The sequence below is a fragment of the Pantoea sp. XAF26B01_ASV70 genome (assembly GCF_054512635.1).
The window spans coordinates 1-56,196 of sequence record NZ_JBTNCJ010000003.1 but is presented as its reverse complement, the minus strand read 5'-3'; the positions used below and the strand labels follow the sequence as shown (position 1 = coordinate 56,196).

Annotated in this window: 54 protein-coding genes and 10 pseudogenes (1 of these 64 only partly in view); 27 read left to right on the top strand and 37 right to left on the bottom strand. The window is 51.5% G+C overall.

Translation table 11 applies throughout. The features are described 5' to 3' along the window. The 5 genes and pseudogenes from ACX8ZY_RS22580 to ACX8ZY_RS22560 form a co-directional block, all read right to left on the bottom strand. Nucleotides 1–877: pseudogene (locus ACX8ZY_RS22580) on the bottom strand (EAL domain-containing protein) (it extends 1,235 nt beyond the left edge of the window). 452 nt (nt 878–1,329) lie between these two features. Next, nucleotides 1,330–1,569: a transcriptional regulator gene (locus ACX8ZY_RS22575; RefSeq protein ID WP_071822160.1), complete on the bottom strand. Its 240-nt coding sequence runs from the start codon at nt 1,567–1,569 to the stop codon at nt 1,330–1,332. Between the two features lie 550 nt (nt 1,570–2,119). Further along, nucleotides 2,120–2,470, bottom strand: coding sequence for a hypothetical protein (locus ACX8ZY_RS22570; RefSeq protein WP_419720288.1), 351 nt, complete (start codon nt 2,468–2,470; stop codon nt 2,120–2,122). Continuing rightward, entirely contained in the window at nt 2,352–2,840 is a 489-nt protein-coding gene (locus ACX8ZY_RS22565; RefSeq protein WP_419720287.1) for a methyl-accepting chemotaxis protein, read from the bottom strand. The genes ACX8ZY_RS22570 and ACX8ZY_RS22565 overlap by 119 nt, the downstream gene beginning before the upstream one ends. A 323-nt stretch (nt 2,841–3,163) precedes the next feature. Further along, nucleotides 3,164–3,532 carry a hypothetical protein gene (locus tag ACX8ZY_RS22560; protein WP_419720286.1) on the bottom strand — a complete coding sequence of 123 codons (369 nt, stop codon included), beginning with the start codon at nt 3,530–3,532 and terminating at the stop codon, nt 3,164–3,166. 332 nt (nt 3,533–3,864) lie between these two features. Here ACX8ZY_RS22560 and ACX8ZY_RS22555 point away from each other — a divergent pair. Further along, nucleotides 3,865–5,649 (top strand): annotated as a pseudogene (locus ACX8ZY_RS22555) (EAL domain-containing protein). A gap of 235 nt (nt 5,650–5,884) precedes the next feature. Here ACX8ZY_RS22555 and ACX8ZY_RS22550 read toward each other — a convergent pair. Further along, complete coding sequence (locus ACX8ZY_RS22550) at nt 5,885–6,193, bottom strand: GGDEF domain-containing protein (protein WP_337016170.1); 309 nt, start codon at nt 6,191–6,193, stop codon at nt 5,885–5,887. 69 nt (nt 6,194–6,262) lie between these two features. Further along, the gene (locus tag ACX8ZY_RS22545) at nt 6,263–6,718 is read right to left on the bottom strand and encodes a hypothetical protein (protein WP_459261436.1); all 456 of its coding nucleotides are present in this window, start codon (nt 6,716–6,718) and stop codon (nt 6,263–6,265) included. Between the two features lie 46 nt (nt 6,719–6,764). On the opposite strand from ACX8ZY_RS22545, the pseudogene ACX8ZY_RS22540 reads away from it, so the two are divergent. Beyond that, nucleotides 6,765–6,989: pseudogene (locus tag ACX8ZY_RS22540) on the top strand (site-specific integrase); the annotation flags it as partial. A 164-nt stretch (nt 6,990–7,153) separates the two neighbouring features. Here ACX8ZY_RS22540 and ACX8ZY_RS22535 read toward each other — a convergent pair. Both ACX8ZY_RS22535 and ACX8ZY_RS22530 read right to left on the bottom strand, forming a co-directional pair. Continuing rightward, nucleotides 7,154–7,789, bottom strand: a complete 636-nt coding sequence (locus tag ACX8ZY_RS22535) for a DUF421 domain-containing protein (protein WP_013360106.1) — start codon at nt 7,787–7,789, stop codon at nt 7,154–7,156. Between the two features lie 8 nt (nt 7,790–7,797). Continuing rightward, a complete protein-coding gene (locus ACX8ZY_RS22530) occupies nt 7,798–8,244 on the bottom strand; it encodes a DUF3290 domain-containing protein (protein WP_337016166.1) in 447 nt (148 codons plus the stop codon). Between the two features lie 341 nt (nt 8,245–8,585). Here ACX8ZY_RS22530 and ACX8ZY_RS22525 point away from each other — a divergent pair. Both ACX8ZY_RS22525 and ACX8ZY_RS22520 read left to right on the top strand, forming a co-directional pair. Next, nucleotides 8,586–9,097: pseudogene (locus ACX8ZY_RS22525) on the top strand (site-specific integrase). A gap of 342 nt (nt 9,098–9,439) precedes the next feature. Further along, nucleotides 9,440–10,057 carry a TetR/AcrR family transcriptional regulator gene (locus ACX8ZY_RS22520; protein WP_337016164.1) on the top strand — a complete coding sequence of 206 codons (618 nt, stop codon included), beginning with the start codon at nt 9,440–9,442 and terminating at the stop codon, nt 10,055–10,057. Nucleotides 10,058–10,378: 321 nt separating this feature from the next. Here the strand turns inward: ACX8ZY_RS22520 and ACX8ZY_RS22515 are convergent, their stop codons facing one another. The 3 genes from ACX8ZY_RS22515 to ACX8ZY_RS22505 form a co-directional block, all read right to left on the bottom strand. Beyond that, a complete protein-coding gene (locus ACX8ZY_RS22515; protein ID WP_346530144.1) occupies nt 10,379–10,639 on the bottom strand; it encodes a hypothetical protein in 261 nt (86 codons plus the stop codon). A 127-nt stretch (nt 10,640–10,766) separates the two neighbouring features. Beyond that, nucleotides 10,767–11,057, bottom strand: coding sequence for a hypothetical protein (locus ACX8ZY_RS22510; protein WP_337016160.1), 291 nt, complete (start codon nt 11,055–11,057; stop codon nt 10,767–10,769). A gap of 82 nt (nt 11,058–11,139) precedes the next feature. Next, complete coding sequence (locus tag ACX8ZY_RS22505) at nt 11,140–11,625, bottom strand: hypothetical protein (RefSeq protein ID WP_346530147.1); 486 nt, start codon at nt 11,623–11,625, stop codon at nt 11,140–11,142. Nucleotides 11,626–11,745: 120 nt separating this feature from the next. On the opposite strand from ACX8ZY_RS22505, the gene ACX8ZY_RS22500 reads away from it, so the two are divergent. The 8 genes from ACX8ZY_RS22500 to ACX8ZY_RS22465 all read left to right on the top strand — a co-directional run bounded on the left by ACX8ZY_RS22500 (nt 11,746) and on the right by ACX8ZY_RS22465 (nt 18,012). Continuing rightward, nucleotides 11,746–12,426: a DUF3313 domain-containing protein gene (locus tag ACX8ZY_RS22500; protein WP_337016156.1), complete on the top strand. Its 681-nt coding sequence runs from the start codon at nt 11,746–11,748 to the stop codon at nt 12,424–12,426. Nucleotides 12,427–13,113: 687 nt separating this feature from the next. Then, nucleotides 13,114–13,662, top strand: coding sequence for a PTS glucitol/sorbitol transporter subunit IIC (srlA, locus tag ACX8ZY_RS22495; RefSeq protein WP_346530149.1), 549 nt, complete (start codon nt 13,114–13,116; stop codon nt 13,660–13,662). Between the two features lie 14 nt (nt 13,663–13,676). After that, nucleotides 13,677–14,666 (top strand): PTS glucitol/sorbitol transporter subunit IIB, encoded by a 990-nt coding sequence (gene srlE, locus ACX8ZY_RS22490; RefSeq protein ID WP_346530151.1) that lies wholly within the window; start codon nt 13,677–13,679, stop codon nt 14,664–14,666. 14 nt (nt 14,667–14,680) lie between these two features. After that, a complete protein-coding gene (locus ACX8ZY_RS22485; RefSeq protein ID WP_337016150.1) occupies nt 14,681–15,049 on the top strand; it encodes a PTS glucitol/sorbitol transporter subunit IIA in 369 nt (122 codons plus the stop codon). Between the two features lie 13 nt (nt 15,050–15,062). Beyond that, nucleotides 15,063–15,842 (top strand): sorbitol-6-phosphate dehydrogenase, encoded by a 780-nt coding sequence (gene srlD, locus ACX8ZY_RS22480; RefSeq protein ID WP_337016149.1) that lies wholly within the window; start codon nt 15,063–15,065, stop codon nt 15,840–15,842. 44 nt (nt 15,843–15,886) lie between these two features. Further along, nucleotides 15,887–16,249: a transcriptional regulator GutM gene (locus ACX8ZY_RS22475; protein WP_337016147.1), complete on the top strand. Its 363-nt coding sequence runs from the start codon at nt 15,887–15,889 to the stop codon at nt 16,247–16,249. Nucleotides 16,250–16,335: 86 nt separating this feature from the next. Then, the gene (gene srlR / locus ACX8ZY_RS22470; protein WP_337016145.1) at nt 16,336–17,103 is read left to right on the top strand and encodes a glucitol operon DNA-binding transcriptional repressor SrlR; all 768 of its coding nucleotides are present in this window, start codon (nt 16,336–16,338) and stop codon (nt 17,101–17,103) included. A 3-nt stretch (nt 17,104–17,106) separates the two neighbouring features. Then, a complete protein-coding gene (locus ACX8ZY_RS22465) occupies nt 17,107–18,012 on the top strand; it encodes a KpsF/GutQ family sugar-phosphate isomerase (protein WP_459261429.1) in 906 nt (301 codons plus the stop codon). A gap of 282 nt (nt 18,013–18,294) precedes the next feature. On the opposite strand, the pseudogene ACX8ZY_RS22460 reads toward ACX8ZY_RS22465, so the two are convergent. Together ACX8ZY_RS22460 and ACX8ZY_RS22455 are read right to left on the bottom strand one after the other, a co-directional pair. Then, a pseudogene (locus ACX8ZY_RS22460) lies at nt 18,295–18,754 on the bottom strand (efflux RND transporter permease subunit); the annotation flags it as partial. Nucleotides 18,755–19,031: 277 nt separating this feature from the next. Next, nucleotides 19,032–19,559 (bottom strand): IS110 family transposase, encoded by a 528-nt coding sequence (locus ACX8ZY_RS22455; RefSeq protein WP_346530154.1) that lies wholly within the window; start codon nt 19,557–19,559, stop codon nt 19,032–19,034. A gap of 660 nt (nt 19,560–20,219) precedes the next feature. Between ACX8ZY_RS22455 and ACX8ZY_RS22450 the strand changes: the two genes are divergently transcribed. Next, nucleotides 20,220–20,423, top strand: coding sequence for an Hha/YmoA family nucleoid-associated regulatory protein (locus ACX8ZY_RS22450; RefSeq protein WP_337016634.1), 204 nt, complete (start codon nt 20,220–20,222; stop codon nt 20,421–20,423). A 1,033-nt stretch (nt 20,424–21,456) separates the two neighbouring features. Here the strand turns inward: ACX8ZY_RS22450 and ACX8ZY_RS22445 are convergent. Further along, nucleotides 21,457–22,558 (bottom strand): IS3 family transposase gene (locus ACX8ZY_RS22445; RefSeq protein ID WP_419720298.1). Its coding sequence is split into 2 segments (ribosomal slippage): nt 21,457–22,300 and nt 22,299–22,558, totalling 1,104 coding nucleotides; the frame shifts between segments, so codons are not numbered across the junction. Between the two features lie 50 nt (nt 22,559–22,608). On the opposite strand from ACX8ZY_RS22445, the gene ACX8ZY_RS22440 reads away from it, so the two are divergent. Next, nucleotides 22,609–22,965, top strand: coding sequence for a phage virion morphogenesis protein (locus ACX8ZY_RS22440; RefSeq protein ID WP_346530210.1), 357 nt, complete (start codon nt 22,609–22,611; stop codon nt 22,963–22,965). 4 nt (nt 22,966–22,969) lie between these two features. Here the strand turns inward: ACX8ZY_RS22440 and ACX8ZY_RS22435 are convergent, their stop codons facing one another. Then, complete coding sequence (locus ACX8ZY_RS22435; RefSeq protein ID WP_337016607.1) at nt 22,970–23,437, bottom strand: GGDEF domain-containing protein; 468 nt, start codon at nt 23,435–23,437, stop codon at nt 22,970–22,972. Between the two features lie 126 nt (nt 23,438–23,563). Further along, the gene (locus ACX8ZY_RS22430) at nt 23,564–23,869 is read right to left on the bottom strand and encodes a hypothetical protein (protein ID WP_346530157.1); all 306 of its coding nucleotides are present in this window, start codon (nt 23,867–23,869) and stop codon (nt 23,564–23,566) included. A gap of 248 nt (nt 23,870–24,117) precedes the next feature. On the opposite strand from ACX8ZY_RS22430, the pseudogene ACX8ZY_RS22425 reads away from it, so the two are divergent. From ACX8ZY_RS22425 to ACX8ZY_RS22415, 3 pseudogenes are all read left to right on the top strand, one after another. Continuing rightward, nucleotides 24,118–24,399 (top strand): annotated as a pseudogene (locus ACX8ZY_RS22425) (phage baseplate assembly protein V); the annotation flags it as partial. A gap of 4 nt (nt 24,400–24,403) precedes the next feature. Then, nucleotides 24,404–26,072 (top strand): annotated as a pseudogene (gene traD, locus ACX8ZY_RS22420) (type IV conjugative transfer system coupling protein TraD); the annotation flags it as partial. Beyond that, nucleotides 26,065–26,838: pseudogene (locus ACX8ZY_RS22415) on the top strand (TIGR03747 family integrating conjugative element membrane protein). The pseudogenes traD and ACX8ZY_RS22415, both read left to right, overlap by 8 nt. Nucleotides 26,839–27,232: 394 nt before the next feature. Here the strand turns inward: ACX8ZY_RS22415 and ACX8ZY_RS22410 are convergent. Together ACX8ZY_RS22410 and ACX8ZY_RS22405 are read right to left on the bottom strand one after the other, a co-directional pair. After that, entirely contained in the window at nt 27,233–27,877 is a 645-nt protein-coding gene (locus ACX8ZY_RS22410) for a LysE family translocator (protein WP_154210914.1), read from the bottom strand. Nucleotides 27,878–28,650: 773 nt separating this feature from the next. Continuing rightward, the gene (locus tag ACX8ZY_RS22405; protein WP_428984805.1) at nt 28,651–28,773 is read right to left on the bottom strand and encodes an IS3 family transposase; all 123 of its coding nucleotides are present in this window, start codon (nt 28,771–28,773) and stop codon (nt 28,651–28,653) included. A gap of 1,001 nt (nt 28,774–29,774) precedes the next feature. On the opposite strand from ACX8ZY_RS22405, the pseudogene ACX8ZY_RS22400 reads away from it, so the two are divergent. The 4 genes and pseudogenes from ACX8ZY_RS22400 (at nt 29,775) to ACX8ZY_RS22385 (ending at nt 34,039) form a co-directional block, all read left to right on the top strand. Next, nucleotides 29,775–31,408 (top strand): annotated as a pseudogene (locus ACX8ZY_RS22400) (putative bifunctional diguanylate cyclase/phosphodiesterase). 234 nt (nt 31,409–31,642) lie between these two features. Then, the gene (locus ACX8ZY_RS22395; protein WP_346530389.1) at nt 31,643–33,187 is read left to right on the top strand and encodes a methyl-accepting chemotaxis protein; all 1,545 of its coding nucleotides are present in this window, start codon (nt 31,643–31,645) and stop codon (nt 33,185–33,187) included. Beyond that, the gene (locus ACX8ZY_RS22390; protein WP_337016548.1) at nt 33,184–33,483 is read left to right on the top strand and encodes a hypothetical protein; all 300 of its coding nucleotides are present in this window, start codon (nt 33,184–33,186) and stop codon (nt 33,481–33,483) included. Before ACX8ZY_RS22395 ends, ACX8ZY_RS22390 begins: the two co-directional genes overlap by 4 nt. A gap of 388 nt (nt 33,484–33,871) precedes the next feature. Continuing rightward, nucleotides 33,872–34,039 (top strand): transcriptional regulator, SarA/Rot family, encoded by a 168-nt coding sequence (locus ACX8ZY_RS22385; RefSeq protein WP_337016588.1) that lies wholly within the window; start codon nt 33,872–33,874, stop codon nt 34,037–34,039. 1,372 nt (nt 34,040–35,411) lie between these two features. Here ACX8ZY_RS22385 and iraP read toward each other — a convergent pair. From iraP to ACX8ZY_RS22345, 8 genes and pseudogenes are all read right to left on the bottom strand, one after another. Beyond that, nucleotides 35,412–35,759, bottom strand: a complete 348-nt coding sequence (gene iraP, locus ACX8ZY_RS22380) for an anti-adapter protein IraP (RefSeq protein ID WP_013360048.1) — start codon at nt 35,757–35,759, stop codon at nt 35,412–35,414. Nucleotides 35,760–37,235: 1,476 nt separating this feature from the next. Beyond that, nucleotides 37,236–37,481, bottom strand: coding sequence for a hypothetical protein (locus ACX8ZY_RS22375; RefSeq protein ID WP_419720293.1), 246 nt, complete (start codon nt 37,479–37,481; stop codon nt 37,236–37,238). A 465-nt stretch (nt 37,482–37,946) separates the two neighbouring features. Next, a complete protein-coding gene (locus ACX8ZY_RS22370; protein ID WP_337016550.1) occupies nt 37,947–38,693 on the bottom strand; it encodes an IucA/IucC family C-terminal-domain containing protein in 747 nt (248 codons plus the stop codon). Further along, a complete protein-coding gene (locus ACX8ZY_RS22365) occupies nt 38,680–39,474 on the bottom strand; it encodes an ABC transporter ATP-binding protein (RefSeq protein ID WP_337016552.1) in 795 nt (264 codons plus the stop codon). Before ACX8ZY_RS22365 ends, ACX8ZY_RS22370 begins: the two co-directional genes overlap by 14 nt. Before the next feature lie 15 nt (nt 39,475–39,489). Next, nucleotides 39,490–40,521 carry a FecCD family ABC transporter permease gene (locus ACX8ZY_RS22360; RefSeq protein WP_346530385.1) on the bottom strand — a complete coding sequence of 344 codons (1,032 nt, stop codon included), beginning with the start codon at nt 40,519–40,521 and terminating at the stop codon, nt 39,490–39,492. Then, a complete protein-coding gene (locus tag ACX8ZY_RS22355) occupies nt 40,511–41,497 on the bottom strand; it encodes a FecCD family ABC transporter permease (protein WP_346530382.1) in 987 nt (328 codons plus the stop codon). Before ACX8ZY_RS22355 ends, ACX8ZY_RS22360 begins: the two co-directional genes overlap by 11 nt. Further along, on the bottom strand, nt 41,494–42,402 hold the full coding sequence (locus ACX8ZY_RS22350) for an iron-siderophore ABC transporter substrate-binding protein (RefSeq protein ID WP_346530379.1): 909 nt from the start codon (nt 42,400–42,402) through the stop codon (nt 41,494–41,496). Before ACX8ZY_RS22350 ends, ACX8ZY_RS22355 begins: the two co-directional genes overlap by 4 nt. Before the next feature lie 36 nt (nt 42,403–42,438). Then, a pseudogene (locus ACX8ZY_RS22345) lies at nt 42,439–42,954 on the bottom strand (TonB-dependent receptor domain-containing protein); the annotation flags it as partial. 203 nt (nt 42,955–43,157) lie between these two features. Between ACX8ZY_RS22345 and ACX8ZY_RS22340 the strand changes: the two are divergent. Next, nucleotides 43,158–43,244 (top strand): DUF4113 domain-containing protein, encoded by an 87-nt coding sequence (locus ACX8ZY_RS22340; RefSeq protein ID WP_419720297.1) that lies wholly within the window; start codon nt 43,158–43,160, stop codon nt 43,242–43,244. Between the two features lie 378 nt (nt 43,245–43,622). Here ACX8ZY_RS22340 and ACX8ZY_RS22335 read toward each other — a convergent pair whose 3' ends face one another. After that, nucleotides 43,623–43,796 (bottom strand): SOS response-associated peptidase family protein, encoded by a 174-nt coding sequence (locus ACX8ZY_RS22335; RefSeq protein ID WP_337016594.1) that lies wholly within the window; start codon nt 43,794–43,796, stop codon nt 43,623–43,625. Nucleotides 43,797–44,272: 476 nt separating this feature from the next. Here ACX8ZY_RS22335 and ACX8ZY_RS22330 point away from each other — a divergent pair, with 476 nt between their 5' ends. Both ACX8ZY_RS22330 and ACX8ZY_RS22325 read left to right on the top strand, forming a co-directional pair. Beyond that, nucleotides 44,273–44,518, top strand: a complete 246-nt coding sequence (locus tag ACX8ZY_RS22330) for a type II toxin-antitoxin system Phd/YefM family antitoxin (protein ID WP_346530374.1) — start codon at nt 44,273–44,275, stop codon at nt 44,516–44,518. After that, the gene (locus ACX8ZY_RS22325) at nt 44,499–44,774 is read left to right on the top strand and encodes a Txe/YoeB family addiction module toxin (protein WP_337016563.1); all 276 of its coding nucleotides are present in this window, start codon (nt 44,499–44,501) and stop codon (nt 44,772–44,774) included. The genes ACX8ZY_RS22330 and ACX8ZY_RS22325 overlap by 20 nt, the downstream gene beginning before the upstream one ends. A gap of 1,007 nt (nt 44,775–45,781) precedes the next feature. On the opposite strand, the gene ACX8ZY_RS22320 is transcribed toward ACX8ZY_RS22325, so the two are convergent. The 3 genes from ACX8ZY_RS22320 to ACX8ZY_RS22310 all read right to left on the bottom strand — a co-directional run bounded on the left by ACX8ZY_RS22320 (nt 45,782) and on the right by ACX8ZY_RS22310 (nt 48,037). Next, entirely contained in the window at nt 45,782–46,810 is a 1,029-nt protein-coding gene (locus ACX8ZY_RS22320) for a tyrosine-type recombinase/integrase (RefSeq protein ID WP_337016564.1), read from the bottom strand. Between the two features lie 733 nt (nt 46,811–47,543). Then, nucleotides 47,544–47,795 carry a hypothetical protein gene (locus ACX8ZY_RS22315; RefSeq protein ID WP_337016566.1) on the bottom strand — a complete coding sequence of 84 codons (252 nt, stop codon included), beginning with the start codon at nt 47,793–47,795 and terminating at the stop codon, nt 47,544–47,546. A gap of 38 nt (nt 47,796–47,833) precedes the next feature. Next, nucleotides 47,834–48,037 (bottom strand): hypothetical protein, encoded by a 204-nt coding sequence (locus ACX8ZY_RS22310; protein WP_337016568.1) that lies wholly within the window; start codon nt 48,035–48,037, stop codon nt 47,834–47,836. An 899-nt stretch (nt 48,038–48,936) separates the two neighbouring features. Here ACX8ZY_RS22310 and ACX8ZY_RS22305 point away from each other — a divergent pair. The 3 genes from ACX8ZY_RS22305 to ACX8ZY_RS22295 all read left to right on the top strand — a co-directional run bounded on the left by ACX8ZY_RS22305 (nt 48,937) and on the right by ACX8ZY_RS22295 (nt 49,913). Next, the gene (locus ACX8ZY_RS22305) at nt 48,937–49,197 is read left to right on the top strand and encodes a hypothetical protein (RefSeq protein WP_337016570.1); all 261 of its coding nucleotides are present in this window, start codon (nt 48,937–48,939) and stop codon (nt 49,195–49,197) included. A 9-nt stretch (nt 49,198–49,206) separates the two neighbouring features. Further along, nucleotides 49,207–49,632 (top strand): hypothetical protein, encoded by a 426-nt coding sequence (locus tag ACX8ZY_RS22300; RefSeq protein ID WP_346530369.1) that lies wholly within the window; start codon nt 49,207–49,209, stop codon nt 49,630–49,632. A gap of 89 nt (nt 49,633–49,721) precedes the next feature. Continuing rightward, entirely contained in the window at nt 49,722–49,913 is a 192-nt protein-coding gene (locus ACX8ZY_RS22295) for a tyrosine-type recombinase/integrase (protein WP_346530399.1), read from the top strand. A 24-nt stretch (nt 49,914–49,937) separates the two neighbouring features. On the opposite strand, the gene ACX8ZY_RS22290 is transcribed toward ACX8ZY_RS22295, so the two are convergent. The 6 genes from ACX8ZY_RS22290 to ACX8ZY_RS22265 all read right to left on the bottom strand — a co-directional run bounded on the left by ACX8ZY_RS22290 (nt 49,938) and on the right by ACX8ZY_RS22265 (nt 56,196). Then, nucleotides 49,938–50,126 (bottom strand): hypothetical protein, encoded by a 189-nt coding sequence (locus tag ACX8ZY_RS22290; protein ID WP_337016572.1) that lies wholly within the window; start codon nt 50,124–50,126, stop codon nt 49,938–49,940. Further along, nucleotides 50,123–50,608, bottom strand: coding sequence for a hypothetical protein (locus tag ACX8ZY_RS22285; RefSeq protein WP_337016574.1), 486 nt, complete (start codon nt 50,606–50,608; stop codon nt 50,123–50,125). Before ACX8ZY_RS22285 ends, ACX8ZY_RS22290 begins: the two co-directional genes overlap by 4 nt. 298 nt (nt 50,609–50,906) lie before the next feature. Further along, entirely contained in the window at nt 50,907–51,161 is a 255-nt protein-coding gene (locus ACX8ZY_RS22280; protein ID WP_337016575.1) for a DUF1090 family protein, read from the bottom strand. 930 nt (nt 51,162–52,091) lie between these two features. After that, a complete protein-coding gene (locus ACX8ZY_RS22275) occupies nt 52,092–53,069 on the bottom strand; it encodes a ParB/RepB/Spo0J family partition protein (RefSeq protein ID WP_346530366.1) in 978 nt (325 codons plus the stop codon). Further along, on the bottom strand, nt 53,066–54,274 hold the full coding sequence (locus ACX8ZY_RS22270) for an AAA family ATPase (RefSeq protein ID WP_337016580.1): 1,209 nt from the start codon (nt 54,272–54,274) through the stop codon (nt 53,066–53,068). Before ACX8ZY_RS22270 ends, ACX8ZY_RS22275 begins: the two co-directional genes overlap by 4 nt. A gap of 1,055 nt (nt 54,275–55,329) precedes the next feature. After that, on the bottom strand, nt 55,330–56,196 hold the full coding sequence (locus ACX8ZY_RS22265; protein ID WP_337016582.1) for a protein RepA: 867 nt from the start codon (nt 56,194–56,196) through the stop codon (nt 55,330–55,332).

Here is a 56,196-nt window from a genome sequence, read left to right as displayed (position 1 = left end):
TAACGTCGCGGATGATCATGCCCACCTAGCGTGTGCCGCCCTCGCACCAGCCCGAGAACGAGACTTCGGCCGGGAACTCACGGCCGTCGCGCCGCAGCCCCCATGTCTGTATCGTGCGCGGTTGTGAAATTGCCGCCTCGTCCCGGCTAAGGCGGTCCAGCTCATTGCGGTAGTCGGTCTGACAACGGTCAGCAATGAGCTCGGCCACGTACCGGCCCGTCATCTCGCGCGGCCCGTAGCCAAACATGGCGGTGGTGGCCGGATTCCACAAGGTGATGCCATGGCGCATGGTCGGTGCAGATGATCGCGTCCGGCGAGGTGGCTGAGATGGACTCCAGCCGCTGCTAGCTGGCGTGGCACAGCTGATCCACCCGGTGAACTTCCATCCTGTCCATTATCAGCGCGGCGATGTCTGCAAGGTGCTGCCGGTCGGCGTCCGTCAGCGGCGGGCGTGGCAGCGTATCGGCCAAGCACACGGTGCCGATAAGGTGGCCATCCGGGGTGGCCAGCGGGATCCCCGCGTAGAAGCGGATGTGTGGATACCCTTGAATCAGCGGACTGTCGCGAAAGCGCGGGTCATTTAGGGGCCGGATACGCAGAGGAACGGCCCCTGTGCAAGGGTATGATCACAGAATGATACGCGGCGTGCGGTGCCGGCAATGTTCAGTGCGTAGCGTGAAGTAAAAAGCTGCCGCTGGTCGTCAATCAGTGAAACAAAGACGGTGGGCACGCGAAAAAGGCGCGCGGCAAGCGTGGTAAGCCGATCGAGCGTGTTCTCCGACAGCGCATCTGTCTGCTGATACTGCGCCAGTGCGGCAAGGCGGGCGCGCTCAGGGTCTGTGGTCGGGCGTTTCAGTGTCTGTCCACTCAGACAAATGGGCTGTGGCAGGCATGACACAGTAAAAATGGGACCGCTTTAATCAGACCAGGCGCGCAGAAATCTCTGCCGTCACGCAGCCGGAAGGCGGCTGCGTAAGCGGGGCTCGCCACAGAGAGGGGATGTTTGGACCATACAGTGTTAAAAGGGCATCACGGTGTTGCTGTTCCGGACGTAGTCGGGCGGCAGGTTACCGCTGCAGTGCGGCGCACAGCTGGCAGATGACGCAGTCGGGATATCGCAGGCGCGCTGACTGAAGCGCGTGTCCGAGGGAGTAAAAAGTGCCCATAAATGTCTTCCTGTCAGCCCGTGCCAGTAGGGCGCAGGCTTCACCGTGAACCTCTTCGATTGCGGGGTGCCCGCATCGCACCGCATAATAATATTTCCGGCTCATGTCCTTATCCTGTTATCAGCCGGTAACGCGTTAACTTTAGGCGCCGCCAGCGGGAAAGCTATTTTTTCGTTTTTGGTACAAGGGCATAGTGAGGATGACGCCCGGCGAGCAGCAGTAGCAGCTCATACTCTCCCTGGCTCAGGGGGGCGGGATTTTTTGCGGCCTCTTTGGTCTGCCACACGCGCAGGCTGAGCTCAAACCGCTCGGCAGCGGCCTCCTGCGACAGACCCGCGGCCAGACGAAGTTCACGGACGGCGGAACAGGCAACAACGGGGCGATTCAGAGGCTGATTTCCCAGAAGATACTCCCTTTAGAGATGCGGGCCGCACAGGAGCGGCAGAATGAAAAATGACGCAGAGAATGACAGAGCAGTCATTACATTGTCTTAACTTTTTTTCTGCAATGCAACGCCAGCGGCCCGGATAATCCCTGGTTAACCGCAGGATTAATTGAATCACGCGGTTGCGCCGAATTATTTATTCAATATTAACACCTTATCGCTTGCCGGGCCGGAAATAGTCTTCTTTAATCCGATTTTATTCCTGAGGTATTCCGATGTTTCCTGTCTGATAAAATGCCCGGATATTCAGGGCTTACAGGAAACGGACGTCGTTAATAACGAGCCGCCCGGAATAAAAAAGGGCAGCCTGATGAAACAGCCGTGGCTGTATTCAGCGTCAGATGCGCGTTGACCTCAGCCGCACGGACATCCGGGAAAAGTGACAGATAATTTTTCAGCTGACGCGGCGCACAGCCCGTAATAGTCTGACCCGGACCATGCGTGCAGCGGGCATGGACACTGATCGCGTGCGCATTGCGAGCAAAAACCCACAGCCGCACACTGGAGGCTACCGATGCCCGAAAGCCACCGATTCCCCCTCCGGTGACGGAGTCACCGGAGGGCTGGCCTGACGCTGCGGCCCCGTTATGGCAGAGGCCGCGACAGCCGTGACGCTACCGTCTGCCGCCGGCACCGTAAAGCGGGTGATCGCTCCTCTCAGTGCGGCTGTCTGTCCGCTCAGACTGACTGCCGTCGTAGAGACCGCCTGCACCAGCGCGGCGGTCTGCTGGGTAACGGGATCAAGCTCCGCCACGGCCAGCGTGACCTGCGCGATACTTTTGCTCTGATCCCCGGAGGCAAGGGCTATCTGGCCGATCAGATCGCTGACCACACCGAAACCACGCAGTACCTCGTCCATGGTGGCGCCGGCGCTGACGCGCGCCACGGTATCGGCAATCAGTTCTTCGATCTCCTTTGAGGCGAGCGCGCTGCGTCAGCGATCGCACTTCGGCCGCCACTACGTCAAAACCGCGGCCCTGTTCTCCGGCGCGGGCCGCCTCGACCGCGGCATTCAGCGCCAGAATGTTGGTCTGGAAGGCAATCCCGCTTATGGTGGTGGTGAACTGACGGATTTTTCCAGATCCCTCCGCTATGCCGCCCATGGCATCCACCACCGCGCGAACCAGATTTTCGCCGCGCCGCGTGGTCTCCGTGGTCTGTACCGCCAGCTCCCGGGACTCGTGTGCGTTAGCCGCATTGTGACTGACGGTGGCGGTAATCTCTTCCATGCTGGCCGCGGTCTGCTCCAGTGCGGTAGCCTGGCTGCCGGTCTTATCGGACAGGTCAGCGTTGCCGCTGGCAATGTAGCCAGCCTCGCGGTGCAGTATAACCGCTTTGTCGCGGATCGACTCCACCGCATTGAGCAGGCTGTGCTGCATCTCCCTGACCAGCGGTACCAGCTGCCCGACACAGTTGCGGCCAAGGTCTTCTGGCTCATGAGTGAGGTCGCTATCCTAGATGGTCTTCAGGTGCGCACGGATCTTCGCCACCGGGCGCACGAGGTGCACGACTAGATAGCGGGCGCAGAATGCCAGCAGCGCAGTGATAAGAATCACCTCATGACGGTGTCGCTCGGCCCAGGCGTATCGTCGGCCGCCAGCTGCTGTGTCAGGGCGCTGAGGCGTTCGCGTGCCGCCGCCGGATAGCCCTGCGGTGCCGACAGCGTAGCCCGGTAGGCATCCCAGACCGGGTCTGCCGGAACGGCGGTCAGCAGGGCCGCTTTATCTGCTGCGCAGCCTTCTACATAACGAGGCCCGCGCGGGTCAGAAAGGTGAGCTGCTGCGTCAGCGCGGTCGGCATGGCGGTACATCTCGAGCTGCGTCAACGAGCCGTAGCTGCCGGCAAGCGCCACCACGGCCAGCGAGAGGATCATTATCCACAATATCACGCGGCGGATGGTCAGTTGTAGGAGTAACTGCATAAGGTTTTCCCTGGTGTCATACTGTTATTAAATAATTATCGTTTATTTTATTTTTGTGCGTAATTAATACACGCTGCGTTTATTCAGGAGGAATGCTGGCAGGAATAATAAAAAAATATGTTTCAACGATAAAATAAAAGAATCGTGATATTGTGAATAATTCGCTAAAGAAAATAAGTAATGACACCGGACAGTGCAGTGCCTAGAATGCATGGCATATTAAAGCATTAATTTTTTTCCCTTTTGCAGTAATTTCCTTTAGCGCTGGTCCGTTACCGTACATTTTTTTCTTTCTGATTTCGCACCGGAACCAGGCCGGGGCGGAGGGATGCATGCTGATTAATCTTACTGGCGACGATGAACGCCGCGCGCAGGCGCTGAAGCCGCTGCGCAGTCCAGACGAAAGCCGCGACGACGTGCTGCAAAAATTTGTCCGGCTGGCCAGCCAGGCGCTGGGTATTCCCGGCAGCTTTATCTCCGTGCTGGATGACGAGCACCAGCACGTGCAGGCCGCCCATAATTTCGGGCTAAAGCAGTCGTCGCGCGAGGACTCCCTGTGCCGCCATGCGGTGGACAACGACAGTGTAGTGGTCGTATCTGACACCTGGCTTGACGCCCGTTTTTCGTCACATCTGCTCATCACCGGCGCGCCTTACATACGCTTCTATGCCGGCGTACCGCTGAAAAAATCGCGAGGGCACCGTGCTCGGCACGCTGTGCGTCACAGACACGGTCCCGCACCCGTTTGGCATCGATCAGGTAACCACACTTAAACTACTCGCCGCGCTGGTGATGTCGTTTCTGGAGGCCTGGCATTCCGCCGGATTTGCCGACCCGGTCACCGGCCTGCCAAACCGCCAGCGCCTCGTGCGCGACCTGCAGCTTCTGGCCGCGTCGGGGGACAGCGCGCCGCGCCGCCTGGTGCTGATTGACTGCATCGACATGCCGCGCGCCTATGAACTCGCCCGCTCGATGGGGATGGGGCCGGTGGAAAGCCTGCTCAGGGATGTGGCCACCCTGCTGCCGCTGCGCCTGCGCCCGGCCCCTGACGAGCCGTTTTATACTGTCGCCACCGGGCGATTCGCCGTTCTGACGCGTGATGAAAGCCACATGAATGCTGACTGGGTCGCGAGTCGCCTAGAGGGGATCAGTGCCGATCTCGGGGACGGCATCGCCGTGGCGCTCATTACCCATGCGGGCGAAGTCACCTTTGCCAAGGGGAGCATAACGGCACAGGAAGCGCTGCGCCGTGCGGTGAGCGCGCTGCACGAGGCCATCGGCCGGGGGGTGTGCCCGCCATGCGCTTCAGCGCGGCCAGCGACGCGTGTTATACCCAGGACTTCACGCTGATGAACGACCTGGCCGCCGCGCTGCGGGAAGACAGCGGTCTGTGGCTCGCCTTCCAGCCCAAAATCTGCCTGCACAGCGCCAGGCCCGTCGCGCTGGAGGAGCTGATCCGCTGGCACCACCCGGTACGGGGCGAGCTTTCCCCCGCGGTGTTTGTCCCCATGGCAGAGCAGACTTCGCTGCTCAGCGACCTGACGGCCTGGATCACGGATCGTGTTATCAGCCGCCTGGCGCGTCTGCGCAACAGCTGCATTCAGCTTCCGGTTACGGTGAACGTCAGCAGCCAGGACTTTGCGCGCGAGAACTTTGCCGATGCGCTGGAAGTGAAGATGAGAAGGGCGAAACTACCCACATCTCTGCTGGGCATTGAGTGTCTGGAGACAGAGCGCATTATTGAAAACCCGGCGGCGATTCACGGGCTGGAGATGCTGAAGCTGCGCGGTTTTGGGATTTCGCTGGATGACTTCGGCACCGGCTACAGCAACATCAGTTACCTGCGCTGCATGCCGCTTGACGTCATCAAACTGGACCGCCCGCTCATCAGTGAAATTTCGTCTGACACCGCCTCGCGCATCATTGCCCGCAGCATTATTACTATGCTGAAGGATCTTGACTACACGGTGCTTGCCGAGGGCGTTGAGGATGCGGAAACGGGCACTGCGCTTACGGAGTGCGGCTGCGACCAGGCGCAGGGCTTTTTCTCTTCCCGACCCCTGCCGGAGTCAGAGCTTGACGGATGGCTGTTCTGGAAACTTCGCGGCCAGTGCTGACCCTGTACCCTGCATCAGACTGCCATCAGATGAGCGCCGGATATCACCTGAACCCCTCCGGTCCGGCAACCACGACCACGTTACGTCCGGCGCCTTTGGCCTCATAAAGGGCCTTATCGGCGCGGCGTAGGAGCGCGATGCGACCGTCACAGCAGTCAAGCCACGCGACGCCGGCGGACACTGTCATGGCTCCCACATACGGAAACGTCGTGGTTCTTACCGTCTCGCGTATGCACTACGCCGTACGGGCCGCATCTTCCAGCGACGTCTGCGGCAGCAGCAGAATAAACTCCTCACCGCCTGAGCGGCTAACCACGTCGCCGTTTCTGCAGGCCTGGCGCAACAGCCCGGCAAGACTTATCAATACCGCATCGCCGACATCGTGCCCGTACCAGTCGTTAATTCTTTTAAAATGGTCAATATCCAGGGCTATAGCGCACTGTGACGTATCCTCACTCAACCAGTCCGCCAGAAGGATGCCCCCCCTCTGGTTGCAGAGTCCAGTCAGCGGATCGGTCATAGCCTCGTCGCTGAGTGCTGCCATGCGTCCGGCTACGGCGTGGCGGTGCTCCTCTACGGCTTGCTTCAGGCGATCTGCTTCATAATACCAGGCCTACACCGATGCCAGCGACGTGGGTGAAGCTTCACTGCCCCCATCCCGCACCATGCCGGCCAGCTTTTCTAGGGGAAAGGCAATACGCCCGGCCAGCACGGTCAGCACGGTCATCACGGCGACCACCAGGATGATAATTCCCGACAGGAGCCACAGCGCATTTTTTACCGTGCTCATCAGGATCTGCCGCACCGTCTCAGAGCTCCCCGCAATGAAAATGTTCCAGTCCGTCCTGTGCAGGCTGGCATAGCCCGTAAGGAACTGCTGCCCGTCCGCTTCAGAACTGAACCGGCCACTCTCCGTCGTGGCCAGTTGTTTCTGCAGCGCCGGACATAGCGTCATTTTTTTCCCGACGCGGGCAGGGTCGTGGCTGAATATGATAAGGCCGTCATTGCTGACCATGCTGATAATGGAATCATGGGCATAAAAATGCTGGCTCAGGACATCGCTCAGCATGCTCTTCTTTCTGAGATAGATGGTACCGCCGATATAACCCAAATAACATAGCCGAATTTTTCATGGGTTGATAGCAAAGCTAGGTCACTTATATTCGCTTTACAGCACACATTCCACCCGTAAAACAGAACGTTACCTGCTCTACGGGTAAACTAAAAAACTTCGCGTGATCTGACTTTTGCTAGGCTATAAGAAACTTGAGAGTAGGGTTAACTATTTGGAGATTGAAGATGATGACGCATTTAAGATCCTGGAGTCGATTGAAGACTAACTAAAGTTATCATGGCTCCTATATTTTCCCTAAAACTGAAGCAAGCGATCATATCAGCATCATCAACAGATGCATTGGCGAAACACTGTCTTTTATATTCTAACATGCCTAAAAATAACTATATGATTTGCACCAAACTAGTAAGAGACACTGAATTTTAAATATTATTTACCGTAACCGTATAAATTAATTCTACCTGACAAATATTCACCCAAATAGACTTCACTGATTTTATGGAAGCCTTGCTTCGCGATCTCACATTCTAACCACTCACTGTCCCTGTTGATAATTTCGAGCAGATCATGATTAGCTAATCCATCGACTATAATTGGATAGCGTATGTTTTCATCGCCGCTTTGAATAATAGTTAGCTGCCCATTCTGTTCTAGAACCACTCGTTTTAGCTGCTCTACTTCATAAATGCTATTTGCTCTCAATTTAAACATCAAATCATTGGCAGAAACACCATTCCGTAAACACTCCTTGACATTAACACTGCCATTATGGACCAAAGTAATAGGTTTTCCATCAATAATTCGCTTAATGATACGGTTATTCTCTTTTAAAAATTTCAGAACAAAAACAAGCAAGGTCCAAATAATCAGCACTAGCACAAATTGTAGTACAGTTATTGACTCATTATAAATTACGCCGCCAATAATCCCGCCTAAAACATAATTTTGAACTTGATCCATTGCTGATGAGGGAGCCAGATTTCCTTTTCCCATAAGGTTTATTTGAATAATTAAGCACAATATTCCTAGCCCAAGCTTTATAATAATAGGTATATAAATTATCATTTTATGCCTTAACTTTTTACGATTTCTACTTCTGGGTTTATTAAGGAGACTTCTACTAGTCGGTAAGTTTTTTGATCAGCACTCAAATTAACGCGGAAATATAAATCATTAATCCTGACGATAACCCCATCTGATAATTGTACTGAGTTCGAAAAAATAGACTTTATGCTTACATTTCTTTCTTTAGATAATAACCTTACAAAATTAACCATTTGTGATGATTTTGAGTGTATATTTTTACTATCTGTATAATCTGCATATTGCACTCCAGAAATGAAGAGTAGAAATAAGAAAGAAATAATTGTTAAATCCCGATACTTAGTCTGCAAACGATGGCGCATATACAGACAAAAAACAACGATTAGGATAAACAAGGTACTAAATATTACTATATATTTTAAAAAATCATTTATATTAGATTGCGCTTGTAGATAATCCATTCCATAAAATTTCATATAATTATAATCCCTGTTTATTTTTGTATCGTACCTTTATTTTTACATTTCATTGTCATTTTTTTACTTTGATATCACATAATTAATAACGATTATCAGTTATCCTCTGGATGCTGTTATCAGTACTTAAGCTTAAGTGTACACCATCAATGGTCCAAGTCTCTAGACAGAGCGATGACTTGTTCAAAAAGTCCTCTGTTTTCATTTAACAGCTTAATCAAAGACTGCGATGCGCGTGCATGACTCATGTCTGCTGCTCGCTCTTATGGAATAACCATAATCACATCTCTTAACCCAATAAAGATTTAATATGACAACATCCCCTTGAAGCAAAAGCCGCTATTGGCCAGAAAAGCCCTCTTCAGATCTCTCATATAGGGAGAATTCGTACTCGTCATGAGTACGAAGGATAAATTCGCGACTTGGCTCTGTTTAACATGGCTCTGGAGGGTAAACTTCGCAGTTGTGTTAATCAACGGGGAGCAGGTAAAAAACGTGCAGCGCTGTTCAGTTTGAGTTGACTGAAGGAACCAGAGAGGCTGTAGCCGCATAGATCAGAATGGCTCATCTGCGTAGTGGCGATTATTTTTTCAGTAACGCATTTGTTCTTCACGATACATCTCAACCAGATAACAAAAACGTATTTTTCATCTATGAATGAAGCTGAATCCCCACGAGACGCTTTAAAGTGCGCATTCTATGCGGATAATCAAGCCATATCTGATCTATAAAAAACGGAAAATCCTCAGGTGATCTGGCTATTTTTTGTCCAAAACACCTTGGGAGCACAGTTCGCCACTTTGGTATTGAAGCAAATGATGCACTGGAGATATCTGAGTCGATTGAATTTTAGCTTTTGAAGGCTGTAACAGCAGCCCTGTGTTAGAAGAAGATATTGCTAAGTGTATATTACGTGAATTACCCGGGGAGATCAGTTAACCCTGTGGCTGAAGCTATTAGCAAAAAAGCTGTTACTTTGCGCTGGCAGAACGGGGATGTCATGAAACCACTTTATAACTCGTGTAACTGAAACCTTAACGGACCTCAAATACTCCCGTAGTCGACTGATATACAGCGCTGCCTGCCCACCACCCTAAAGAGGCAAGTGAACTTTCTGAATTCTGAAACAAAAACGCACGCCTTTAATGAACCAAGTGGTTCTGTTAATATAAATTTGTCTACAGGGAGAAATTACATGCGAACGCTGACTGAAAAGAAAAGAACTGACATCCTAAACGCCGGCACGACAGTTTTCCTCGAGCAGGGGTACGAACGCGCCTCAATGGAGGGTGTAGCCAGAACGGCAGGGTGCTCTAAAGCTACGCTGTATAACTATTTCTCCTCTAAGGAAAGCCTTCTTGACGCCGTCGTCAGGGCTTACGGCACCAATTTTCTGATGCTTGCGGCAGAAGATATCTTCAGTCAGGACAGCAGTCAACTCCCCCTGACAGACAGGCTGCAGCGTTTTGGCGAAGGCATGCTGGGTGCTATGACGTCGGACTGGAAGGGGCTTCAGCTGTATCGCATGGTTATCGGCGAAGCGGGTCATTCCGGCATCGGCGATATTTTTTATGAGTCCGGTGTCCGCGAAAGCATGAACGCCCTTGCAACGCTGATGGAACAGCACATTGAGGGCGGTGACCTGCTTCCCGCCCGCCCCGACCTCAGGGCGAAGCAATTTTCTGCGCTGGTGAAGGCCGAGACTGACGAGCTATTTCTACGGCAGAATATGCCTGTTTTTACACGCGAAGATATTGCCGCCATGGTAAAAAACGCCGTAGAGGTCTTTATATCCGGCGCGTCACCACGCTGATCAGGCGGGCATAGGTGGATTATTAACCATGCCCGATTGACTAAACTTCAGATATATATGAACTGATACATTCAGTTTATTTTTGAGTGAGGATCACTTTATGCTTAATCGTTTCATTATGGTGCCGAGTTTGGCCGTGAGTTCGCTTCTGCTTAGCGGCTGCGTTTCTTTATTCTGAGGAATTCATATGCAACTTATTTACAGCCTTATTATCGGCATGGCCATACTGATGCTAACCGGTTGCCTTTCCATTGGCAGCCACATCTGAACCTTACAGGCCCGCCTTACGGCGGGCTTTTTTCTGGGGCTGTCTGCGCGCTGTTAAAATGATATCGTCGGCAGCATAAGGATAATCAGGGCACTGATGGCTAGAGCCACCAGAATTTCTGCAACAATCAGCGCTATGAGCGCGTTATGGTGAATTCTCCACGCGCCCTCTGTGTATTTTCGCCCGCGGCAGGCTTTCAGGCGCCGGATATGAACGACTTCTGCTATATTACCGATGACGCGCCACCACAAAATTATTTCAGTCACAACGAGAGCGCCAAAAAAAAGCAAGATGCTTATCATGCTCCAGTTCATCCAGAATCCCCCGCGTTAATTCCTGACAGTTTGTCCATCATTACATTCTCCTTCCTGTAAGGTTCTCACGTAAATCATTTTGAAGGACACGTCCCTCTTTGTACCGGGCCTGATGCAGCGGGAATTTTCAACAGAGAGTGATGTCGCTGAGAACCAGCAGCAATAGCACAGAAACCGCATCCATAATGAGGCATTCCGCCACCAAAAATGTTTGTATCAGCCCTGATGAGGCCCCCCACACCCTGGCAGCATAGTATCCGGCCCGGCACTGCCCGAACTGGCGCAGACGGCGCATTTCATAGAGGTTAACGGCTGTTCTGAGCAGGGCGCCTGCCACGGTCAGCAGCATGACCCGGTATACGAACCATTGCCGCGCCGACGTATTTTCCAGTGCACCGGCCATCAGCCAGCCATTCATCAGCTGACCTGGGCGTCGAATGCAGTGAGTATGCCGCCGGCAATAAAAACAAGCGCCAGAACGACCCGGATAAGCAGCACCTTCATGCTCCTGCACCTGCCGCATACAGCCGCAGAAAATCAGTTATTCTGCGCCTCACTTCTTTACGAAGCAGTGCCTTACTCTGCGGAATGCCAGCTATAAGGGTTAGCAGTTCCTCCGTCTGTGTCAGGTAGGCGCGAGCCATTTCGCCGGGGGGCCTACAGCGCAGTTCTCCGCGCAGCATTGCTGTATCAATAACACTCCGCGCATAGTCTGCTGCCGGTGTAAAGGCGTCTCGTCCCGGGCTGTTTAGAATGCTCTTGGCTTCGCCATTTTTCTGCAGCGTCAGCATCATTCTTATAAGCCTGCGCCGCACCGGCAGACCGGAATAACGGAGCGGCAGGCCCCTGATAAAATACGCGCATTCAGTACTCCCTCCCCACATTGGCTCAGGCATACCCTCCCTCAGTACCGGCTTGATGATCTGCCGGGAACGGGGCCAGTGCGTGATACCTGTCGACGAAACTTTCGGGTTGAAATAAAGCATTACGTAATCCTCATGTGAAAGTTACAGACACGAAATGAAACATTTCCTTGACATGGTCAGAGTAAACCGCATTAGCTATACCGTACAGTTCATTATATAAAAAATAACCGGAGAATTTTTATGGTTTGCCTGACAAAGCTGCTGTCCTGTACGCTTATCCTGAGCGCCGCCATCACCGCCGCTGGGTGTTCGTCCACGTCTCCAGTAAAATTTTCCGGCATTAAGGCCACATCCCGGATGACGCCCAACACGGCTGATGACAGCGACCGTGTCCCCTTCCGATACGCCACACCGGTTGACTGGAGTAAATACCGCAGCATCACTATCGATCCCGTTGAAATCTATGGCGGCAGCGACGCACAGTTTAACGATCTTTCTCAGGAAGACCGGCTTAATCTGGCAGACTACATGCAGAAGAAGTTTGCCGACGTACTGCGGGAGAAGTTTACTGTCAACACCAGCGCCTGGAGCGCTCCTTCTCTCCGGCTTAAGCTGACGCTGACAGGCGCGGACACGACGCCACAGGTTGTGGGAACCTTTACGAAATTCGACCTGGCAGGCGGTCCGTATAACATCGTTCAGTCCGTGCGAGGTGGGCGCGGACTGATGAGCGGTTACGTCAACTATGCCGTGGAAGTGAAAGATGCCGCGACCGATGAACTTCTTCTGGCCTACGTGGCAGAGCAGTATCCTAATGCCATGAACGTGGGTGCAACGTTTGGCTTAATGAGTGCGGCAGAAACAGGAGTGGACAAAGGCGCAGAGCAGCTGCTGGAAAAACTTCTCCAGGGCAAGCGCTAACCATTACATGACGGCTTATAGGCGTGGGGATCTATCAGTGTAACTATTGCCGCACTGATGTAGGAGATGGTTTAAGGCATTGTTAATAAAAGGTATCGTCAGCAAACACGAGATGACATTGAGGAATTTATTCAGGAAACGAGTGTTCAGTCCTGATCATTCAATGCCGGATATGTCAGTCTGGCTATTCTGGTTATGGATGACGCCTGCAGGCAGAAGATTCTCCGTGTTCATTCTTCTTCCTCAGGCCTTTTGAAACTAGCGTAGTCGTCGTAGTCCCTGCCATCTCTCGTTCTAATGATCCGCCGTCAAAGGGAATCACCGGATTTTACGTCCGCATAAATATATTCAGTCGTAATACTGAGCTAGATACGGCCCACAGTAAGTTTCCCGCACGCTGGAGTTAAAGCTGTATGTCTTCCGTAGCCTACTCGTTGCTCCATGCGCTGAGATCTCCGGTTTCGTGAATCATTATCGTCAACTTTTCTGTCTGATCACAAGTTTCACTTTCGGAAAAAACCTGCATTTTGATCAAATTAAACAATCAAACTTTCATTTTATATTTCACTTTGAAATAAAAAAGATCATTTTGTGATCTAATGCTCTTTTATTGTTCCGTTATCGATCTACCTTGTCATCACAGTGAATAAGAATATGAATCTATTCTCTACGCGAAGGGGTCTATAAATGATTGATAGCATTACACACGGAGCCGAATGGTTTATCGGACTCTTTCAGAAAGGAGGAGAGGTGTTTACCGGTATGGTTACCGGAATTCTTCCTCTGCTCATCAGCCTGCTGGTAGTGATGAACGCGCTGATAGTGTTTGTTGGTCAGCGCCGCATTGAAGCTCTCGTACAGCGCTGTGCCGGTAATCCTGTATCACGCTATCTGCTGTTACCGGTTATCAGTACTTTTGTGTTTTGTAACCCGATGACGCACAGTCTAGGCCGTTTTATGCCGGAGAAATATAAACCGAGCTATTACGCTGCCGCGTCCTACAGCTGCCACTCCATGAACGGCCTTTTCCCGCACATTAATCCAGGCGAGCTTTTCGTTTATCTGGGCATAGCCAACGGCCTGACTACCCTCGGCCTGCCGCTGGGTCCACTTGCCGTCAGTTATCTACTGGTCGGCGTAGTAACCAACTTCTTCCGGGGATGGGTTACCGATCTGACTACCACCATTTTTGAAAGAAAGATGGGCCTTCAACTCGACCGCAACGTGCGTTTATAAGAGCGGAGAAAAAAATGACTAACGCCATTACCGTTAAAAAAGGTGAAAGTGGCTGGGGCGGCCCGCTAACCATCACCGTTACACCCGGCAAGAAAATTGTTTATGTCACAGCAGGAACCCGCCCCGCCATCGTTGACCGGCTGAAAGACGTGACCGGCTGGGAAGCAGTTGACGGTTTTAAAGAGGGGGAACCCCCGGAAGAAGAAATTGGCGTAGCAGTCATTGACTGCGGCGGTACGCTTCGCTGCGGGCTTTATTCCAAGCGACGTATTCCCACAATTAACATACACGCCACCGGAAAATCTGGGCCGCTGGCAAAGTACATAACAGAAGATATCTATGTTTCTGGCGTCCGCCCTCAGGACATACAGGCATGGGATAATACGGCTTTAACTGCCGCAGATAAAAAATCTGAGGCAGTCACAACAGGTAAAGGCCGGGACTACGATACGACTAAAAAAATCACTGAGCAGAGTGACGGACTACTGGCAAAAGTTGGTATGGGAATGGGTTCGGTAGTGGCGGTATTTTTCCAAGCAGGCAGGGAAACTATCGATACCGTACTAAAAACCATTCTGCCTTTTATGGCGTTCGTTTCGGCGTTGATCGGCATCATTATGGCCTCCGGTCTGGGTGACTTTATTGCACACGGTCTGACCCCGCTGGCTAACAGTCCTATCGGTCTGGTAACGCTAGCACTGATCTGCTCATTTCCTCTCCTATCACCGTTTCTGGGGCCGGGTGCCGTTATCGCGCAGGTTATCGGCGTGCTCGTTGGGGTTCAAATTGGTCAGGGAACTATCCCGCCTCATCTCGCACTGCCCGCGCTTTTCGCCATCAATTCACAGGCTGCCTGTGACTTTATACCGGTTGGATTGTCGATAGCCGAAGCCCGGCAGGAAACTGTACGTGTCGGTGTACCTTCAGTCCTGGTAGGACGTTTTCTCACCGGTGCGCCGTCAGTTCTGCTTGCCTGGGCCGTTTCAGGATTTATCTATCAGTAAATGCAGGTGAAGTTATGAAAACCATATATCAATCAACGTTTGTCGCCGTCGGTACCAGTGCCACAGAGTCACTGGAGGATAATTTTATTATTACCTTTGGTGAAGGTGCGCCACAGGACATCGCCGACTACTGCTTCATCCACCGGACCGAGGTCAATGATGGCGGTGCCTTTGATGCCGGTTCCGTACTGGGAATTGGCGAGAAGGAATATCCGGTGACGGCTGTTGGCAGCGTAGCCCGTGAAAATCTGCGCGATCTCGGACACATAACGGTGCGGTTTGACGGCGCCGTTGAGGCTGAATTCCCAGGAACGGTTCATGTCGCAGGCAGTACGCCAGCCTCAATTGTGCCGGGCCAGAAATTTCGTATGTTGAGTAATTAATCAGGAGTAGAGCATGAATCAGGTTGCTGTAGTCATCGGAGGCGGTCAGACGCTAGGTGCTTACCTGTCGGAGGGGCTGGCAAATGCCGGATACAGAGTGGCGGTTGCTGATCTCAATATCGAGAATGCAAACAAAATCGCAGACGCAATCAACGAACAACATGGCGCAGGTCGCGCGCTGGGCTTTCGTGTTGACGCAACGGATGAGCAGAGCGTCATCGCATTAGCCCGCCAGGTCGATGAGGATTTAGGTCGTGCCGACCTGCTTCTTTACAGCGCGGGCATAGCAAGAGCCGCACCGATCACTGAGTTTGGTTTGAGTGATTTTGACCTGTCGCTTAAGGTGAACCTGGTGGGGTATTTTCTGTGCGCCCGTGAGTTTTCAAAGCAGATGATAAGGGACGGCATAAAAGGCCGGATTATTCAAATCAACTCAAAATCAGGCAAGGTCGGCAGCAAACACAATTCCGGTTACAGTGCGGCCAAGTTTGGTGGCGTCGGCCTCACGCAGTCGCTGGCGCTTGACCTTGCAGAATATGGTATTACCGTTCACTCCCTGATGCTCGGCAACCTTCTTAAGTCACCGATGTTCCAGTCGTTACTACCACAGTACGCCGAAAAACTGGGCATCAGCCCGGATGAAGTTGAACAGCACTACATTGACAAGGTGCCTCTGAAGCGTTGTTGTGACTACAAAGACGTGCTCAACGTTCTGCTGTTTTACGCAAGTGATAAGGCGGCTTACTGCACCGGACAGTCCATCAATATTACCGGTGGGCAGGTCATGTTCTGACAGATAAAACCGGCGGTGTAATCGCCGGTTTAAGGAGTTCAAAGATGGATCCTGTTAATGCATTGATCTGTGCCGCCGCAATAGCATGGACAGCACAGATCGGGCTGGGGTTGCTTCAGATTAATCGGTTTAACCAAGCACTGGCAGCGCTTTCTAATGACGGCCATGTACGAATAGGACGATCGGCGGGACGTTTTAAACCCAGGGTGATTCTGGCAATGTCCGTCAGTGATGATGGAAGGGTGACGGGCAATTTTGTGATGATGGGACTGACCGTTTTCGCCCGACCTTACACAGAAACTGCGCTGTGCAATAAAGTACTTAGTGAAATCCAGCCTGAGGTCATATTTTCGGCAAATAAATCGCTATGTGAAGCACTGTCATTAGCCATTTCAAATAAAAGATGATAGCTTTCATTATGAAAGATATTCTTTTTCATCACGAGCCAGTTTTCGGGGTGAAAGAATATTCAGAATCGTGAAGGGACATCTTAATGAAACCAGTTGAACGTCAGGCGAAAATTCTTGAATACCTGCAGAAAAACGGGCGTACGTCGGTAGAAGCGCTGATTGCTCACTTTAATACGACCGGCACCACCATTCGTAAGGACCTTACCCGGCTTCAGCAGGAGGGCGCGGTCATCAGAACGTATGGCGGCGTGATGCTGAATCGCGAGGAAGGGGACCAGCCTATCGACAGAAAAACACTCATCAACACGGAAAAGAAAAAACGGATCGCCTCACGTGCAGCATTGCTTATCAGCGAAGGTAACTCGCTGATATTTGATGCTGGCAGCACCGTTCTGCAGATGGTGCCTCATCTGGCGAAGTTCAATAATATCACTGTGATGACCAACAGCCTGAGCATCGTGGTCGAACTTAATGAGCTGGATAACGATCAAGTCATACTTATGCCTGGTGGAACCTACCGCCGCACTTCTGCGTCGTTTCATGGCAGTCTGGCTGAGTCCGCTTTCAGTCAGTTCAGTTTCGACACGCTTTTTATCGGTGCCGACGGTGTCGACATGAATGCTGGCGTCACGACCTTTAACGAGGTTTTTGCAGTGAGCCAAGCCATGTGTAGTGCAGCAAAAAAGATCGTCCTGCTCGTCGACTCGTCAAAGTTTGGCCGGCGCAGTCCGAACGTGGTTTGCAGCCTTGATGCTGTTGACGTCCTTATTACTGACAGCGACATCACTGACGATACTCTTGCACAACTGAGGGAAAAAGGGATTAACGTCATTATTGCCGGAGATGAATGACCGATGAAAGAACAGGTGCTTTGCGCTGCCCGGGAGACGATTCAGACAGAACTACGTGAGGCATCCAGTCTGACGGAGCGGCTGGGCGATGACTTTTTTCACGCTTGCCAGCGCATTCTTGCCTGTAAGGGTAAGGTGATCGTCAGTGGTATTGAGAAGTCTGGCCATATAGGAAGAAAAATTGCGGCAACGATGGCCAGTACCGGTACGCCCGCATTCTATGTTCATGCGGCCGAAGCACTACACGGCGATCTGGGAATGATTGCAGAAGGAGACGTCCTTATTCTGATTTCATATTCAGGGCGTGCCGCAGAATTCCGACGGATGATGCCGCTCCTCAAAGCGCTCCCTGTTGATGTCATAGCTTTTACCGGCAACCCAGCTTCACCACTGGGTGAGGCGGCGGATCACTGCATAGACGTACATGTTAAACAGGAAGCCTGTCCGCTTGGGCTTGCGCCGACCTCTTCTGCGGTGAACACTCTGATCATGGGTTATGCCCTTGCCATCGCCGTAATGCGGGCCCACAACTTCAGCGAAGAAGACTATGCGCGGACTCATCCTGCCGGCAGCCTTGGTATGCGCCTGCTGTGTCGCGTGAAAGATATCATGCAGACAGATGCCAGAATTCCTGTCGTCGAACCAACGTCAACGGTTTACGACGCTCTTTTCGAACTGACCCGTACAGGGCTCGGAATGGTCGCTGTAACGGACGGCGATCGCCGGATGCTGGGTGTTTTCACCGATGGAGACCTGCGCCGCTGGCTGCTTAAGGGGGGAGCGCTAAGTTCACCCGTACAGGACGCCATGACATCTCCCGGGCTCACCCTGTCGGCAACTCAGCTTGCTGCCGAAACTAAGGCCCTGCTTCAGGAACTCAGGATCTCCTCGGCACCGGTAATATCATAGGATGGTTATGTCATCGGCGCCATCAGTTCACTGGATATTAGCGAAGCCGGTATCTGACGCGCAATTATGAATCCTCGGTTGGCCGCGAAGTGTGGCCGTTCTCGCTCAGGGCTAACACGCTAAAGGTATACGCCTGCATAGCGCCTGGAAATTCTGCAGAATGAGAAATTGTCATGGATAAAAGGAGGGGGTGAATATATTTCTCACTCATCTCGCCGGTCATTTCAATATCAGCACTCCACGTTGAAAAGGGCATACCGTACTGTACGCCCTAACGGATTTCTAATCTTTTTGACGGCTGAATATGCCTGCGTTTTTCATGACGCTGAAATAAAACAAAGGCACAAAGAAAATTGCCAGCAGGGTGCCGCTTATCATACCGCCGAATACGCAAGTACCAATGGAGTACTACGTTTCAGCACGGGTATCACTGGCAACCATTAGCGGCACCATGCTCAGTGTGAAGGCAAGCGAGGTCATCAGGATCTGGTGCAAACGCATCCTTGCGGCTTCAAACGTCGCTTCTGCCAGACCTTTCCCATTCTCATGCAGCCGTCTGGCAAACTGCACAATCACAATGGCATTCTGGCTGAGAAGCCTATATGGTACATGTCCCCACCTTAAAGAACACGTCAGCAGGTATATCTCGGAGCATGGCCGCCAGTGTGGCGTCCAGCAGCCCCGGCGACACGAACAGCATCACCGAAACCGGAATTTACCAGCTCAAATAGAGCGCGGTCAGAGGCTCAAGTCCATGAGCTCAGTGACTCAATTGTCAGGCGAATTGTGTTAATGTCCGCTTCGTGCTGTGAGTTCAACCAATCGAGCATTCCCAGCTCCGGTATCTGGGTAAGTAATACCGTCATCACAACCGGCCCGAATCCTTTAACCTCACTGAGCAGTTTCACTTTCTCTTTCAGTGCGGCAATTTTCCCAAGCCTTCCAGAGAGAACTTCGTCAATACGCTTTATCTCTGAGGTAACCCACTGGATATGACGCCATATGTCAGACTTGATTTCCTATACTGGTTGTACTTCAGGACGATTTGTTTCCATCGTGCGATTAGCAACAAGCTGACATCGGCTACTGACCATTGCTTTGAGTTTTGACAGATCTTTATCAGGCTTCTCTCTGACCGGGTGCCCCATAAGCATGCCGTACTCACATATAACTCTGGCATCATGCTCGTCAGTTTTTGAACGAAGTTTCATCGCGCGACTGAAGTTCTTAATCAGATGCGGATTAACGACTGCAACGACGCAATCATGTAGATCAAGTTCATCTACCAAAGTGCTGTAGTAGTAACCTGTTGCTTCAATCACAGGCAGACTGATTTTATGGCTGCTAACCAAGTCGAGAAGTTCCTTAAAATCTATGGCAGAATTTTCGAAGTGAAATATAACGGAACATCCACTTACACAAACATCAAAGCTGTTCTTAGCTATATCGATGACAGAGCAGAAGGGGAAAGAGGGCGGTGTAGCTCTGATTGTGCTGCATCTGCCGATTCTTTTTGCATGCCATTTAACTGCCGCTGCATATGGCAAAGTTGTACAAATAAATAAATGGTGTACAATAATATTATTCGTGACTGATGTTTATTTAATGTAACCGATTAGCCGGTCCCTGACGATTGGTTATGGAGTTGTTGGTTACTCAGGTGTCAGCTTGTACCTGTATATCTTAGTTAATCTATACATGTAACAGGCGTGCATTGCCTTATCTAGGCGCTTAATTACTGTTTAACTGGTGCGGCCTGAGAAGTCTACAGCTGCATTTAAGGCACTGATTGTATGAATTTCTTTAACCCGGGTTGGTAAAAAAAATGGCGGTAAATCTCTTCTCAGCGGAGGGGCGACAGTAATCTTAATTCTGGGGGGAATGATGATATTGTTGCGGAAAGCTCATGCTTTTCACCGGGAGGCACCCGGCACCGCCGTTTTCTCTGTCTGCACTGATTTTTCAGGACTCATCAGGTGTTCCATGTCCTTTTTACCTCCTGTCATATTAACAAGCCGCTCAGCTTAAGAAAGTCATACCGCCTGCTGGCAAATAGTTAAAGTCTGACTCTGGCATGCAGAGCCGACATCAGATAGGTATACATATTTAAACCATTACATCTGTAAGGTTATTAATTAACTATTGAGTATTTTCATATAATTCAATCTGTAATCGCTATTTGCGCTACTATTCAGGATGAAAGCATGATGACCCGACAACAATGGCTGCTGAAATTCCGTCGATGTACAACGCCAGAAACTCTTGAAAAGGTTTATGAGCACCTTTGCTATACCGGGGATCCTTCCCACGAATTTGCGATGACGCAGGCTTATGATCACCGTAAAGCAGAGCTGGTCACGGGTAAGCTGTATGATCGCGTACCTGAATACGTATGGCACTTTGTAAAGTAAGCCTGTGCAGTTCAGACTCAGAGCTTGCAGGTCGCAGATTCAAATCGTGGCCATGTCACTCATTTTCGGGCCCTGAAGTAAAGCGCAGTCTGAGCATCACTCTCCAGCTTCATTCAGGCCTTTCTTTTATTTCAACGTGAATAACCATGAGTAGCTCACCCCAGTCTCCAGTTGTATAATAGCGCTCTGCTGACTGTATAAGAGGATCGCGTACCTCAATCATTTCCGCAAGTTCGCGGAGCTTATCTGCCAGGCTGGGAAGGGAGACGGATAAGTACGACGGTGGAAGGCATCTGGCCATATTTTTTGCCTGTGAAATTCATAGTCTGTTCTCACAAATTGCAGGAGTAAAGTAGTTTTCACGGGTCTGTAACTGAACAGTTATTCCTGCATGAAATTTATTTTACTATAGGGAAATCCGATCCTGCAGGTAAGATCTACCGTATGTTCGTGTTGGACAGCCTGTGTCATCACAAGCAGGTACGTTTCTCCAGGTCATCAGCGCTCTGTCTGTTTTTTTCTGGTATTTTTTTATACTGCGCCAAGCGATGGCGTGACTGGCTTCTGCCAGCTCAGTATCCATATATTTACCGGTGGGCTGTCCAGCTCACCTCTGTTTCTGCTCTGGCCTTCAGATTGCAGTGCTTTGTTTCTGTCAGGCTTACAGAACAGGATAAGGAGCAGTCAATTGCACCCGTCCGAAAGCCATAGCATAGTGTTTCAATTAACGCAGATGGCACGTTACATTCCAACAGCAAAAAAGGAATTTTCAAGGCTGCGCTGAACGACCCGGCCGCATTCCGGCAAAGCAGAGAAACTTATCGGCACTGACCTTATCCCAAGGAATGTGGGCACTGGCATTACTGCCTGAATCCGGATGCATGATGACTGGCCACCGGGCCGCCGTCAGTTTGCCAGGAGGCAGTGTGCAGAGGTGACGGAACACAGACGCAGGTTTTTGGATGCTAATCCGGAACAACACTACTGACTGCATGTTATCTACAGATAATGGGGGATTGTAAGTATCCCAGCTTTAGTTCCACACACTTTTTGAGAGTTCCGGTTTTTCATCCATCAGCCGGTATTCTTCCGGCGTCAGGTTGTTTAGGAATTCATGAAGCCGCTCACTATTATATTCCATCAGCCAGCGCTCCGTAATTTCCCGTGCTTCATTCAGTGTTCTGAATAGGTAAAAATCGAGGATTTCTGTCCGGTTAAAACGTTCGATAAACACATTCTGTGTTGGCTTACCCGGCTTGATAAATTCGAGCTGCACGCCATGTTCTTCGGCCCATTGTGCCAGCGCCAGTGAGACTAGTTCCGGCCCGTTGTCCATCCGCATCTTCAGCGGGTAGCCGCGGTTTACCACGATCCTGTCCAGCACCCGGACGACTCGCTGAGCCGGGATATTAAGGTCGATTTCTATCGCCAGCGCTTCACGGTTAAAATCATCCACCACATTGAAGGTCCGGAAGCATCTGCCGCAGACCATCGCATCGTGCATAAAATCGATGGACCAGCTCTGGTTTAACGCTTGCGGCGTCGCCAGTGGTGCTGGATTACGTACTGGCAGCCGCTGTTTTCCCTTACGACGAAAATTCAGTTTCAGCAGGCAGTAAATCCGGTGAACGCGTTTAAGGTTCCAGATATTGCCCTGCCTGCGCATCAACTGGAACAGCTTCTTAAAGCCGTAGCGCGGATAGCGTTCTGCCAGCTCAGTCAGCGCATGGATCACCGGTTCATCATGCCGGGTATCGGCCTGATAAAAATACACCGCCCTGCTCAGCGATAATGTCCTGCACGCCTGGCGGATGCTTATGGCAAATTGTGCCGCCAGATAGCTGACGAGCTCCCGCTTTATCGCTGGCTTTAAAGCATTTTTCGATGACGTCTTTCAGTGCCCGGCATTCAAGGCTGAGATCAGCAAACATCTGTTTGAGGCGTCGGTTTTCATCCTCCAGGTCTTTCATCTTTTTAATATCAGAGGCTTCCATACCGCCATACTTTGCTTTCCAATTGTAGTACGGAGCCTCTGATATTTCCGCTTCGCGGCAGACATCTTTGACGGCGCGTCCGACTTCGACGGATTTCAGAACGGCAATGATCTGGTGTTCGGTGAATAGGGCTTTACGCATGGCGATCTCATCAGAGGACATAATCAGTGTATGTCGGAAGATCTCTAAAAGTGAATGGTTCGGTTAAACGGGATACTTACAGCACCACATGGGAGCCGCCCCGCGTCAGTGCCCGCAGCAAAAAGGGCCGCATCCGTCGCGGCATGTTCGCGAAGCTGAAAACGGCAAAGTATCTGAAGGCGCAGGCAGGCGCGGACGCCGCTGAAGTTGCCTTTGTTCCGGGAGTGCAGAGGCTGGCCCGCGTTCATCATTACGGCATGCGCGACCGGGTAAGCCGTCGTGGCCCTGTGGTTAAGTACACCCAGCGGTCATTACTGGGCATAAATACTGATATGGAAGGAGAGGCTATTGCAATTGTTATGGGAATAATCAGGAGTGAAAGCGATTTTATTTCATTTCGAGGTTAAATCATTAATGCTTCATTGCATAATTAATTCTGTTCTTACCACTTTTTTTAGCATCATAAAGTGCTGCATCAGCAGCAGCAAGAGTGTTTGAGGAAGTCTGATTTGTGCTTTTAAATGCCACTCCGATACTAACTGTTGTACAAACTCCGTTAGCATAACTCATAGAAAGCGTATGTTTGATTTTTTCTATTAACCCTCTGTAGTCGGCCTCTTCACTTTCATTAATGATGATTGCAAACTCTTCTCCACCAGAGCGGGCTATAAATACATCATCTTTAGTAAAGTTTTTAAGTGCTAGGCCTGCATGTTTAAGGCATTTATCACCCATCTCATGACCATATGTGTCATTTATTTTTTTGAAGTCATCAAGATCAAGGATGCAAATTGCCCCATGTAAAGACTCCAGCTGATTTAATCTAATGTTCAGGTGCCTTCTGTTAGGAAGACCAGTCAGTTCATCAGTTAAAGACATATCTATTGCGGATTTATATCTCGCATTAATATAGGAAATAAGCTTGTTGAATGAATATATTATTAGAAGTATTGCTGGTACATATAGTGCTGCCGCTATCAGAGATGAGTGCTCTTTATCAAGAACTCATAATCCTCCCGCCAATGAAGCAAATGTTGAATTTAATAATAAAAAAAGGCCAACACGAAAAGTTAAAAGATGCGTTGCGTGTGAGATGATATTAAAGGATTTTTTTATAAACCATGCAAGTATTAGGACTGTTGAAAGGTTTACAAAAAAGTAAAGGTTTATATGGGTTTTATTTGCATCGACAGCGGCTGTTAAGAATATTAAAGCTGTAACAATGAGCGTATAGACAAAAATTGTCTTATAAAGGAGTCCCTTAGCGCTGTCAATCTCATGGATTAATTTATCAGAAAGATGTAAATGCATATTAACACCCTAAACGTTCGATTAATCATTGATCATATGGCAAAAATCTTATTTTTTAAAGCCTTTACCTCATGTTATTGACAAAATCAAAATGATGGAAGTTTTTAACTTAACAATTCTAAACAAAAAAAATAACAAATAATCATCACTGCTTCTCTTGCCACTTTATTGTTTTAGTTGTTCTTGTGCCTCTTATGACACAAGGACAATTTCTGTAGCTGTATGAAATTTCACAGCACTATTTAAATATGAATATTCAGCTAACCGAAATTATGCGCCTTATCACCAACCTGATCCGCACCGGCACCGTGTCCGAAGTTGATCCAGTGAACTGGCTGTGCCGGGTGAAAACGGGCGACCTTGAAACCAACTGGATTAACTGGCTCACCCTGTGCGCCGGTAGCACCCGCACGTGGTGGAAACCTTCCGTCGGGGAGCAGGTCGTGCTGCTGAGCCTGGGCGGCAATCTTGAGACCGCCTTTGCGCTGCCCACCATTTATTCAGAAGCCTTCCCGCCGCCCGACTACTCGTAAGCCCGCGCTGAGCAAACTGCTGAACGCCGATTACGTTCTGAATCCGGTCCGCCCGCTGCCGGCGGTCGGCGGCAACCCGGCCATACACGGCATCGAACCTAACGAAATCGACGTCACGCTGGATCTGCGCGAGCGCGTAAGGCACACGGTGGTTTACGGCACGACGCGCGTGGGTAAAACCCGGCTGGCCGAGCTGCTGATCACCCAGGACATCCGGCGCGGCGACACCACGATCGTGTTTGACCGAAGGGGACGCTGACCTGCTCAAGCGCGTGTGGGCGGAGGCGCACCGCGCCGGTCGCGGCGACGAGCTGACCATCTTTCACCTCGGGTGGCCCGACATATCGGCCCGCTATAATGCCGTGGGGCGGTTCGGGCGCGTCTCCGAGGTGGCCTCACGCGTGGCCGGGCAGCTGAGCGGCGAAGGCAACAGCGCGGCGTTCCGGGAATTTGCCTGGCGGTTCGTGAACATCGTGGCGCGGGCGCTGGTTGCGCTGGGCGAACGGCCGGACTACACGCTGATCACGCGCTACGTGAACAACATCGCGGACCTGTACCTACGCTACGCGGTGAAAGTCATTACGTACAAACTTCCCGACCTGTGTAAGCAGATCGAAAACAACTTCAAACTCTTCGGGGAAGATGACGTGCCCTGCAACATGCAGGAACAGCCGGACGCCGTGCGCATCTGGGCGTATGAGGTGGCGCTGAGCTCCGAACAGGGGCAGCTGTACGACCCGATACTGGACGGCCTGCGCTCTGCCGTGCGCTACGATCGGACCTACTTTGACAAGATAGTGGCATCCCTGCTGCCACTGCTGGAGAAGCTGACCACGGGCAAAACCGCCGAGCTGCTGTCGCCCGACTACCTCAACATGGACGACCCGCGCCCGATCTTGGACTGGGAGCAGGTGATCCGTAAAAAAGGCGTGGTGTACATCGGTCTGGACGCGCTGAGCGACAGCGAGGTAGGCAACAGCATGTTTGCCGATCTGGTGAGTGTGGCCGGCCACATTTACAAGCACGGTATCAACGCGGGCGTGCCGGGGGCGGACGATCGCAAAAAACCGATTAACCCTCACTGTGATGAGTTCAACGAGCTGATGGGCGATGAGTTTATTCCCCTGATTAACAAGGGCGGCGGCGCGGGGATGCAGGTCACGGCCTACATGCAGACGTCCTCTGATATTGAGGCGCGTATCGGCAGCGCGGCCAAAACCTCCCAGGTACAGGGTAACTTTAACAATCTTATCATGCTGCGCGTACGTGAGAACCGGACGGTGGAGCTGCTGACCACCCACACCCAGCTGCCGCAGGTTGAAATCTACAGCAAAACGCTGGTCTCCGGGCACCAGGATTCAGCAGACGTCACCGTTAATCACGACTTTACCTCCAACACGCAGGACCGCGTCGGCACGATCAAGGTGCCGCTGCTGGAGCCGTCGGACATCGTGTCGCGGCCGAAAGGCCAGGCGTTCGCCCTGCTTGAGGGCGGGCAGCTCTGGAAAATCCGCATGCCGCTGCCCGCCGGCGACGCTGCCGACGAGCACATGCCGGACGATATCACCCGCCGGGCCGAAGAGATGCGCCGGAACTACCACAGCAGCGAAGGATGGTGGAGCGGCGGCGCGGCCGGTCCCGGCGCCCTGAAAGGAGATGACAATGGCTGAACCACGTCGCAACGTCACGCTAAAGAACCCACAACAGCAGCCTGTTCCGCCGAGAGAGCACGGACTGATTTACAACCTGGTCTGGGGCTGGCCGTGGAAGCTGGTCGGCATGATCCTGGCCTCCCTGTTCCTGAGCCTGATTGTGGAATACATCGGTATCGCGTTCTTCTGGCCGGAAATGGGCGCCGCACACAGCCAGCAGGTGATGACCACGGAAATGGGCTACCTGTCGTCGGATTTTACCCGCAGCCTGTTGCTCTCTGAACCCTCCGTTACCGTCACGCACTGGATCACGTTCGCCTATCAGTGGGCCTTCGTAGACAGCGGTTTCGTTGGCTGGGTGCTGTCGATGTATGAATCGGAAATGAACAGCGGCAACGAAATTTCCCGCCAGCTGAAATCGGCCAGCGGCTGGCTCGCCGGCTACCTGCAGCAGTATCTGCTTGCCTGCGTCTGGGTGGCCGTGGTGACGCTTATTCGGGTTACGATACTGACGCTCTCCATCCCGCTGTTTGTGCTGGTTATCGCCATAGCCGTGGTGGAGGGGCTGGGGCGCCGCGACCTGCGTCGCTACGGGGCGGGTTACGAGTCGTAGTTTTTATATCACCGGGCGAGAAGGCTGATTAAGCCGGCGGTCTACATAACGGCGATGGCATACCTGTCTTGGCCGTCATCGGTCTATCCCAACCTTCTGCTGCTGCCCGCGGCCATCATGATGGGGCTTGCCATTACGGTAACCACCGCATCATTTAAAAAGTATCTCTGATCTCCCCGGGCCAGCTTCTGCGGGCCTTTCTATTGCTTCAGGTCACTTATCTTCTTTCATTAATTGTTATCCTCAGTGAAATCTGACGCTTCAATGCCGCTAAATCGGCATTCAGGGGCACGCTGCTAGTTGCGTGCCAGCTTGGTTCATTTCATGCCAGAATTGAATGTCTGCTTTGTGCCAGAAGCGGACGTTTCCAACATAAGCATGCACTAACCGGTGGAGAACAGATCTTACGGCATAGCCATGCAGGCTCGCCGGAATCATTAAGGGCATTTTCAGGTTTTGAGCCGGGGTAAAAGTACCAGTAACGCCCCTCTGGCCTCATAAACGTTCTGAAGGCCCCTGCGGGGGTGCGGCCAGGGGTGTTATGTTTAAAACGATGAAAATATTTTTACCGGCGGGTTAAGACTAGCCTTACGCCCAATGCAATGAATGTAGCACCCACAATTCTATCCAGTAAATTTTGTAGCTTTCGATTACCTGCAACAGCTCCTGCCGTGCTGCCAGCTAATATGGCAAATGTCACATCGGTCAAAAAAGCTATAAACGCATATGTTAGTCCCAGTAGCAGAAAGGATGCCGCATGTTGTTCGCCTTCCGGTGTAACAAACTGAGGGAAAAATGAAATAAAGAAAAGGAGCACTTTGGGATTAGTTAATGTAGTGATAAACCCCCTGGACAGTAGCCTGTAGGCACTTACCTTCCTGGTGTTTTGGGGGGCAGCATCTCCGCGGTCCTTTTTGCTTATGAATGTTCCTAACAACATTTTTCCACCAAGAAACATCAGATAGCTCGCTCCAATGTATTTAATCGCGGTGAACATAACAGGAGAGGCGGTGATAAGGGCAGTCAGCCCTAAAGTGCTTGCAATCGCATGTGTGCAACTTCCTAACGCCACTCCAGATGCTGAGACAATACCAGCGCGACGGCCGTTAGCAACGCTTTGCCCAATCACATAAGCCATATCAGGTCCGGGAGTTACAGAAAGCAAAAAAACTGAAAAGGCAAAGAGTCCAAAATTGGTAATATCCAGCATGGCGACCTCAGATGTCCTTGAAATTTAATTTAAATCCAACCGTATAACACTTCATTTTTCAGCTCAAGAAATTTGTCAGCCTCTCCTCACTGGCATAATTAATATTCTATTTTCTGCATCTACGAACCAACTCTCAGTTGAAATGCTGCGTAACACTGAACGTCCGCTTTTCGCTCATAGCGGACATCCCTTACTTTCAACAGGCAGCTTTGTGCCAGAAGTAGAAGTAGCATAAGCACTGTATGGTAAACACAACATACGGGCGGGTAGGAAAAATTGTGCCGGCCGGGCTGATGCCCGCGAAAATCCGGCCGATACTTAAATTATCCTTCACCAGGGATAGGCAACAACCCAGACCATTGGGTTTTTTCTGGCTCCCGGGCGGGAGCCATTTTTTTGCGTTTGCAGCTTATTCCGGCTTGCATAACCGCAATTTTCTTCCATGCTGAAAGCGGGCTGTTCCCCTGCAGGATCCGGCCCATTTGCCGTAAATTGTGAACGAGAATTGATTGTTCAGCCCGCTCCGAAAGATGGTGGGTTTTTTTACGGGCAAAATTCGGCGCGTCAGGCCTCAGGCACCGCGGTGCCGGCAGAGGCGGGGAGGTAAACGGACATGAGAACCCGTTTTTTATCCGCTTACGCTTGCTGCCATGGAGATATTTTTTATTAAGAATGGCTGGCGGCTCCGCCGCCCCCCAATAAAAATAAGCGTCCCTGAATTCCTCTTTGAACCGCAGTTATTGAACTGACACTATAAAACTAGATGGTTCATATCAGGCGGCTGACAGGGCCTGTTTTCGATACTTTACGTGACTCAGGCTGTTTAGATTCTGTTTTATTCCCTCGTGATTGTAATAGTCAATAAACCTGGCAAGAACGTATTGTAAATTGCTGATTTTTATGTGCTATTGCAGGGGGCAGCATTCCGTTTTCAGCTGCCGAAGACGTTTTTCATTATCGCATTGCACAGCATTTTGCCTTGCGGGACAGGCTCTGTTCCAGCCCTGCAGCTTCAAGCCTCTTCTGATCGTGTGGCATCTGATACTACTATCCCTGAACTGAGCGCAGCAGCGGATACCGGTATCCGTCACTTTCTGCTTCCAGTACATGTGCCTGACTTATCCAGTCAGAAAAGCCCGTTTATCTGCTGCAATTTATCGGTAAGCTACATTCCTGAACTCCAGACTTATGATAACGTCAGCGCATGTAAATAACTGCGACAAACGTTCCTGAATCAGGCCGTAGCCCTCTGAAGTGCTCACAATAAATGAGGGTCTGTCAGCTGCAAATAATATGAAGGTACCGTCTCTCGCAAGAAACACTGTCCTGAAGGTGTCTACAAAGCCCCGGCTCAAAGTGCTGGCAATAATATTTAGATTCATTCATCCCGATAATAGGTTAATTTCACTAAAATTTTATAGCTATCCAGCTTAGGCTGGCCGCCAGGCATTGCAGCTGCCTATTATTTTTATCGGTAGATACAGTGACTGCTTTTGCATCTATAAGCAGGCAGGTCCCGTGACTTTCTGCCAGGCATGCGCGCGGGATTGCAAGACCGAGTATCAGGCGACCTGCTGCCTGCAAGTGAAGCAGCCCGCTCCGCAGTCAGGGCTCCGGGGCTGCTGCGACAGGAATATTATGGACAGGCCCTGTTATTTTAGTGCGCGAAGCCGATACAGTCTGTATGCGCTTCTGACTGCTTTTCGGGTTTCTTCGCTGACTACAGGTGCCCGTAAAGCCTCTCTTTCCGGGACCGGGCAACAGCAGGCAGCCGGTGACGGGCTTCATCCGCGTACGTTCTCATGCTCATTTTAGGATAAATAACGGGTTATTTCTGGCAGCAGGCAGGTATTGTGCGGGAAGCACGTCCCGTTCCGGACTGATTAAAAACAGCACAATGCTCACTGATTATACTGACGGGAGTCACCGGATGCGACAGAAGCTTTTCCGGCTGGCCATGATTAACATGGCTACCATTGTTTTACTTTCCTCTCTCTGGGAATTCGGGCTGGAAAAACCTGTTTCGGGCGTACTTTGCCTGGGCTATGACGCCGGCTTTGAGGCGAGTGAAAGGCTGAGATTTATTCTGACGTCCACGATCTTTGCCGGGCTGGCAATGATAATCCCGGGCCTGCTCATCGCAGGCCTCCTCCGCAGAAGCCTCGCAGCAGAGAAAAGTGCCCTCCTGCTTGCCGGAACGGATGAGCTGACCGGTACCGGCAACCGGAGGGCGTTCAGCATCCGCCTGGCTGAACTTGACGCTGGCGGGACACCCTACACCCTCACCCTGATTGACATTAACGACTTCAAGAGCATTAACGACCTTCACGGTCATCAGCAGGGTGATTCCGTGCTGATCGCTCTGGCCCGGCTGCTGACTGAGTTCGCCGGGCCTGAGACGCAGGTATTCCGCATCGGTGGTGATGAGTTTGCTGTTACTTCCGGACATTCTTACACGGATGAGGCAACTGAGACAGCCCGCACCCTTATCAGCCGCGCGGCGGGCGTACGGACCGGACCGGGAACGCTCCTGAGCCTGTCCGTGGGCGTCGCCAGCCCTGCCTGCAGCGCCGGATATGACATCGTGCGGGCGGCCGACCTTGCCATGTATGAGGCGAAAAGGGATACGGCGCACCCGGTGGTTCATTTTACGCTCGGCCTGGAGCAGCGGTTCCGGCGCAGGGAACGGTTACAGAATGACGTTGCCATGGCCGTCAGAAATCACGACATCGTACCTTTTCTGCAGCCGCTGGTCTGCCTTAAGACGGGCCGCATCAGGGGGTTTGAGATACTGGCGCGGTGGACTAATGCTTCCGGACGGGCCGTTGCCCCGGACGTATTTCTTCCCGTAGTGGAGAAACTGGGACTCATGGACACGCTGACCGCCCGGCTGCTGGAGGCCGTCGTCCCGCTGACCCGGGGATGGCCGGCAGGCCTTCATCTGGCACTGAATATCACACCGGAGCAGCTGCTTAAGCCGGCGCTGACGGCATGCCTGTCCCGCCTCATGCAGCATGCCGGACCGGTCAGGTTAGAGCTTGAAATTACCGAACAGAACGTGATGACGATATCGGAAGATGCGCGACGGGCTATCCGCACCCTGAAAGAATCCGGCACCGGCGTGGTGCTTGATGATTTTGGCACCGGCTATTCCAACCTGTCGGTCCTGCTGGGGCTTGGTATCACCCATATCAAGATTGACCGCTCGTTCATCTCTGACCTGATAAACAGCCCCAGAAAAAAAGGGTGGTTGAGACACTGCTGCTGCTTTGTAAGGATCTGGGGGTCACGGTAACGGCAGAAGGAATTGAAGATGCGGCCACTCTTGAATGGCTCCGTAGGCGGGGCTGTGATTACGGCCAGGGCTATCTTTTCAGCCAGCCTGTTCCGGCAGAGCATGCAGCCGGCCTGACTGCATCTGGTCTGGCCGCTGACTTGTGTTCCGGCAGTATCTTGCCCGCGAAGCCTGGCTTTATCGCCTGTGGAGATCTGCCTGGACGCGATTTTCATGAGAAAAAACTACCTCTTTAAAAGTAACGTATATAAATAATTAGCCTCTCAGCCGGCTTAACTAATTTTCATTGCGCAAGCAAACCTTTCAGTTGCGCGATATTCAGGCTATATGAAATGCGGCAGCGAGCCTGATTACTGCCTGCTGTAACCCCGTACACATTATATTGTGTGCAATTCTGTTGTGCTCAGCACTCCTGAATGCGCGCTTTCTGCCGATACCCCTTCATCAAACAAATGTTTTCCGGAGAACCGATGAAGATTTCAACGCGCCTCAGCGCAGGCTTTGGTCTGCTTATTCTGCTTTTTGTCCTGTGCACGGGTATCGCCGTTCACGCCCTGTGGCAGGCCAGGGAAGGGATGAACGACACCGTCGACGTGAAGATGAAACGCTTTGCACTGGTGGTGGACATGCGGAACGGCGTACGCGACATGGCGATTGCCGTACGCAACCTGGCTCTGCTGTCCGATCCGGCCCAGATGCAGCCCGAGTGGCAGCGCCTGACTGCACAGCGTGAGGCCTATATCCGGAAGCGTGAGCAGCTGGAAAAAAGCATGTCAGTCAACGTTTCAGCACAGGGGAAGGCCGCACTGGAGCGGACGCTGTCAACGGAGGGTGTCGCACTTTCCACGCTGATGACGGCCGGAAAGCTGGGACTGGATAACCGCCAGCAGGAGGCTACCGTCTTTCTGATGGCCACCGCCCGGCCAGCGCAGAGGATCCTGCTGAACGCCTTGGACGATCTGACGGACATTGAGATGCAGCTGAGCCGTGATACGGTGTCTGAAAACAGCGCCCGCACCTCCCGGACCGCCGTTATCCTGTCGGGCCTGGCTGCACTGTCCGTCCTGTTGTCCGTGGCCACCTGTTATCTTCTGGTCCGCATGCTGATGCGCCAACTGGGTGGTGAGCCCGCGCAGGCTCAGGCGCTGGCCGCCGCCATCGCCGCCGGCGACCTGACCTCGCCGGTCACGCTGCGCCGCGGCGACACCGTCAGCCTGCTTGCCTCGCTGGACGGCATGCAGGCCAATCTGCGCGGACTGGTGTCGCAGATTAAGGACGCGTCCGCCTCGGTGGCGCTGGCCGCCGACGAAATTTCGCAGGGTAATACCGAGCTCTCCTCGCGCACCGAGCAGCAGGCGGCAGCCCTGCAGGAGACCGCCGCCAGCATGGAGCAGCTGACCGCCACGGTAAAAAGCAATGCGGCCGGCGCACACCAGACCGCTGGCACCGCGCGTGAGACGGCCACGCTGGCCCGTGCCGGTGAAGCTGACGTGCAGCGCATGTCGGAGACCATGAATGAGATTTCGCTGAGCGCGGTCCGGGTACGGGACATAACCTCGGTCATTGAGGGCATTGCCTTTCAGACCAATATTCTGGCGCTGAATGCGGCCGTTGAGGCTGCCCGCGCTGGCGAGGAGGGGCGGGGATTTGCCGTCGTGGCAGGGGAAGTCAGGTCACTTGCCCAACGCAGCGCCAGCGCGGCGCGGGACATCAAGCTGCTGATTGAACAGGCCGTGTCCCAGGTGGAAGGCGGCGTCGCTGCAGCCGCCGGTACGGGAGAGAGTATCCTGAGGATTGTCGGCATGGTGGGAGAGCTGGCCGACGCCATGGACAGCCTTTCCCTCTCTTCCGGCGAGCAGATGCAGGGCATCTCTCAGGTCAGCATCGCCGTCAGCCAGATGGACGGCGTGACGCAGAACAACGCCGCCCTGGTGGAGGAGTCGTCTTCAGCATCGCAGTCGCTGTCAGAGCAGGCCCGCGCCCTGCGCGGCATGGTGGAGACCTTCCGCGTATGACGTACGACAGACACGCCGTACTCACCGGCACGGACCGTATTACTTCTCTTAAGGCCGACGTGGACGCGCTGCTGCAGCAGCTCAGCGAAGGGGAATACCTGAGCGTGGACACGTTTGCCAACAACTGGGTGCACCTGACGACCCTGTACGCGAAAATTCAGGAGCAGATGAACGACCGGATCCTGATGGACCGGCTGGTCCGCACGGACCTGCTGCTGACCGCAGACCTGATGGCGGTGGGCCGGATGATTATGGTGATAAACAATTTTCTGCGCTGCACTGCCACCGCGCACTGAACTGGCCCGCCGGTTCACGTTGACATCAATTTAATCTGACTCAATGCTGTGCGCCCTGAACGGGGCGCAGAACCGCTGCCGTCCGCCCCTGACTGCCTGAGTACAGCTCCCTTAACAGACGTGCCTAGTCCGGCCGCTTCGCCGGAAAAAAGCGGCCCGCCCGGAAGAATGATGATATGAAAGATGAAATCCCCGGGAACCGCGATGCGGCGCCTGAAAACATTGACCAGTTTCTGTGCTTTGCGCTTCACTCGACGTCGTTTACCATGACGAAGCTCTATCCACCCGGCTGAAGCAGCTAGGGCTGACCTATCCGCAGTACCTGGTGCTGCTGGTGCATTAGGAACAGGATGGCCTCACGGTCTCCAAGGTCGGCGCGCGTGTCCGTCTGGACTCTGGCACGCTCAGCCAACTCCTGAAACGGCTGGAGCAGACCAGCTTCATCTGCCGGCAGCGCGATACGCTGCATGATGAACGGTGCGTGCTGATTTTCCTGACGGAGCAGGGCCGCCAGCGTGCCGGCAGATATGGTGTCGGTGATGGACACGACCTGTGATAAGTTGAGTGTGCTGACTGAGCGGGTCGCCGCACTGCAGGAAAGGCTGGTGCGCGCGCGGGCCTGACACCGTTTTACCGCTTCTCGCCTAGTACGGGAGGTATTATAACCACGCCGGGTGAGCTAAATGACGCCGTTCCCGGTGATATACAGCAGGACACCTATGCGTTAGGAGTATGAAGTGTGTACCAGCCGTCCGGATAATATGGAAAAATGTTAAGTCAGTGATAGGGCATGCCGTCTCAGCCCTGATGAAGTGAGGAAAAGAGGTGAGCATGCAGGAGATACGGGGGTCTTTCTGAAGCAGCAGGAGGTCCAGCCTGTGGGCGCGTAAAAAGCTTTACGGCCGGGCAATCAACGTCGTTGCCGGTGACACAGAATTATGATGCCGTGTGCTTCCGTGTTTTAACACCGCGCCGGACCGCGCTAAGGCATCCACCCGGTCCGTGACGCGGCCGGCTGCGTCCTCCTGTTTCCACATGCTCAGTGCCGCTTCATCTTCCCTGATGACGCCTGAGGAGCAGCGCTGACTCATTAACCGGCGCGCCCTCTCTGAGTAAAAAAAGGACCACCTCACCGAGCTTCATGTCTGCCCGGTTTTTCATCTTCTGTTCTGTACATTAACATTGCACCGCATTCCTGGCTTCAGTTATAGCCAGTGCCGGCGACACCGGAATCTGCCAAAGGACTCCGACATCAATGGTCGCCTCTGCGACGACATATTCAACCGGAAATTTATGCACCGCACGACATCCTGCTCTGCGGAGAAACGACGATACATCCTGAGACGGGTATCTGCCGGCCAGAGGCGGAACAGCGCGGGTGCCGGCGCGTTACCCCCGCGCCCTGGCCCCTTATCAACTGGTTGCCGTTCTGAGTTGTCAGCAGGCGTCATTAAATTTTTGATAAACTGAATTATTTTTCTGCGTCAGAATGATATCGGGATATTTCCCGGAATGAATTTCCCTGCCGCCGGCGTTTTTTTGCCTGAAATAGTGCTGTCTGATGAAGTCTGCAGCCGGTCCATCAATGGTGTTTCATGCCACCCCTACCGGTTCGCTTGCGTATCCGCTTTTTTGTATCAAAATTACCCGATGCTTGTTTCAACAGATCCGAGGCACGACAAGTTAGTCTGAACCTTTTTACTAGTTCACCTGTCGACGAGGCGGGTTTTCTTGTGTTTTATGGCTGGCTCCGTCACGGTCACATGTACAGCATTACGTTTTACTGCCATCACAGCCCGTCACGCAGAGGTGCGCAGGGGTCGGTAAAAGGGTAAGGGGTAAGCCCGTACTGCGGCGCCCGTCGAAAATGGACAGAGTGCTGCCACTCCGGAAGCAGGATTAATTTCAGGATACACCCTCACTGAACGTTATCGCTCCTCCAGGGACTTCACGCCGGTCAGTTTATCAAGCGCTTCATGATTGATTTCTTCATCGGCACTGTCGACCGCCGTTGAAATGCTCAGCAGGGCCTGCAGCTCGCTTAACAGAATGGCGGCATCGGATTTAAGCAGTTCGTCAGACTCAGCAGAATCAATAACGGTATTGATGGCCTTGTTAGCACTTTCGATCATTTCCGTTACGCCGCCGTCCCGGCTAACAGCCAAGACGAGTGCGCTGATTAGCAGCGACTGTGCCTCAATGCGCGCTGTCAGCTGTTTCATGTTGGCATCAATATGTGAAATTTTAGCCAGCATGCTCAATACCACGTTTTTCATAGCGTCCGCTCCCGCTCCGGTTAAAAAGGGTGATTTTACTCCTCCTTGCCGGCCCTGCCTACAGCGGCGCTCTGGAAATACATACGGTAATCCTGAAATGCGTGCGGCCCTCGGCTCAGAAATGGTCTGTACCAGTTCCGGGATCCTGAGCCATCCGGAAACACAATGCCGCCCTGTCTTTTACATCCCGTGAAGAAGCGGAGCCCATAAAAAATCCACAAAAATCCACCATTTACCGAAAAAAAGAATGTCTTTACTCTCTAGCTGGCATGTTATGCACACTGTGCTTTGACGCCATCCGGGCGTTACCTGCACGGCTTCGCGGACCTGCCGGTTAAAATATAACGATATTACCAGCCCCGGCGGCGACCGGCATGCCACACCGTCAGACGCTGATACGCGGGCTGCAGTACCGGACGGTGCAAATGCCAGAAAAAAGGCGGATGCCGTTTCCACCTGTCTATGTTGTGGCGGGGGAAAAGGATCTAATGTTCAGAGGCCGCTGCCTGCTGGGGGCTTTTATCTCATCCGGTATAAGCCCGCCGCCAGGTCTGATGGTACCCACGGGAGTTGTACATAACTTATCCACCGTTTTTGTGGATAACGTAATGGGCGTGTCAGAATTCAACGGGAGCCTGTGCTATATATCCCCACCTTCCAGCGGTCAGGTCATTACATGCGTGCTTCCCGCAGGTAAGATGGATTCCGGTTAAAGGAAAGGTGCCGGCATCAGTCAGACGCCTGAAGGCTTCCTCAGTGGCGGATCAGAGCAGAAGACGGCGCACCGACGCCTGGCCCTGTTGCGCTGACAACCACACCGTCAAACCGGATACCGAGACAGCACCCGTCCCGCGTGGTCAGCAGAATAAAATCCACCCGCTTAAGGCAAGTGACCTGATCCGGAAGCAGAAGTTAAGTTGTCTCTCCCGCCCATAATACGGATAAAGGCGTGCATACACGACTGTTGTTCAGTTTAATGTACAGTTCTGGAGAGGCCTCACTGAAGAGTCTTAACGGTTCATTCTTTGTAGCCATGAATACCTGAAGCCGCTTCAGAAAGTCGTCGCTATTGTTACCGGTGCCGAAGATCTCATTGAACAGAATCGTATAGTTCCCGAGCCCGAACATCTATGCTCCGTCATTTAACGGGTTTCGGAAAAGTGATAGTCACCCCCCGCCCGCCTTTTTCGGCGGCCATGTCCGGCAATGTGCAGAAAAAAAACAATAAAGTTTAGTCGTAAACTTCCTGTGCATGGGATCACCATATAATGAATCAGTCCAAGGAAATAGAACAGTTCACCGGAGACGCCATCCTGCAGATAAATAAATTGCGTGCGACGCTGGTGTGAGCCCGCTGTAAATCATGTAGTTCAGGATGCACCGGAGGCATTTGTGTGCTGACGGTAAAAAGTATAGGGCAGGCTGACAGGAAAACGCGAAGTTACGAAAAGGCAATCAGGGTACTACGACCCGGGATCATTTATTACCAGAGTTATCTGCCGGGTATTTAGACGGAATATAACGCTGTTTAAGCTGATGCTCATTTCTGAAGTAGTCTTCGCCGCATTCAGCAGAACAGAAAGCCGTGCCCGCTACAGCAGCTTCATCCCGGCACCAGATACACTTGCCGTCCGGACTCGTTAGTCCGGATTTCCGTGCGGACAGGGCTGAAGCAATCAGCGCCTCCTGTACTTCATGTGCTAAATCTGCATCATCCATCATCTTCCCCTGAGCGTGAGTTATTGTCAGTTGATACACCTGTGAAAAAAGTCCCTTTTATAACCAAGTGTTATCAGTAATTATAGTTCATCCATATGTTTTTGAGTAAACAGCATTCACTGACAGCGCCTGAGTAATACCCATGTTCCTCTGCCTTAATAGGAAAACCCACTGGTTACCGTGCAATGCTAAAGTTTTAGCTGGTCCATTGCTGACATCGATCATCAAGTCTGTGTAAGCAGCTGGTATCCTGCCCCTCAAAGATTTCTATAGCTATCAATAACCTGATATCTGATGACATCTCATTAATTGAGAATGACTCTTTACAGGGCGCCATTTCTTGCAAGCTCATCATGAGCTGCTGGCTGAGGCTGTAGTTTTTGAGGTAACGGAAATCAGCAGATATTATTAATGCATCTAAGAATAGCTGTAAGTGATGAAGGTAAAAAACCTGTTTATTTCCGCCTGTTATGCTGGTCTGCAGAGTGGGCAGTTGAGGCAATACTCGGCAGGTTTTGTCGCCTTGTAATAAAAACAGCAGGTGCGACGAAAGCGCACGTGCTCCCCCTCTGCGTTTTGCTGAAACGGTCTGTAAAAGCGTTTAAGCGGGTTCCAGGGCAGGCCAAAGAGGGAAGGGGAAGCCTGACCGGTCAGCCAGTTAAAGTCTGCATGCTGACGCTGCGTCTGCTCTTCATCCAGCTTATTCATCCGGCCCTGATAAAGCGAAAAGACCCGAACGGCAGTATTTTCCCAGAGTATCTGCACGGGTAATCCGCTTACCTGTGCCAGACTCTGCCAGACCGGTGACAGAAAACCGCTGAAAAGTGCCTCTGCAACGTTCTCACGCCACGCATCCCGCTCACCAGGAAGGTAACCTGGTGCCGTGATGTCTGTGGGCAATGACGACGTCCATAATCCGTCATCATGCGCATACTCAAGCCGGCAAGATGAGAGTGATAATGGTAAGCCCTTATCAAATACGCTCATCGCATAGAGTACATTGCCCGTTGCGAGAAACGCCAGACGCTTTGCGAATAATGAGGCGGCAATGGCCATATCCGGCGCACCCGTTAACGGCATAACGCGACGCAACAACTCACCGCAACATTGCGCATCAAACACATATTCTAACGGCACACTACGCGCATCGGCCTCAGCGAGGGCACGTAAGCCAAAAGTCTTCTGCAGAAATCCATGTTCCTCAGGCGTCAGCATGCAGTGCTCCGGGAAAAGGAATGCACAGCGGTGAGTGAAAGAAAGGATCCTCAATAATCCGGCACTGCAGATTGAATACTTTATTCACCAGCGGTTCAGTCATAATTTCCTTTGGCGCGCCCTGTGCAAAAATTCGTCCGTCGCGTATGGCGACAAGATGATCAGCGTAGCGACAGGCCAGATTAAGATCGTGCAGAACCATAATGATGGTTTTGCCCTGTGTCTGATTTAGGCTGCGTAACAGTTCAAGCACTTCAACCTGATGGGCTAAATCGAGATAGGTTGTAGGCTCATCCAGCATCAACGTATCAGTCGCCTGCGCCAGCGTCATGGCAATCCAGACGCGCTGTCGCTGCCCGCCCGATAATGAATCCACAGGACGATGCTGTAATGTATCAGTGCTGGTCAGGCGAAGTGCCTCATCTACCTGTTTTTCATCTTCTGCTGACCACTGACGCAGCCAGGTTTGAAAAGGGAAACGCCCCAGGCTGACCAGCTGACGTACTGAAATTCCTTCAGGTGGGACGGGCGTCTGCGGCAGAATCGCCAGCTTGCGCGAGACCTGCGCCGTACTGCTGGCATGAATATCCATCCCGTCCAGTATGATCGTGCCCGACTGCGGTTTCTGGAGTCTTGCCATCGCCCGGAACAGCGTGCTTTTACCACAACCGTTACTGCCGATAAACACACATACTTTCGCTACAGGCAGGGTCAGATCAAGCGAGTGGATTACCTGTTGCTGTGGATAGCTTACGTTAAGCTTATGAGTTGAAAGTGACACGTCTGCTCCATCAGTTTACGTACGCTGCCGGAGCAGCAACGCCAGAAAAAACGGCGCGCCGACCAGCGCAACAAAAATGCCCGCCGGAAGATCCGCAGGCCGGAACAGCGTTCTGGCCAACAGGTCGGCAGTAACCACCATTACGCCACCGCCGCATGCAGTGACAAACGCCTGGCCAAAAAGACCATGACGTACGACCTGCCTTCCGAGGTGGGGCGCTATCAGGCCAACAAACGCCATGGCGCCGACCATCGCAATCGCGCCACCGGAAAGTATCACGCAGCCCAGCAACAGCAGCACCCGCATCAGAGGCACCCGCACACCCAGACCTGTCGCGATGGCGTCGTCCAGCATGAGCGCATTCAGATAACGCAGCGAAAACAGCCATAGCGGTAATGCGGCCAGATCGATGACGAGAAGACGCCACACTTTTTCCCAAGTCGCAGCGTAAACGCTGCCGCTAAGCCATACCCAGGCAGAAAAGGTAGTCGTCAGCGGACTGAAAACCAGGATCAGCGTGACCACCGCACCCGCGATTGCCGATACGCCCACGCCGGTAAGAATCAGTCGTAACGGCGTAAGGCCACTGCGCCATGAAAGCAGGAATATCAACCCAACCCCGCAGGTTGCTCCCGTCATCGCCGCCACTGGCATAAGCGTGGTGCCGAAGGAAACGCTGAAAAACGAAAGCCACAGCAGCGCCCCAACGCTTGCGCCGATGGTGACGCCGAGCGTGTCCGGAGATGTCAGAGGATTACCCACAAGCAATTGCATAACTAATCCGGCGAGTCCCAGTCCCGCGCCTGACAAAAGCGCAAGTGCCACGCGGGGTAAACGCAGCTCGTGCAGGATAAAGCTCTGCGCGCTGGCATCAGGTTGTACAAGGAGTCGCACTGTCTGGGGCACCGGCATGGACACATCGCCGGCACTTAATGCTGCAAGCATAATCACCAGCAAAATAAGCAGGCAAAGTAGCATCACCAGCGGCAATCGCCCGGCATACTGGCGTGAAAATGGGCCACAGCGAAAAACGCAGTTATCTGACATTATTTACCCTGCGCTGCGCCAGCACTATGAAAAATGGCGCCCCCATCAAAGCTGTCATGACACCAACCGGCACTTCCTGCGGCAAAATTATCACGCGCGCAACGATATCCGCCGCCAGCAACAATAATGCGCCAAGCAACGCACAGGCTGGCAGCATCAGGCGCAGGTCGCTGCCAAACAGCTGGCGGGCGATATGTGGCACCATCAGTCCGACGAAACCAATGCTCCCGGCCAGTGCGACGGCATTTCCCGCCAGTCCCACGACCAGCAGGCTGGCGATCAGTCGCACCCGGACGATATTTTGTCCAGGGCCGGTGGCAATCTCATCACCGGCACTCAGTACATTCATCTGGCTTGCAAACAGGCAGGCGGCGACTATCAGCAGCGTGCCGGGAAGCAACATTGCATAGATATGCGGCAGATCGTTACCCGCTAGGCTCCCGGCCAGCCAGAACAGCATTGTGTCGAGCGTCTCCTGATCGATAATCAGAATCGCCTGGGTAAAAGCATTGCACAGCGCGGTTATAGCCACCCCAGCCAGCACCAGCCTAAGTGGGTTGTGTCGTCCATTACCTGCTCTGCTGGCGAACCACACCAGCATACTGACAGTGCTCGCACCGAAAAATGCCAGTAAAAGTGTCAGCCAGGGGAAGCTAAGGGAAAAAATGCTGCTGGCCAGCACAATCGCCAGTGCCGCACCTGCATTCACGCCGAACAGCCCCGGGGATGCTACAGGATTGCGGGTCAGAGCCTGCATCAACCCTCCTGCCACTGCCAGAAAGGCACCCACGCCCATCGCCAGGCATGTTCGGGGCAACCGGGAAGTGCGAATGATGGTGTCAGCCACACGGGCGGGATCGGTGTGAAACAAAGCCTCCGCCACCTGCGCCAGCGGGTAGAAGCGCGCTCCGGACATGACGCTGAGCAGCATCATCAGCATCAGAAGGCTGCAACAGGACAGAAAGCGGGCTTTCACGAAGGCCCCCGGCTCAGCGCAAGCTCAACATCATTGAGGATCTGATTTGCGCCAATAAAGCCACCGGACAGGCTCCAGGGAACGCTGTCCACTTGCCATAACTGCCGCGCTCTCACGGCGCGCAATTGCTGCCAAAGCGGATGTGCGGTCATAATCCGGTACTGACGCAGAATAGCCGGGCTATCCGCTCGCAGCAGAATAAAAAAGATGTCGGCATCCAGCAGTGGAAGGTTCTCCATGCTGGAAAAACGTAACGACGTGCTGTTCGACTGCGCAACCTGCTCATTCCAGTCAAAACCGAGTTCGGATATCACCGAGCCGGGAAAGCTTTGCGGAGCGTAGCTACGAATGTGGTCGGGGCGGACTTCAATGACGGACACCCGGGTTCTGGCCCGTGCGCCTAACCGCAGACTTAACAGGGTCTTTAGGGCGGCAATCCGTAAGTCCCATCGTCGAAGCAGATCTCTGGCCTCATTTACCTTTGCGAGTTTTTCTGCAACAACTGTCAGCGTTTTTTTAAACTCAAAAACGTCATCCAGCAGCACCACTGGCGCAATCTTTTCCATCAACGGCGCAACGTCCTGATGTCGAAAACGGGAGGCAAAAATGATATCGGGCCTGAGCATCACTATTTTTTCAAGCGCAGGCTGGGTTTCCAGGCCTAACTGCGGCACCCTGGAAAACTGCTGTCGTAAGTAGCGATAGACCGGCTTTTCAGCCCAGGATTCAACGATTCCACAGGGCATGATGCCCAGCGCTGCCATGCTGTCTGTAGCGGCCTGAAACAGTGAAATGGCACGACGTGCAGGCGGTTGTACGGCCTGCAGGCTGGGTGAAACGCTGGATAACAGCAGCGCTTGCAGACAGCGCCGGCGAAGGGGCGAAAATAATAATTGGTTTTTCATCGTCGGGTTAAAGCCCCGGTGACAGGGCTGCCATGTTTAGAAATCGAGACTATAGCCGAGTGTGGCCGTGCGGCCCCGCCCGGCAAAATAACGGTCAGGGTCGACGGATGCACTTTGTGAATAGTAAGTGATATATTTTTTATTCAGCAGGTTAGAAATGCCCAGGCTCAGCTGCCCACGGGGAAGTTTGTAACCTATGGCTGCATCCACCAGTGTGTAGCCGGAAAAATCCTTTTCCTCATCGTCGAATTTTTTGCTCATAGCCCAGTTGGCCTGCAGGAAGGTGCTCAGCTCCGCGTTCCAGTTTGCCGACCAGCTGGCGATAAGGCGATCCGGTGCGATATTCAGGCCGTCAAGCTTTGCATCAAGGCTTCCGTTGTCATCGCTGTCGTAACGGCCACGCATATGCGACCAGGCGAGCGTCAGCTTGTGATCCGCATTAAGGTTGTAACCCGTGCTGACCTCCACGCCATCGATTTCCGTTTTTTCCCGTCGGGCCACGAATGCATCATCAACCAGCTCCACGCGGCTCCCCAGTTTTGAAGAAGACCTTATCGCGTCAGCGTCTGGAGGACTGACCAGAATCTGGCGGGAAGGCTACCGGTATGCAAAAGCCGGCGTCATGCTGTGCGATTTCGATAAGCCGGGCGAGGCGTATTATGACATGTTCAGCGAGCGGCAGCCGCGTGCAACCGCAGGTGCGCGGATGTCAGCGCTAGACAGGATGAACCGATCTGGTCGGGGCTGGGTCTGTTTTGCGAGACAGGAGTAGGCAGATGAAAAGAGAAATGTTGTCACCGCGGTATACGACGCGACTGAGTAATATTGCTCTGTTCAGATAAAACACTCCCGGACGACCGGCGCTGAAAAAAGCATGAAGTTATCGTTCCTGGGCCCGGACGCAAAATCCTACTCAATGCCTTATTAAATTTTACACGCAGGGCTCTGCGTGTTGCCTTATTCTCCGGCTGTCATGTATTAAAATTTTCCAAACCTGGTCTTTATTTTCCAGCCCTTGTATTAGTAAACAGTTCCCTGCCCTGGTTACTTATGCTACCTGCTTCTGTACTCATCTGATGCCAGATGAAAAGCCTTTTCCGGAACGGCTGCGTCACGGGCAATTTTTATGCATGTGAGGAAGATGTTTCGTCACTCAGTCATTCACGAGCGGCGTCAGCGGTAATCAATGAAGGTCTGCAATCGTGGATACCGACCATACATTAGTTATCTGATGAGGTGATGATTATAACCCCCTCTTTTCCGTAGTCCTGCCCGTATGGCCGCTTACTGATGGCGGCAATAAACAGGGATGGTTTATCATTATGGTAAATGTAAAAGGCTGTTTTTTTACCCTCCTTTTTCTGCCATTCGAACCAGCCGTTGGCCGGCACAATGGCGCGCCCGTGGTTCTACAGCGGCTGAAACATACGTCCACCCGCCGCCGTTTCATCACGTGCGTTAACGAGCGGCTGCTTATCCAACCACTTCGGGCCGGAGCCTCAGAACACGAGGTCGGGGTGGAGCGCCCCCTCACGCTCGCTGAGGAGCAGCACCTTTGTGCCCGGCGCCACGTTGAAGCGGTCAATGGGTTCCGGATCGAGTATGATTTCGTCCGGTTTCAGGCCAGATGATTCCAACTATTCGTCACGGTTGCTGTACTGCGCAAATCGTACGCATATAGGCCCCTTCTGCTTTAAGGATAGCTGGGTATACTGACGTCATAAGGATTTCGGGGATCAGACTTTCTTGCTTCCCATCCTAACCTTTCCATTGCAGAGGCTTCGTCCTGATATAAAATCGGGATAATTTAAAATTGTACTTATTTGAGTACATATTTCATAATGGTCATTATCTGATGGGAGTTAACAACATGCATTCAATCAATTTTACCGATGCCCGCAAACATTTCGCAGATACGATGAAGCGGGTCACCGACGATGCCGAGCCTGTACGCGTTATGCGCCGCGACGCACCTGACGTTGTGATAATCGATGCGGAAGAGTATGAGGCACTGATAGAAACGGTGTATCTGTTCAGCAACCCGGCGAACGCAGCGCATATTAATGAGTCAATGAAACAGGCGGAGCGCGGCGAGTTTGTCGAAGTGGAATATTAAGTTCACGAAAAATGGCGCTGATGATCTTAATTACTGGCGTGATACAGACAAAAAGAAGTTTGAACGCGTCCGGCAGTTGCTTCACAGCATAGAGGCCAATCCGCTGACGGGCATTGGAAAACCTGAACGGTTACGGCATCATAAAGACCCGGCGCTCTATTCTCGCCGCATCGATCAGAGTCACCGGCTGGTCTACTCAATACAGAACGGAGAGATCATTATCTATGCAGCCCGCTATCACTACGGCGATAAATAGTGATAACCAGTCAGCCCGCCTTTGAGTGCTTTTTCATGTCCTGCGAGTATGTTGAAATAAGGTCTGATGACCGTTCAGCCTATAAAAATGAAGTTTATCTGGCGGGTGACGCATCCGCCGTCACGAGATATGCAGGGCGGGGGTGAACAAATGCTAAGTCATCACGGGAATATGAATTCACGCTTGGCAGTATAACGCCCTGACAGCCGTTCAGATCTTCTCCAGCCAAACCGGCCTGAGTCTGCCGGGGTCGCATCTGGCGCGAAACCTTGGGAATATGAGCAATCCGCTAGCCTCACGCGAGGTTCGCGGGCGCGTCAGAAGGCCATAAACATTCCTTCCTGCTATGTCACTATTATTTTCTGACTCATAAGCCTGCTCTTCATCCGGAGTGTCTTCTGCTGTTGAGGGAATGGTGTCTGCTGAAGCCTCTGCCAGCTTAATCGCGATTATAGGATACGTGTGCTGAAATCGGTATTCAGCTAGTCAGAAAATGTAGAGACTTTGCCGGCAAATATCATGATGTCGCCGCGCGGGTGGTGACTGATGCTGAGTAAGTAATCCATTTTCATGCATGATTTCATCAGGTTAAATCAGCATCCGAAAAAACACCTATGTTAGCAGCAGCAGGACAATTCTTACGTTCAGATGCTACGCAGTCAGACCCCGCACAGATATCAGGATTCTACCTCATGAGAATGTACAACATCTGCCGCAGATATTGATTAAAAGCATGAGCATATCAGGCACTAGCTTACTGATTTGCCAACAGCAGGTATGCTGTGAATGGGTGACCGTAATTTACAACTCACTATAATTAATTACTTAGTTTTCTGAGTGAACACACCCAGCAGTAACGGGGGTAAGCACGGTGAAGCATGAGCCCTGAAAAGCCGGTAGCTGGCCCAAGGCAAAATTATTTTTAATATACAATTTAGCATTAAAATCCCTTTTAACGGGAGGTGGCCATACCAGGGAATTGTTTAACAGGCGCGTAACAGGCCTGACTAATCCTCATCTTCCATCAACGCAATCATGGCCCCTTTATGCGCCTCGACCATGCGGATATATCGCATCACCGTCTGGGTCTGTGTCCACGTGCCTTCCTGCATGATCTGCGCAATAGATACGCCTTTTCTGGCCATATCCTGCGCGGCGCCGACGCGCGCGCTGTGGCCGCTCCAGCTGGCGTAACGCCCTTTATTGGTTTCCGCGCGGGACGTCTGGCCAGTCTGCACCCTTGCCCGATACCAGATGTCTTCCAGGCTGGGCGCACTCATGGGCGCGGTCGGGACGCCGCTCACCTTATTTGACCGGTGAACGGGGCAGAACAGCACAGCCTCAGGCTCGTCCGCCAGACCTGCCGCGCGAATCCATTCTATCAGCCGTTCTGAAGAGCGCGCGCTCAGCGCCTTAACGATGCCGCCAGAATGCAGGATGGTTTTGGTCCAGCCCACGTCGAGAATAACGCGACCGTCGGCCGCGCGCGTGACGTCCCGCACCCGCAGGCGTGACAGCTCGCTCATCCGCAGCAGTGTGCCGTATGCCACGTGGACGAAAGCCAGATCCCGCAGGTGCTGCAGGCGGGACGAATGCTGCCATAGCGCATCCAGACGGTCGAGGTCCGGACGGCAGAAGGGCACGGCCTGTCCCGTACGCTCACCAGACATGACCGCGATACGGTTTATCTTCTTCCTGGCGCGCACAACGTCAGTCGCAACCGTTGGCGGCACAAGCCCGGCGTTACGGTGTAACATCGATATAAGTGCCGCATGCACCGAAATTGTGGAGGTCGAACGTCCGATGGCCTGCAGGTGAAACAGGTAGTCCTGCATGTCATCCGGTGTCATCGGCAGAAAGGACCGGCGATTCTCCTGCGACCAGCGCCAGCAGATCCGCATTACGCTCAGCAGCTGACGCCACGTGTTGGCCGAAAAGGCCTCCCGATGGCGGACAAACGCGGCCAGTTTAGCGTTGAGATCATCACCGACACTGGCGCTGAGAGAAACCCCCGTAAAACCGGAAATATCGTTCATGTTTGCTCCGTTTGCACCTGTTAACTGAATGGCAGCGCTACGTGAATTCTGAGAAAGAAGCAGGGGCAGTGCCCGTCAGATTTTACGTAGCGACGCCTGATTTTTAACCATCCTCACGCAGGTGTCGTTCAGCCGTATGCCGTCCAAAAGGCCACCGTGTTATATAAATGGCCAATAAAGTTCAGGATCCGGCCCCGATCCGCATGATACAGGGTTTATGAGGCCCTGTCTGGCCTTATATAATGATAATTATATAAGGTTAGAATTTAGGTAAGTCTCATATCAGTAGGTGCCATATGGGTATCCCAGTTTATAAAAATCCCATTATAGGAAGTTAGATTTACTAATTGATCTTTTATGGTACCCCTCATGATCGAATGATAAAAAGATAAGCTTATTAGTATAATATATTGAAATATCACGATTTCAGTAAACACATTATGTTAATCCTAATAACTTTTAGGGGACAACATTGTTTTGCGGAATTTTCTGCACTGTACAGGCTAATTTCGCACAATTAGATACCGGTTGGCTCGGCTTCCCGGCGCTTCAAATCGCGCAAAACACAACATGTGGTGGTAAGTTGCAGTTGATGAGAAATTACATATTGTAATAAGAGCATAGGAGGAAGGCGTGCGGAAGAATAACTGTTATTCCGCAGGGATAAGAGTGATGGAAAGAGAAGGGGCCAGAAAGGAAAACAAGACGAGGCAACGCTTCGTCCTGGCGAACATCAGGTGTTACCGTCAGGCAGAGTGTCAGTTCCCTGATTTTTAACCTCCTTCATTTCTTTAATGACTTGCTGAGCTGCCTTTTTTGGCAGCGCCTTAACACGCAGGTTATCGGCACTTTCCAAAATCGCCTTAACCTGATGAGTTTCAATCTCAATACCTTCCTTTCTAAAGGCATTACGTATTTTCAGAGGACCCGCCCCGCCTGCTTTCATTTCCTGCATGCGCTTGACGTTACCTTCAAGGTTTGACATCCCGAACCAACTCATTGTTTTACATTCCTTTTATGTAATTACCCTGTTTTTTTACTTGCCAGGCGTGTTGCATTTTCCAGTGTGGTATGCAACAACTCCTCGACGCCGCCAACCGCTTTAAGCCGCATTTCACGCGCTGCACCGCCAGATACTTTGCTCCCATCTTCGCGGATAATAGGTGAACACCATGAATCGCTGCCTTTAGGTACCACCGGTGTAACAAACTTAACTACCTTTCCCATGATTTGTTCCTCAGTTCGTGTGTGACAAATGATGCAGAGCACAATTGCTTCGATCACTTATACTTCTACATGATGGCACTCATTCTGGAAAGGCTGTTGAAATCCACAGGCAGTCATTAAGGCGGCGGATGATATATCTAGATTAAAAACTCATTTTCTTTCTCTAAATCGGCTGGATGTGGTTTTATCGTCAAAGAAAGTAGTAATTTGCACATGGTTTGACATTTATTTAGTAAGGTGTTTTTTTGTGGGAGGAAGTGAAGAATAAGAAAATCAATCAATAGGTTTTAGCCTTTTAAAAACACATACCAATAGATATTAACAATTAACTTGACTGCGTATCTTTACCGCTTTCTCCGCAGAACAATGAAGGCGCATAGAGGTGGATAATTTTCGGGTTGGGTTAGAGCAGGGAAGAAACGATCAAAAAAGGCTTCCCTTACGGGAAGCCTTTCATGAAAATTAGTTGAAATTAAGACAGCAGTAAGCCCGAATGGAACAGCCAGCAGACCGCCAAACAATATTTCCAATGAATATAGCGAAATGAATCACACGGTTTATGCTGCGTATAAGTGTCATAAATTAGTGCCATGATGACACCGGGGATCATGATGGCAACAAGCGAAACGGTAAGCGTGTTCATTCATGCTCTCATTATTAACTGTTACGGGTATTCTATCATTCTGCGCCCTGACAGTTGTACTTCATAAAGTGTTCCTTACTTTGATTTTACTAATCATGCTTATTACCTGGTACTAAGCGAAGAGTGCCTGATACACTCCCTCCCCCGCCCCTTTAGCAGCAGCATATTACTATTCAGTAGGTTACATTACGTTTCTTGCCCTTTTATCCAACTCACGCCCGGCTGTTTATTTTTGCTAGTCCAAGTTATTCTCCATATGTGGGAGAAAAACCGGAAAACCGATCCGGACCGTATCCTCAGCGGATCGATTTATTCCCGTGGTTTCACTGGAGAGACAGGGGAAAATACGTTCTATCACGCCAGACAACGGAGATTGAAAGTTTGGCCTCTCTTACCCCACGAAATGATGCAGATTTCACGCAGCGACGTCATTGGTCACAATCTGACCACTTCAGATGCTGCGCACTATTTTGACTACGAAAGCGCGGTGGCGCTGCGCAACTTGGCCGCCGCCTAAGGTACCGACATGCCCCGCTACCTGTTGGCGCCCGAGGTGGCCGTGCTGCTGTCAAAGGTGAGCGATCTCCGCAAACGCCTGTTCATTGATGCACTGTGGAACACCGGCGGCCGGCTGAACGAAATTATACTGCTGACAAAAGAGGTTTTTTTGCTGGTTGATCCGCTGACAGGTGCCCCGCTGAGTTCGCCATTCGTGGTGCTACGCACCCTCAAGCAGCGGAAGCCGGAAGCGGTGGCCCGCCGGCGTGGCCGTCCGACCCGGAAGGAGCAGCAGGCGGAGCGTGAAACCGAAGCAGAAATCCGGGATAACCCGCCGCGGGCCGTGCCGCTCACCAATCCGGCGTTTGTACAGCGGCTGCGGGAATGGTTTTCGACGGTGCAGCCGGCGCGCGCCTGTGGTACATCAGAAGTGAGGACGCGGTGCGCAGCTTGATAAGCTAGGGTGTAGCGGCCGCTGCGCGTGACGGTGTGACGTTTTCCATCCGGCCGGTGACGCCCAAGACGTTCCGGGACTCGTTTGCGATGCATCTTGTGCAGCACCAGGTCCCTCAGAAGGTTATTCAGACGCTGGTAGGTCATAAGGACGCGAAGTCCACCGAGTGGTATACCCGGGTGTTTGCGCTGGATGTCACCCGCCAGCTCGGGGTGCGGTTCACGATGGATCCTGCGGAGACTTCCAAACTTCTCCTTCCTGCCGTAGATCGGTCCCGCTGAAAGGAAAGCTTCAAGCGGGTCCTGTCACTCTTTACCTTCAAGGGCCATTAACTGACTGCTCAGTCTCTCGCCATATTTTTCCAGCGAGCTGATTTTTTCGCACTGCGAGTGTGCCCGGGATTCATCCAGTGAGGCCTGCTCGCAGACATTTGAAAAGGTATTCTTATCTTCTTTTTCACACTCCGCTCTGTCATAACCGGCCCTGCCACTCATTTCAGAAAGCAGCTGTGCGCCTCTGCAATCTGTTTACTATTTACGTTCTGCGCAGCGCTGAGCTCCTCAAGGCGGGATGCTTTTCGTATGGCTGCCTGCTGGCGATCGGGGCTGCTGAGCGCGGCTAGCATACTTTTCAGATTCGCATTTTCCTGTAATATTTTATCGTACCGCGTATTAAGTTCCGCCATGCTCTCCTGGTATCCGGCGGACAGTTCACTGGCCTTTTTACTGATAAATTCGTCACGGCCGCTTAGCGCTAGATCATATCTGGTCTGCGCAAGTCTAAGATCTTCCGTCAGCCGCTGGTTCTGCAAGGTCAGGCCCTCATTACGCCCTTTCTGCTCCCCTAGTGTAGTCGCATTCAGTACCATCCACGTGAAGCTGACCGACAGAAATACCAGTGTAACGCTGCTGATAAAACAGGACGCTACGGGATGATTTGTGATTTTTTCGGGGATCCATCCGGGTTGACTGGGCATGTGATGCTACTCCTTAACTAACTGAAAAAAAATTAATATATCAGATATGATCCACGCCCGGCACCTCAACACCTCTCATCGGTCCGGATTGGCAGAATGACTGAAATTATATAATTGATTGTAACCTGACGGGCATTACTGCACCTTTCAGGCGCATAAGAACAGACAGTCAGAGATCTTAAGTCAGTAGTGGCTTGAGCAGGAATTATGCAGGCGATAAGTTGATCAGAGCAGTGCAATGAGTAAGGCTTCATGAGAGCGGGCCAACATAGCGGGCTGTACCGGATAAACTTCTTACTTAAGTTTCTTCGGCTTCTTCCAATTTCCAGCGAGCCTCAGCCGGTTTATCGGCACACTTCTGGATCTCGCTGGCGCTGCGTCCTTGTGTTTTTGCCTTTGTCAGTTTCCGTTCACGATACTGTACCTTAAGTTTTTTCTCAGCCTCTTTCTCATGATGCTGCCAAATCAGACTGCATTCAGCACTGTTCTGCACCACCTCAGTCTGTGCAGTTTCGAGACCGGCAATCTGACGGATATTATTATTCAGAAGCAAAAAAAGTGCTGGGCCTCAATTTCCTGCATTTTCGCACCACAGCCAGTCACGACTAGCGCCGTATGGGCAGCAGTAAAAGTCAGGATCTACGGCTAAGGTTCAGCAATGTTCTATTAATCATAGTCTCGGCAACGAGTCAGAGTTGAGGCGCCAGTTTATCCAGCCATCTTAAGAGATTCTGAATGGAAAAATTATTGACCGGAGCGGAAAACATAGACTTGGAGGGTCCTCCCGGCTATCAGGCAGCGCTGGAGGCAATAGAGTGTCATAGAAACAGGTTACAATCACGTTAGCTGAGCATCACACGGAAATTATGAAAAAGTCCACTAAGCGTGATTTTTGCAGTGACCAACAATTTTGAGGATCTCGCCGTAAATGTCCGGCTCTCTCTTACTTCATGCAGGTCAGAGCGCGGTAACATGCGCCCTGCTCCAGGTAGCTCTCTCAGGACAGTATGCCCTTGCCACCTTTTTATTATCCAGTTCGACCTCAGGGCTGGCGGCAGGTGCGCCGGTCTGAAGATTCACTATGTGTGTGCTTAGCGGATCATTTTCCTGGCTACAGGCAGGTTCGGCGAAAATATCCTGCGCATCTGGTAAATAATGCTGATATGTGAGCTCTCTACTGATCTACGTAACCGACAAAAAAACACATCAACTTATCTTCGCAGTTTTAAAGAGAATTGCTGATTCTGACTAAATTGATTTAGTCTGATAAAGCCCCGTTCGTTCATCACATATCACATTGCTCCTTTTGCAAAACTTTTTGCATTGGCCAGAGCTGGCTCTGAAGTGACGGGCTTTAAGAGTAATCTTTCTACGGGAATTTCATGCTGAAATAAGGAGCAATTAGTCTTTATAAACAGACTGTTAAGATAATTTTAATGCGGGGAAAATTTGTGTCCCCCGCAATGCAATGTCATCTGTGCGTTTATCCTTTTACGGCCATGCGTTCGATGACGTTTCTGACTGCGGCATCAAGTTCAGCCTGACAGGCGGCAGATAGGCGCGAGAATTCGTAAGTAACAAGACGTTTATCTGAATCCGTTTTCTTTCTTGCAAATTGCTTCTTATCAGCAAATTCAGCCAGTTTTTCAGTAACGATTTTTTTGCTGGCCGTTCCCTGCTTAGGTTCAGCGCTTACAGCACGGAAATAACTGATGATCTTTGCTTTATAATTAGGATCAGATCTGTGGTTTTCTGCATTACTTTGCATGCGCTCACGAACCTTGCCTGCTAATTGCTCTGCGCTGATACCTCTTGTCCGGGCTCTCTCAGTCACATCAAGCAGGAGCTGGTAATCACTGATGGAAAGTTCACTCACGGATGGAAAGACTGAAATGACTTCCTCAGGTACTGAAGCCGCCTGAAATGCGCGAGTGACTTTGGCCGCCGAAAGCCCTTCTGCGGCGGCAATATCAGACTGGTTCATATCCTCAGGATACATCAGCTTTAATCGTTTACCGAGTTCACGCAGCGTATGCTCTCTGGCTGTCTGAATATCAGTGGCAAGTTGTCTTGCATCAGAAAGAGTTAATGCGTCACGCGTTACAAGCACTTCAAAGGCTGTTCCGTTATAAAGGCAAGCCGCCCGGCGGCGTGAACCATCCAGGATCTCGATATGTCCGCCTACTTCCCGGCCGATAGCAGGAAAGAACTGCTGCAGTCTAATAGTCCGCGAGATATCACTGACTGATTCGGGTGTAACAAAAACCTGGTCACGACCGTTGACGCTTGCATCGACGAAAGTCTTTGCTTCAATATCGACATGCAGAATCCTGGTCAGTACAAAACGTGCCTGGGCGCCAGACTTCAGGGTAAATATCCGCTCGCTGTCTGACTCAGTCATCATTTTAGAAAAACTGGAATTGCCCAGCTGCCGGCCCAGCTTTACCATTTCTTTCTTCATTTCACACCTCTGATGAACTCAATCCTTTTGAATACAGCCTGAGTAAAACGTTCGGCTTCCCGTTTTGCTTTTTTGAGCGCTTCTGCGCTGCCCGGATAAGAACCAGGATCGGCGCTGATAATGGTATCAAAGCTCTCTCCGCAGCGTTCAAAACCATCCAGCCGTGGGAGTACGGCATCGAGAATGTAAGACGTGAAGACATCACGCGCCAGGCCATGCGTCATCTCATGGTCACGCTTTGACGTCATTTTCGACATAAAACCGATATTGCCTTTTATACGCGGCGTAATTCCCTCTTCCTCGAGCTGTTCAATCATTTCGGGCAGTCGGGTGAGATATTTCAGCGTGGAATGAAAATCCACCTGAGCAGGTGGTGTAGGAGTAAGCAGTAAATCGCTTGCCGCAAGCGCATTCAGCATAAAAGCATCAAGGTGAGGACCGGTATCGATAAAGATAAAATCATAATCCCCCCCGATGCGGTCAATGATGGTTCGGCGCAGAACTTCTGAGGGCAACTTGTCTGGTAAATGCTCACTGACAAGGTTATTCCACTGACTGGCAATGAAACCATCATCGATAGAAGCAGGCATCACATCCACACCGGGAATGATTGTAGGTTTGATGATGTCCTCACGGAGCTGGTCAGCATCTAGATCGTTAAGCATTGCCTGTGCGGCTGTTTCCATTATGGAGCCAATGCTGTTTTCCTGACTGAGAAACATGGTACTGGATGCCTGAGGATCGAGATCAACCACGAGGATACGAAGATCATGCTGGAGCAGGTCCTGATGAACGCGCAAACCATGTGCCAGGGTAACGGTACTCACAGTTTTTGAAACACCGCCCTTCAGATTCACAACAAAGATAACAAAAGGGCCTTCTCCGGCATGCAAATCACGGTATTTAGGTACTTTTCGGTGGGCATATATTTCAACAACGTCCTCAATAGTCAGCGCATAATGCCGCGTGTTACCGGCATCTTTCCTGCCAAAGACATGTCCCTGTGCTTCCATTTCATCAATCGTCTGCTCAACAGCACGACGGCTGAGTTTGGGAAGATTAGCCACAGAGTTACGTGTGAATGTCTGGTAATACTGATCCAGCCCGAACTCGTTTCGTCTGAGGGATATATCATCACTCATACTGCGCAACATAGCGCTGGCCCTGCGTGCGGTCTCGTCCACTCCACCGTAATGACTTTTCATGTAAGCGTTCCATCGTCAATTTTTTATCGATTGTACACAGAAAAATAGTCCGGGCAACTATTTTCGAAAAGTCAGTTTTTTTTGTACAGATGGAAATGACAACTCTAGTCATTTCTCTGCTGCCCTCCAAAGTCAGGTCTGAAAGAATGAAGTAATTGCTATTGCATATTGAATAAACCACACGCATTACAAAAAAAAACCACACTTAAAAATAGATAACCTATTGTTATATAATATTATTTTTACTATTTTTCAGGCTGAAATTCCCTTTAGATAAGGAGTTTTCGAAGATCTCATCCTGAGATCTGACATGTAATATAAGCGAAGTCTCGGGAATTATTCTTTTTACGATAATCTTACTAAACTTAAGAATCAGAGGGCAGCAGCTCTTGTATTCTGGCGCGAGTAATCATTTCTGCAGAGACGGTTAGGTTATTCTCCATCCGGCTGAACTGAATCTGTGTGATTCAGAAAAAAACAGCTGAAGCTATCGATAATTTTTTAATCAACGGTGTGCGCTGGCGGGATATAAATTTAGTGGGCCAGAATGTGTGCTGGCGGGAAATGAATACAATGGACAAAGATGTGTGCTGAAGGAAACCAGATATGGCAAAGCTGAGACAAGTGAACTGACGGTGACGCATTCTGAGACAAGTACATTGAGATGAGAATTCGTGTAAGAGGATATACCATGATGAAGTGAATTAATAACCGTGGTTTTTGCCTCACCGAAGCTTATAGGTGTGTGCTGGCGGGTTATCTTTGCTGCAGAAATGCAAAAATGTGTGCTGGAGGGAGGAAGTCAGGAGAAATGCTGAAAATGTGTTTTGACGGGATAATCTCACCTCGTCAAAAAGCCATAAACATGTGTGCTGGCCGGTAATGTGTGCTGACGGGCTACTGATGAGAATCAGAGTCTGGAGTAAAGGTACTGGCGTGTTACCGCAGCCGGGCGTTGCCTTGTGTGATCATGTGTGCTGACGGGAGAGAAAAAATATCCATTGTAGAGCGGAAGGCTATTGTATGGACAATACCATCATCCTCATAGCACACATTCAGATATCAATTGGTTTCAGTTTGGGATTACGTTTATGAATAATAACAAAATTCTCTCTCGCTTTACGGACCAAAGAGAATTCCAGATAACCAATCTTCTGTAACTGATCAAGCGCTTTTTTAATCGTACGATTTTGTTCGCTCACAGAACTGCTGAGAGAAAGACGCTCACGTAAACGCGAGAAACTTACCGGAATAGGATTGGCGGGAAGACTTTCAATAAAGGTATAAATAGCCTGAGCCGCCTCCTTTTTGGGAAGTGCTTTAATGGCATGTTGCTGAAGGAGAACTCTATAGTCGAGCTGAAACAGTTCCCAGAGTTTTTCATCAGCCTCCAGCTGAACAATGTCCTTCTCAGCATCAAAATAGCCCGTTTTCAAAAGACCAGTCTGATAACTGCCCTTAGCATCGCGCCCGCGTTTGAAGGAGATTGATTTATTACGTAATTTACCTAAAGACTCATGGATCGAGAGTCGTAGCCTGCCATCTATGCGTTTGGCAGAAAAACCGCAACCCTTTGCAAAATCAGTGAATTTCAGTTCAATTTTGTTCGACGTCAGACCGTACCGGCTGAAGGCATAGATAACTCCTATCCACACTTTGAAATCGCTATCCATATTGAGTCGGGGACCTGAAATATTGATATGGTCGTAACCTTCTGCCCGGGCAATCTCAAGCTGTGAAAACAGTTCGGAAGCATCAACAATATTGTTTTCACCCTGCGATTTAGTGGGTTTAGGTACGAAAACACCAAGACGCATCAGTGCCACTGGCTGAACAGTATTGTTAGAATTAACTGTGAGCTGTTTATCTTTACTGATCATGTCACTGTAAAGCGCATCGCCAATAAATGACTTATCTGTCAT

Excerpts from the sequence above, each read along its gene's own strand:
- ACX8ZY_RS22550 (WP_337016170.1), bottom strand. The coding sequence starts at position 6,193 with ATGGCAGCACTCAGCGACGAGGCTATGACCGATCCGCTGACTGGACTC.
- ACX8ZY_RS22270 (WP_337016580.1), bottom strand. The coding sequence starts at position 54,274 with ATGAAAAGTCATTACGGTGGAGTGGACGAGACCGCACGCAGGGCCAGC.
- ACX8ZY_RS22485 (WP_337016150.1), top strand. The coding sequence starts at position 14,681 with ATGAAAACCATATATCAATCAACGTTTGTCGCCGTCGGTACCAGTGCC.
- ACX8ZY_RS22520 (WP_337016164.1), top strand. The coding sequence starts at position 9,440 with ATGCGAACGCTGACTGAAAAGAAAAGAACTGACATCCTAAACGCCGGC.
- ACX8ZY_RS22290 (WP_337016572.1), bottom strand. The coding sequence starts at position 50,126 with ATGAGTGGCAGGGCCGGTTATGACAGAGCGGAGTGTGAAAAAGAAGAT.
- ACX8ZY_RS22330 (WP_346530374.1), top strand. The coding sequence starts at position 44,273 with ATGCATTCAATCAATTTTACCGATGCCCGCAAACATTTCGCAGATACG.
- ACX8ZY_RS22500 (WP_337016156.1), top strand. The coding sequence starts at position 11,746 with ATGGTTTGCCTGACAAAGCTGCTGTCCTGTACGCTTATCCTGAGCGCC.
- ACX8ZY_RS22305 (WP_337016570.1), top strand. The coding sequence starts at position 48,937 with ATGTGGGAGAAAAACCGGAAAACCGATCCGGACCGTATCCTCAGCGGA.
- ACX8ZY_RS22310 (WP_337016568.1), bottom strand. The coding sequence starts at position 48,037 with ATGGGAAAGGTAGTTAAGTTTGTTACACCGGTGGTACCTAAAGGCAGC.
- srlE (WP_346530151.1), top strand. The coding sequence starts at position 13,677 with ATGACTAACGCCATTACCGTTAAAAAAGGTGAAAGTGGCTGGGGCGGC.
- ACX8ZY_RS22295 (WP_346530399.1), top strand. The coding sequence starts at position 49,722 with ATGCATCTTGTGCAGCACCAGGTCCCTCAGAAGGTTATTCAGACGCTG.
- ACX8ZY_RS22475 (WP_337016147.1), top strand. The coding sequence starts at position 15,887 with ATGGATCCTGTTAATGCATTGATCTGTGCCGCCGCAATAGCATGGACA.
- ACX8ZY_RS22350 (WP_346530379.1), bottom strand. The coding sequence starts at position 42,402 with ATGAAAAACCAATTATTATTTTCGCCCCTTCGCCGGCGCTGTCTGCAA.
- ACX8ZY_RS22450 (WP_337016634.1), top strand. The coding sequence starts at position 20,220 with ATGACCCGACAACAATGGCTGCTGAAATTCCGTCGATGTACAACGCCA.
- ACX8ZY_RS22465 (WP_459261429.1), top strand. The coding sequence starts at position 17,107 with ATGAAAGAACAGGTGCTTTGCGCTGCCCGGGAGACGATTCAGACAGAA.
- iraP (WP_013360048.1), bottom strand. The coding sequence starts at position 35,759 with ATGAAAAACGTGGTATTGAGCATGCTGGCTAAAATTTCACATATTGAT.
- ACX8ZY_RS22510 (WP_337016160.1), bottom strand. The coding sequence starts at position 11,057 with ATGAATGGCTGGCTGATGGCCGGTGCACTGGAAAATACGTCGGCGCGG.
- ACX8ZY_RS22395 (WP_346530389.1), top strand. The coding sequence starts at position 31,643 with ATGAAGATTTCAACGCGCCTCAGCGCAGGCTTTGGTCTGCTTATTCTG.
- ACX8ZY_RS22560 (WP_419720286.1), bottom strand. The coding sequence starts at position 3,532 with ATGCAGTTACTCCTACAACTGACCATCCGCCGCGTGATATTGTGGATA.
- ACX8ZY_RS22370 (WP_337016550.1), bottom strand. The coding sequence starts at position 38,693 with ATGCTGACGCCTGAGGAACATGGATTTCTGCAGAAGACTTTTGGCTTA.
- ACX8ZY_RS22285 (WP_337016574.1), bottom strand. The coding sequence starts at position 50,608 with ATGCCCAGTCAACCCGGATGGATCCCCGAAAAAATCACAAATCATCCC.
- srlD (WP_337016149.1), top strand. The coding sequence starts at position 15,063 with ATGAATCAGGTTGCTGTAGTCATCGGAGGCGGTCAGACGCTAGGTGCT.
- ACX8ZY_RS22300 (WP_346530369.1), top strand. The coding sequence starts at position 49,207 with ATGCCCCGCTACCTGTTGGCGCCCGAGGTGGCCGTGCTGCTGTCAAAG.
- ACX8ZY_RS22570 (WP_419720288.1), bottom strand. The coding sequence starts at position 2,470 with ATGGACGAGGTACTGCGTGGTTTCGGTGTGGTCAGCGATCTGATCGGC.
- ACX8ZY_RS22565 (WP_419720287.1), bottom strand. The coding sequence starts at position 2,840 with ATGGAAGAGATTACCGCCACCGTCAGTCACAATGCGGCTAACGCACAC.
- ACX8ZY_RS22535 (WP_013360106.1), bottom strand. The coding sequence starts at position 7,789 with ATGATAATTTATATACCTATTATTATAAAGCTTGGGCTAGGAATATTG.
- ACX8ZY_RS22515 (WP_346530144.1), bottom strand. The coding sequence starts at position 10,639 with ATGAACTGGAGCATGATAAGCATCTTGCTTTTTTTTGGCGCTCTCGTT.
- ACX8ZY_RS22545 (WP_459261436.1), bottom strand. The coding sequence starts at position 6,718 with ATGCTGAGCGATGTCCTGAGCCAGCATTTTTATGCCCATGATTCCATT.
- ACX8ZY_RS22275 (WP_346530366.1), bottom strand. The coding sequence starts at position 53,069 with ATGAAGAAAGAAATGGTAAAGCTGGGCCGGCAGCTGGGCAATTCCAGT.
- ACX8ZY_RS22390 (WP_337016548.1), top strand. The coding sequence starts at position 33,184 with ATGACGTACGACAGACACGCCGTACTCACCGGCACGGACCGTATTACT.
- ACX8ZY_RS22410 (WP_154210914.1), bottom strand. The coding sequence starts at position 27,877 with ATGCTGGATATTACCAATTTTGGACTCTTTGCCTTTTCAGTTTTTTTG.
- srlR (WP_337016145.1), top strand. The coding sequence starts at position 16,336 with ATGAAACCAGTTGAACGTCAGGCGAAAATTCTTGAATACCTGCAGAAA.
- ACX8ZY_RS22435 (WP_337016607.1), bottom strand. The coding sequence starts at position 23,437 with ATGTCTTTAACTGATGAACTGACTGGTCTTCCTAACAGAAGGCACCTG.
- ACX8ZY_RS22320 (WP_337016564.1), bottom strand. The coding sequence starts at position 46,810 with ATGAACGATATTTCCGGTTTTACGGGGGTTTCTCTCAGCGCCAGTGTC.
- ACX8ZY_RS22530 (WP_337016166.1), bottom strand. The coding sequence starts at position 8,244 with ATGAAATTTTATGGAATGGATTATCTACAAGCGCAATCTAATATAAAT.
- ACX8ZY_RS22375 (WP_419720293.1), bottom strand. The coding sequence starts at position 37,481 with ATGATGGATGATGCAGATTTAGCACATGAAGTACAGGAGGCGCTGATT.
- ACX8ZY_RS22265 (WP_337016582.1), bottom strand. The coding sequence starts at position 56,196 with ATGACAGATAAGTCATTTATTGGCGATGCGCTTTACAGTGACATGATC.
- ACX8ZY_RS22430 (WP_346530157.1), bottom strand. The coding sequence starts at position 23,869 with ATGCATTTACATCTTTCTGATAAATTAATCCATGAGATTGACAGCGCT.
- ACX8ZY_RS22315 (WP_337016566.1), bottom strand. The coding sequence starts at position 47,795 with ATGTCAAACCTTGAAGGTAACGTCAAGCGCATGCAGGAAATGAAAGCA.
- ACX8ZY_RS22505 (WP_346530147.1), bottom strand. The coding sequence starts at position 11,625 with ATGCTTTATTTCAACCCGAAAGTTTCGTCGACAGGTATCACGCACTGG.
- ACX8ZY_RS22360 (WP_346530385.1), bottom strand. The coding sequence starts at position 40,521 with ATGTCAGATAACTGCGTTTTTCGCTGTGGCCCATTTTCACGCCAGTAT.
- srlA (WP_346530149.1), top strand. The coding sequence starts at position 13,114 with ATGATTGATAGCATTACACACGGAGCCGAATGGTTTATCGGACTCTTT.